Source organism: Anaeromicropila populeti (assembly GCF_900112775.1).
GTDB classification, from domain to species: domain Bacteria; phylum Bacillota; class Clostridia; order Lachnospirales; family Lachnospiraceae; genus Anaeromicropila_A; species Anaeromicropila_A populeti.
Genome location: NZ_FOYZ01000013.1, coordinates 57,672 through 99,765 on the forward strand (window position 1 = coordinate 57,672; position 42,094 = coordinate 99,765).

The 42,094-nt window shown below is 35.0% G+C and carries 26 protein-coding genes (1 of these 26 running past the window's edge); 19 read left to right on the forward strand and 7 right to left on the reverse strand.

The genetic code is table 11. The features are described from left to right. From BM305_RS15015 to BM305_RS15040, 6 genes are all read left to right on the forward strand, one after another. On the forward strand, positions 1 to 1,033 hold the final stretch of the coding sequence (locus BM305_RS15015; RefSeq protein ID WP_092562548.1) for a non-ribosomal peptide synthetase. 18,035 nt of this gene lie to the left of the window's left edge; the window shows 1,033 of its 19,068 coding nt (coding positions 18,036–19,068); its start codon lies beyond the left edge, outside the window; its stop codon occupies positions 1,031 to 1,033. Positions 1,034 to 1,071: 38 nt separating this feature from the next. After that, entirely contained in the window at positions 1,072 to 11,805 is a 10,734-nt protein-coding gene (locus tag BM305_RS15020) for a non-ribosomal peptide synthetase (RefSeq protein ID WP_092562551.1), read from the forward strand. Positions 11,806 to 11,969: 164 nt separating this feature from the next. Continuing rightward, positions 11,970 to 13,364, forward strand: coding sequence for an MATE family efflux transporter (locus tag BM305_RS15025; protein WP_177214752.1), 1,395 nt, complete (start codon positions 11,970 to 11,972; stop codon positions 13,362 to 13,364). Between the two features lie 192 nt (positions 13,365 to 13,556). Further along, on the forward strand, positions 13,557 to 17,390 hold the full coding sequence (uvrA, locus tag BM305_RS15030) for an excinuclease ABC subunit UvrA (protein ID WP_207649499.1): 3,834 nt from the start codon (positions 13,557 to 13,559) through the stop codon (positions 17,388 to 17,390). 32 nt (positions 17,391 to 17,422) lie between these two features. Beyond that, complete coding sequence (locus tag BM305_RS15035) at positions 17,423 to 17,797, forward strand: cupin domain-containing protein (RefSeq protein WP_092562557.1); 375 nt, start codon at positions 17,423 to 17,425, stop codon at positions 17,795 to 17,797. Positions 17,798 to 17,819: 22 nt separating this feature from the next. Then, a complete protein-coding gene (locus BM305_RS15040) occupies positions 17,820 to 18,839 on the forward strand; it encodes a C45 family autoproteolytic acyltransferase/hydolase (RefSeq protein WP_092562560.1) in 1,020 nt (339 codons plus the stop codon). Between the two features lie 70 nt (positions 18,840 to 18,909). Here BM305_RS15040 and BM305_RS15045 read toward each other — a convergent pair whose 3' ends face one another. From BM305_RS15045 to BM305_RS15055, 3 genes are read right to left on the reverse strand one after another with little or no spacing between them, the layout of a single operon-like run. Beyond that, positions 18,910 to 19,716, reverse strand: a complete 807-nt coding sequence (locus tag BM305_RS15045) for an SDR family NAD(P)-dependent oxidoreductase (RefSeq protein WP_242940557.1) — start codon at positions 19,714 to 19,716, stop codon at positions 18,910 to 18,912. 44 nt (positions 19,717 to 19,760) lie between these two features. After that, positions 19,761 to 20,123, reverse strand: a complete 363-nt coding sequence (locus BM305_RS15050; protein ID WP_092562566.1) for a response regulator — start codon at positions 20,121 to 20,123, stop codon at positions 19,761 to 19,763. Between the two features lie 50 nt (positions 20,124 to 20,173). Continuing rightward, on the reverse strand, positions 20,174 to 21,061 hold the full coding sequence (locus tag BM305_RS15055) for a chemotaxis protein CheX (protein ID WP_092562569.1): 888 nt from the start codon (positions 21,059 to 21,061) through the stop codon (positions 20,174 to 20,176). Positions 21,062 to 21,250: 189 nt separating this feature from the next. Between BM305_RS15055 and argS the strand changes: the two genes are divergently transcribed. Continuing rightward, positions 21,251 to 23,020, forward strand: a complete 1,770-nt coding sequence (argS, locus tag BM305_RS15060) for an arginine--tRNA ligase (RefSeq protein ID WP_092562572.1) — start codon at positions 21,251 to 21,253, stop codon at positions 23,018 to 23,020. A gap of 119 nt (positions 23,021 to 23,139) precedes the next feature. Here argS and BM305_RS15075 read toward each other — a convergent pair whose 3' ends face one another. Beyond that, positions 23,140 to 25,953, reverse strand: coding sequence for a glycoside hydrolase family 9 protein (locus BM305_RS15075; protein WP_177214753.1), 2,814 nt, complete (start codon positions 25,951 to 25,953; stop codon positions 23,140 to 23,142). A gap of 244 nt (positions 25,954 to 26,197) precedes the next feature. On the opposite strand from BM305_RS15075, the gene BM305_RS15080 reads away from it, so the two are divergent. From BM305_RS15080 to BM305_RS15100, 5 genes are read left to right on the forward strand one after another with little or no spacing between them, the layout of a single operon-like run. Then, positions 26,198 to 28,114 carry a [Fe-Fe] hydrogenase large subunit C-terminal domain-containing protein gene (locus BM305_RS15080; protein WP_092562575.1) on the forward strand — a complete coding sequence of 639 codons (1,917 nt, stop codon included), beginning with the start codon at positions 26,198 to 26,200 and terminating at the stop codon, positions 28,112 to 28,114. Positions 28,115 to 28,137: 23 nt separating this feature from the next. Beyond that, the gene (locus tag BM305_RS15085) at positions 28,138 to 29,463 is read left to right on the forward strand and encodes an ATP-binding protein (protein WP_092562578.1); all 1,326 of its coding nucleotides are present in this window, start codon (positions 28,138 to 28,140) and stop codon (positions 29,461 to 29,463) included. After that, complete coding sequence (locus BM305_RS15090; RefSeq protein ID WP_092562581.1) at positions 29,450 to 30,388, forward strand: AAA family ATPase; 939 nt, start codon at positions 29,450 to 29,452, stop codon at positions 30,386 to 30,388. The genes BM305_RS15085 and BM305_RS15090 overlap by 14 nt, the downstream gene beginning before the upstream one ends. A 9-nt stretch (positions 30,389 to 30,397) precedes the next feature. Further along, the gene (locus BM305_RS15095; protein ID WP_092562585.1) at positions 30,398 to 31,588 is read left to right on the forward strand and encodes a DUF58 domain-containing protein; all 1,191 of its coding nucleotides are present in this window, start codon (positions 30,398 to 30,400) and stop codon (positions 31,586 to 31,588) included. Beyond that, positions 31,589 to 34,000, forward strand: coding sequence for a transglutaminase-like domain-containing protein (locus BM305_RS15100; RefSeq protein WP_092562588.1), 2,412 nt, complete (start codon positions 31,589 to 31,591; stop codon positions 33,998 to 34,000). Between the two features lie 66 nt (positions 34,001 to 34,066). Here BM305_RS15100 and BM305_RS15105 read toward each other — a convergent pair whose 3' ends face one another. Together BM305_RS15105 and BM305_RS15110 are read right to left on the reverse strand one after the other, a co-directional pair. After that, positions 34,067 to 36,208 (reverse strand): RNA degradosome polyphosphate kinase, encoded by a 2,142-nt coding sequence (locus tag BM305_RS15105; RefSeq protein WP_092562591.1) that lies wholly within the window; start codon positions 36,206 to 36,208, stop codon positions 34,067 to 34,069. Beyond that, positions 36,205 to 37,746, reverse strand: a complete 1,542-nt coding sequence (locus BM305_RS15110) for a Ppx/GppA phosphatase family protein (protein WP_092562594.1) — start codon at positions 37,744 to 37,746, stop codon at positions 36,205 to 36,207. The genes BM305_RS15105 and BM305_RS15110 overlap by 4 nt, the downstream gene beginning before the upstream one ends. A 124-nt stretch (positions 37,747 to 37,870) precedes the next feature. Between BM305_RS15110 and queA the strand changes: the two genes are divergently transcribed. The 7 genes from queA to BM305_RS15140 all read left to right on the forward strand — a co-directional run bounded on the left by queA (position 37,871) and on the right by BM305_RS15140 (position 41,817). Then, positions 37,871 to 38,896 carry a tRNA preQ1(34) S-adenosylmethionine ribosyltransferase-isomerase QueA gene (queA, locus tag BM305_RS15115; RefSeq protein WP_092562597.1) on the forward strand — a complete coding sequence of 342 codons (1,026 nt, stop codon included), beginning with the start codon at positions 37,871 to 37,873 and terminating at the stop codon, positions 38,894 to 38,896. A gap of 325 nt (positions 38,897 to 39,221) precedes the next feature. After that, on the forward strand, positions 39,222 to 39,353 hold the full coding sequence (locus BM305_RS19355; RefSeq protein ID WP_207649500.1) for an AAA family ATPase: 132 nt from the start codon (positions 39,222 to 39,224) through the stop codon (positions 39,351 to 39,353). Positions 39,354 to 39,358: 5 nt separating this feature from the next. Next, complete coding sequence (locus BM305_RS19360; protein WP_143099193.1) at positions 39,359 to 39,634, forward strand: DUF3696 domain-containing protein; 276 nt, start codon at positions 39,359 to 39,361, stop codon at positions 39,632 to 39,634. Next, the gene (locus tag BM305_RS15125) at positions 39,615 to 40,019 is read left to right on the forward strand and encodes a hypothetical protein (protein ID WP_092562600.1); all 405 of its coding nucleotides are present in this window, start codon (positions 39,615 to 39,617) and stop codon (positions 40,017 to 40,019) included. The genes BM305_RS19360 and BM305_RS15125 overlap by 20 nt, the downstream gene beginning before the upstream one ends. Before the next feature lie 136 nt (positions 40,020 to 40,155). Then, positions 40,156 to 40,332 carry a hypothetical protein gene (locus BM305_RS19365; protein ID WP_207649501.1) on the forward strand — a complete coding sequence of 59 codons (177 nt, stop codon included), beginning with the start codon at positions 40,156 to 40,158 and terminating at the stop codon, positions 40,330 to 40,332. A 487-nt stretch (positions 40,333 to 40,819) separates the two neighbouring features. Continuing rightward, complete coding sequence (locus BM305_RS19370) at positions 40,820 to 40,987, forward strand: hypothetical protein (protein WP_207649482.1); 168 nt, start codon at positions 40,820 to 40,822, stop codon at positions 40,985 to 40,987. 146 nt (positions 40,988 to 41,133) lie between these two features. Then, positions 41,134 to 41,817, forward strand: a complete 684-nt coding sequence (locus BM305_RS15140) for a hypothetical protein (RefSeq protein ID WP_092562609.1) — start codon at positions 41,134 to 41,136, stop codon at positions 41,815 to 41,817. Here BM305_RS15140 and BM305_RS15145 read toward each other — a convergent pair. Beyond that, positions 41,797 to 42,094: IS3 family transposase (locus BM305_RS15145; RefSeq protein WP_143099195.1), on the reverse strand; the 298-nt coding region annotated here is incomplete at its 5' end. The genes BM305_RS15140 and BM305_RS15145 overlap by 21 nt on opposite strands.

The window sequence follows — 42,094 nt, forward strand, 5'->3', positions numbered from 1 at the left end:
TTTTGGAGCAGGTGGAACAAATGCACATATCATACTTCAGGATTACACACAGGTAAAACCTAAGAGGAATGCTGGCTCAAAAGAAGAAGTAATTGTTTTTTCAGCAAAAACAAAAATGAGTCTGTTAGAAATCATGAAACAGACAGCTGACTATGTAGAAAAAAATCCTATGCTGGATATACGAGATATTGCATACACTTTACAAAATGGAAGAGATGCTATGGTGGAAAGAGTCGCAATTATCGCTGCTACAACAGACAAATTAATCGAAAGTATTCGGTTGATAGTAGAAAAACAGTCGATGGACAATCTTCCTTCCAACATCTATTATAATAAGCTTCAAGCAGAGACGAGTGCGATGTTTGAATTATTTGATGATGAGGACATCAGGAATGAAGTTGTACAAAAAGCAATACAGAAAAAGGATTATTTTAAAATAGGTAAATTGTGGGCAAATGGAATGGAAATCTCTTGGGATGCTTTGTATGATGAAACGAGATGTCGTATCGAATTACCTACGTATTGTTTTGAAAGAAAAAGCTATTGGCTGGAAATAAAACCACAAACGATTAGTGAAGATAAGAAAGCAGATTCCCCCAAACTGGAGTATGTAGACATTTTTGAAAGCAAGGAAGCGGCAAATGCTATGGATAAAAAGAATTGGATTCAGAAATATCTGCTAAATGTAATTGGAGAATTTCTTTATATGAAGCCAGAGGAGATTCTTGTAACAGAAGAATTGTATTCATTAGGTTTTGATTCTCTTATGTTTGCAAAATTTAAATATAAAATTGAGTCAGAGCTGAATATAGTGGTATCGTTAGCAGAAATAGCGGAATGTAAAACAATTGAAGATTTCACCGGTTATCTTGAAGGACAAGAAATCAGCCGATTCAACGTAGATTCAAATGAAATACAGATGGAGAGCATTGACCAGCTTAATCAAATTGTGGCAGACGTAGGTATTACTTCGTTGAGTGAAGATAAAATAGATGAGTTACTACTGAAAATAAAGGATAGTTGTTTTTTGTAAAACTAATTTAGAATCAAAAAATAGGAACGAGGTACGGCATGGATAAAAATATATTTCAAAATCTTACAAAAGAGGATAAAGTTAAAAAATTATTATTAATACAAGAACTTGCAAAGAATAAGAATATTAGCGAGTTAAGAAACGTATTAGAAGAGCTGGGTGTTCAACAAGAAAATGCTTCCAATCCATATGAGCCATTTCCCATGTCAGACATGCAGGAATCATTTCTTGTTGGAAAGTTTTATGGTAGAAAACAAGATAATGTAGGCTGTCATATTTATTTCGAATTTCAAGAAAATAATTTGAATGTAGGTATATTGAATGATGCCTGGAATCGGATTGTTCAGCATCATGATATGCTTCATGCAGTTATGCTTGCAAATAAAACTCAGCGTGTACTGCAAGAATATGAACCAATACAATTTAAGGTTTATAATCTAAATGGAAAAAGCGAGGAAGAAATACAACAGCATATAGCACTTATGAGACAGAAAATGTCTCATAAGTGCTATGAAGTAAACGAATGGCCATTGTTTCAGATTTGTATCACAAATCTGGAACAGAATCTATCGCTCATTCATTTAAGTATAGATGAATGGATTATGGATGGGTTTAGCTTATCTTTGCTTTTAAATCAATGGTACAAGCTTTACAAAAATCCAGAAATGAAATTACCAGATTTACATTTTACTTTCAAAAAGTATATAGAAATCCAAAAGGCAAATGAGAATAGTGCAAAGTATAAGCGGGATTTAGAATATCTTATGAATAAGTATAAAAAGCTGCCAAGCGGTCCAGAGCTTCCATGGGTGGAAAATCCATCGTTAAAACCGGGAGAAACGTATTATACGAGAAAAAGATTTCAAATGAAAATCCATAAGGAATATGTAGATTCCATCAAGAAAAAAGCAATTGAATTTAATGTATCTGTAACTGCAATTATATTAACCTGCTTTGGAGAACTTTTGCAAAGATGGAGCAAGAAGAAAAATTTTTCTATCTTAACAACTTATTTTAACAGACCACCTATCCATGAGGAAATTGAAAAAGTAGTTGGACCATTTGTGTCTACCAATATATTTAATGTAAATTTTACAGAAGAACAATCTATCAGTGAAAAAGTGAAATTCTGTCAAAAAGAGCTGTGGGATGATTTGGATCATAATAGTGTTAGTGGAATTAGAGCATTGAGAGAAATGAGGGTGAGAGACAAGGAGGCACCAAATCTGTCTATACCAATTGTATTTACCAGCATGTTGAATCAGGCAGGAAAAGAAGCACAAGACAGCTGGCTTGAAAAATCAGTGTATTCTATTTCACAAACGCCACAAGTATGTTTAGATCATCAGCTATATGAATACAATGGAGAAATAAACATAACATGGGATACAATAGAGGAATTTTTTCAAGCAGAGATATTAGATAAAATGTTTTTGGAATATGAAAGTATTATTAAAAATTTTGCCATTGGTAATGATGCAGGTGAAAAAACAGTAATGCTTACAGAGATACAGCAATCTTACGTTTATGGAAAGAAAAACAACGAATTAGGTTGCAGGATTTATCAGGAATTTGAAATTGAAAATATTAATTTACAAAGGTTAAATCAAGTGTGGAATACACTTGTTAATGCCCATGAAATGCTGCGGGTTGTATTGGATGATAAGGGCAATCAGGTCATCAAAGAAAAAACAGAACCTTATTCTTTCCAAATATTTGATTTGTCGCAGATTAGAGATACTAATAATTTGAACGATGAGCTTGAAAAAATAAGAAAAGAGCAAGTATATGTTATTTTGCCAACAAAGACAGGTACTTTATATGAATTTGCAGTTTCACTTTTGCCAGATCAGAGAGGAAGAATTCATATTACCTTAGATGCTATGATTGCTGATGGAAAAAGTATTGATTTATTATACCAGCAGTTGTTTAAAGCATATCAGAATGAGTGTATGATTAAATCTCCAAGAGGCAGTTTTGCAGAGTATGTTAATTATCTAGAACGTGAAAAGAATGGTGAGGACAAGCGGCATATAACGGAATATTGGAAAAGTAAGTTTGCAAATCTGCCACAAGGACCAAAACTGCCATATAACAGTGTACAAAGCAATTCTGTTGGAATTGGACGAGTGAAGGGGGAAATCAGGAATTGGAAAACATATAAAAACATAATGAAGAAGAATGGGCTTGATCCCAATGCCTTTTTTGTGACTGTATATCAAAAAGTGTTGGAAAAGTGGACAGATGGAACGCCTTTTACTATTGTATATGTTAATTGGGACAGACCACAAATATTTGAAGGAATCGATGAATTGATTGGTGAATTTACCTCACTATGCTGGCTGAATACGTTATCTTCTGAAAGCTTTCTGGAACAAGTTCAAAGAAATCAGGAAATGATTCATCAGGAACTTCAATATGCAAAGGTAAGTGGATTACCTTATCTTAGAAGGCGGCTGATGCAAAAAGATTTTTTACTCCCAGTGGTATATACAAATTATTTGGAACAAAAAGATGATGTTATATCAGATAAAGTAAATATGGGCTATGGCTTTTCTATAACACCAGGCGTATATCTAGATTATATGGGATACGAATCAGGTAATGAATTTTCTTACACATGGGATTATGATACATCTGTTTTCAGCGATGAATTAGTGAAGAATATTTTTGAAGATTTTAAGGAGTATTTACATAATGCTTTAGTTGATTTAGAAAAAGCGGAGTGGGATAATGGGGAGAGAATGTGCATTCATGAACGATTTGAACAATATGTAAGTAAGTTTCCAGATAAAACAGCAGTTACATATAAGGAAGAAAGCCTTACGTATTCTGAAGTAAATGCAAGGGCTAATCAACTAGCAGCATATCTTCAGAGGCAGGGAAGTGGACCAGAGGTACTTATTGCAGTATGCATGGAGCGTTCCCTTGAAATGATAATAGCAATACTTGGCATATTAAAAAGCGGAGCGGCGTACGTTCCAATTGACTCTCATTATCCGGAAGAAAGAATAAGACTTATTGTAGAAGATGCAAATGCATTGATTGTAATTACGGAAGAAAAGCTGAAGGAACGGCTAGGAAGTATATCCAATACGATTATTATATCCAAAGAACTAGATAAATGCAAAATTGAACAAGAATCCAAAGAGAATCTGGTGAACAGGGCAGATGCAGATAATATTGCATATGTAATATATACGTCTGGTTCTACGGGCAAACCAAAAGGTGTGTTAATACCTCATCATAACGTTATTCGACTTTTTGAACAAACGGATCACTGGTTTCATTTTAATGAAAATGATGTCTGGACAATGTTTCATTCCTATGCATTTGATTTTTCAGTATGGGAAATATGGGGCGCTTTATTGTATGGTGGAAAACTTGTTGTTGTGCCATATGAGGTAAGCAGAATGGCTGATAAGTTTTATCATCTTGTTTTACAAGAACAAGTTACCGTATTAAATCAAACTCCAACGGCATTTTACCAATTTATTAATGCAGATGAGAAGTATAGAAAAGAATTAAGTCTCCGATATGTGGTTTTTGGCGGAGAAGCATTAAATCCTCAAAAGCTTTCCCGATGGTATGAGTATCATTTGGATAGTATGCCGAAGTTAATCAATATGTATGGTATTACAGAAACAACTGTACATGTTACATATAGAGCTTTAAATAAAAGTGATGCTTCAAAGGCAGACAGCGTAATAGGTATTCCAATTCCAGATTTGGAGGTCTTTATATTAGATCAAAACCTGAATAAAGTATTAGATGGTCAGTGCGGAGAATTATATATCAGTGGTTCTGGGCTTGCAAGAGGATATTTAAATAGAGAGGAACTGACAAAGGAACGATTTATAAGAAGTCCGTTTGATAAAGCCAAGAGATTATATAAGACTGGTGACTTAGCCAGAATGCTGCCAACTGGAGATTTGGAATATTTGGGGCGTTGTGATTTGCAAGTTAAGATACGAGGTTTCCGAATTGAATTGGGTGATATTGAGTCGGCTTTATTGCAGTATAATGTCATAAAGGAAGCAGTTGTTGTGGTAAAGGACAAAGATACCTCAAATCCTAAAATTGTAGCTTATATAATAACAGCAAATAATAAAGAAGCAGTAGAGGAGAAAGAAATCAGACATTTTGTTCGGAACATCCTGCCAGATTATATGGTTCCAAATACCATTGTTCAGGTAGAAAATTATCCAATGACACAAAATGGAAAATTAGACAGAGCAGCATTACCTTGGCCAGTGGAGGATAAAGTATATGCTTTTGCAGAAAAAATTAGTACTACAAATGCAGATGTAACCCCTGTAATTATTTCTATTATGAAAGATGCTTTAGAAACTACGAAGGATATTCATGAGGAAGATGATATTTTTGATCTAGGTGCCACATCCCTTACTATAATGACTTTGACACAGATGGTTATAGATAAATATAAGATTGAAATACCAATTGAAGTATTATTAACCACTCCTGTTATAAAAGAAATCGCTGGATATGTAAATGCACAATTAGGATGCCAGCAGTTGGATACGCCAGCTGTAAGAACAGAAGATTCAGAAGATTCAGAAGAATTGGAAAACACATTAATTTCAATATTGAAAACTTCATTGGAGATCAATAGTTCGATAAATGCGGAGGATGATATTTTTGATTTAGGTGCTACGTCATTAACTATTATGGATGTTATTACAAAAGTAGAGGAGTTATATCATTATGTAATACCAATTGAGGTGATACTTACTGGAGCTACAATCCGGTCACTTGCGAAACATATTCAATATCAATTGGGCTTTTGTGCAGAACCTATACAAAATCAGCAGGTATCAGAAAATACTGGTTTAGAGAACACTGGTATAGAGAACACTGGTATAGAGAACACCCAAAAAGAGAGAAGTATATATCGCTTAGGAATACAGAAATTTGTAGAAAAGGCATTTGTGAATGCAGCATGTAAAAATGAATTTGAAAGTAAGGAAATCAGTTTTAAAAACTTTTCAAGCTTTCTGCAATTATTAAAAATGAAAAAAGTAAGTGGTGAAACAAAATATTTATATCCTTCCTCAGGTGGAAGAAATGGCGTTCAAACCTATATTTATGTAAAGAAAGATAAAATTGAGAAGATTGAACAAGGGATTTATTATTATAATCCATTGAAACATGAAATGCAGCTAGTAACTCAAAATGTTCTTGATTTGGAAGCGTGCAATATTGATTTTAACCAGAAAGTGTGCCAAGATTCCGCTTTTGTAATATTTTTTATTGCTCAATTAAATGCTCTTAAACCTGTATATTTAGATTATAGTCAGATATTATGCAAAGTTGATGCAGGATACATGGCACAGTTATTACTAAGTAGACAGGCAGAGTATAAGTTAGGATTATATCAGTTAATTGGGCTTGATTTCAGCAGAATACAAGAGTGCTTCGATCTAGATGAGGGTCATTTATTTGTGCATGCTATCGCAGGTGGTTATCACGTAACAACAGAAACTGAAAATGTATTTTCTGAAAAAACATTTGCTGATTATATTATGAATCAGCACATTGATATCCAGCAGAACTATAAAACATTACCAGTTTATGAGGATGAAGAGCTAGTACTAAAAATTCAAAGAGAGAAAAAGTTTAATGTTTTATCAAAGAGAGAACTTGTGGAGCTGACTAAAAAGCAGCCCCATATTAGAAAAGAATTTCAACAGAATTGCAGTGTGGATTTGGAAGATGTTCCTTATGCGGATAATTATTTTACTTTAAGATCCTCTCAAAGAAAGTTTAAAGAATCCCAGGTTCCATATCATAGTTTTGAAAGGTTTATTTCTCTATTACAAAGTAAATATATTAATGGAAGTAATAGAAAATTGTATGTACCCCCATGTGGAGTTACTGGAATTTCAATTTACATTTATGTTACAGAAAATGGAGTGCAGTCAGTTGAAGAAGGAATATACCGCTATGTCAGTGAAAGCAATGAATTAGAAAAAATGAATCAGAAAACATCTATTCCAATTCATATGTGCCATACGCCATTCAATTTAGCGATTTCCAAACAGGCTAAGTTCTTTGTTTTCTTTGTTGGAAATGTAGCAAGTATAAATGAAATTGCTGGAACAGCAAGTCTTCATTATGCAGAACTAGAGGCAGGTATGTGCGGTCAGGTATTAATGGATCATCAAGCTGAATTTGGAATAGGATTAGTTCCGATTGGTGGTATGGATTTTGAAAAAATTCACAAAGATTTTGGTATTAAAACAGAAAATGTTTATATTCACAGTTTAATGTGCGGTGCAGTAGACTATAACAGCAGCAAGGAAATAGAACACCTGATTGACCAGAACGAAATACAAAATAAAAGAATATATGAAACAGTAGTGGTAAAGAATTTGAAGACAGAGGATGAAAGTTTTCCATTATCGTATGGACAACAATCCCTGTATTTTGAATATAAGACAAATCCACAAAGTAGTTCATATAATACAGCGTACAATGTCCGGATTCATAAAAAAATAAATATGGAGATATTTGAAAAAGCTGTACAGCTGTTGATTCAAAAACATGTATTATTAAGAGCAACCTTTGGCGTTAAAAATGGTACCTGCTTTCAAATTATTCATCATGACTATAAAGCTAAAATTAATGTTGTGAATGCGTCTGGCTTTAGTGATGAAAAGCTTATTGAAATTAATAAAGAAGAATATCACAAGCCATTTGATTTGGAAACAAGTCCTGCATTTCGAATTACTTTGTTTAAAGTGGCATCAGATGATTTAATACTAATGTTCAATATACATCATATCATTACTGACTATACATCAACTGGGCTGCTGGTTAGTGATTTGTGGAGCTTCTACGAAAATATGTTAAATGGACAATCTGCTAAACTGGATATTGAAACAGACTATAGATATATCGATTTTATTAATTGGCAAAAGGAATATGTAGAAAGTCCAGAAGGTGAACAAGCCTTACAGTATTGGAAAGAACTTTTGGAAACTAGTAATTCTAAATTAGAACTTCCAACAGACAGAAGAGTGTCTGATGGTCAGAATGTTGGAGGAACCGTTTATTTTACAATAGGAGAAGAATTAACCGTACAATATAAAGAATTAGCAAAAAGAGAGAAAAAGACATTGAATTCTATTATAATGGCGGCGTTTCAAGTATTGCTTTATATTTATAGCGACCAATCAGATATTTCAGTTGCGACAACGGCAAATGCCAGAGGATTACGAAAATTTGAAGGCGTTGCAGGCTATTTTATTAATCCGCTTGTAATCCGCAGTCAGTTAAGTGATGATATGACATTTAGCCAGTTAGCAGAAGAAGTAAATAGAAATATTTTTTCTGCAATCAGGAACCAAAACTATCCATTTCCATTAATTGTTGAAAAGGTGGATAAGAAAAAGCAGGATGGCTATAGCCCGTTTTTTCAAGTTACATTTCAGCTAATTAGCAATATGGGAAAAGGACCAGAGATCGATAAAAGCGTTGAACCATTCAATATACCTCAGCAGGAGGGGCAATTTGACTTAGAAATGGAAATTATAGAACAGGGATATATGAGTGGAAGAATTGCATATAATAAGCTTCTTTTCAATGAGGAAAGTATTCTCCGTTTTAATAAACATTTCATTAATTTATTAAAGGAAATACTAAAAAAACCAGATGAATTGATTTCAGATTATAATATTATTGATGCTGAAGAGAGAGATTTGTTAGTAAATAAATTTAGTCATACCAAAATGGTTCGTTATACAAGGAAATGCATCCATCAATTAGTAGAAGAGCAGTCACAAATGCACCCTGAGTCAATTGCTGTTGTTGGACAGGATTTACAGGGAAGGCGTATGGATATTACCTATGATACATTAAACAGAAAAGCCAATCAGCTGGCTGATTATCTTTTAAAACAATCAAAAGGTGGAAGTGGTATAGTAGGAATTTGTTTACGGAAATCAATTGAACTGGTAACAGCTGTTTTGGCAGTTTATAAGGCTGGTATGACATATATTCCAATTGATCCTGCGTATCCACAGGAAAGATATCATTTTATCGAAAAAGACGCTGAAGTTGAACTGCTCATTGTGTCATCGGAACAGGGGACAAATTTATTTGAAAGCAACAAAGGTGTTGTTGTAATTGATATAGCAAAGGAGCGGCAAAATATAGATGTCTTAAGTAGCAGCAACAAAGCTCTGCCTGTCAGTGATGAGGGAATAGCATATATCATTTATACGTCTGGTTCGACAGGCTTGCCAAAAGGTGTAAAGGTTCCACACAAAGGTGCGGTGAATACATTTTATGGATATTTTGAAGCTTACCTGCTGGAGCATGAATGTAGAAAGCATTTGCAAATGGCTAATTTTACTTTTGATGTGTTTGTCGGCGATTTTATTCGTTCACTCTGCTCAGGGGGCACATTAGTATTATGCCCAAGAGAATACTTAATTGATGTAAAACAGCTATACAAATTAATAGTAGATGAGAAAGTAGAATTTGCAGAATTTGTTCCTGCTGTCATGAGATATTTAACCCAGTATCTGCAAAAAGAAAATTTAATGATTGATTGTATGAAAGGTTTGGTCATCAGTTCTGACAGCTGGAATATGAGTGAATTAAAAGAATTTCAAAAGTATTTTAGCAGCAAAACACGATTTATAAGTGCATATGGTGTAACAGAGGCGTCAATTGACAGCACCTATATGGATTGTAGCGATATTGAAGAAGGAACCAGTGGTTTCGTGCCGATAGGAAGACCATTAGTAAATACCAAAACCTATATCATAACAAAAAAACATAAACTTGCACCATTGGGAGTTCCAGGAGAATTATGCATAGGTGGAATAGGAGTAGCAGAAGGATATTTAAACAGACCGGAACTAAATCAAGAAAAATTTATTGCTGATCCATTTTCAAATGATACTGGAAAAATGTATTGTACAGGCGATTTGGTAAGATATCTGTCCAATGGCGTTATTGAATTTATGGGCCGAATTGATAATCAGATAAAGATACGTGGACTAAGAATTGAATTAGGTGAGGTGGAAAACGTTCTTGTTCAATATGAAGATGTTAAAGAGGGCTGTATCGTTACGAAAAAAGATAAATACGGTGAAAGCTTTTTAGTAGGCTATTATACAAGTAAAGAAGGGAAAAAAGTAATATTAGAAAATCTACAAGATTACTTTAAACAAAAATTACCTGAGTATATGGTTCCTTCTGTATTTGCAGAAATAGAAGAGTTTCCTCTAAACTCTAACGGAAAAATTGACAGAAAACAGCTGCCTGACGTGGAAGTAGTTATACCAGAAATTAGTGGTGAGTATCAGCTGCCAGAGACAAAAATTCAAAAAGAGTTATCACAGGTTTGGATGAAAGTACTTAACATTAATAAAATTGGAGTGAATCATAATTTTTTTGATATAGGTGGACATTCCTTCTTAGCCATTCGATTAATTGATGAAATTAGTTCAAGTCTTGGGTATCATGTGCCATTAGTTGAATTTTTAAAGAATCCGACTATCAGTGCCATGGAACAAATAATTGAACCATCAGGGAACGAAGAGGAAAAAATACAGGATATTGTTTTAGAAAAAATACAGGATAATGTTTTAGAAGAAGAAACCACGTTAAATTCCTCCTGGTACAATCCAGAGAAAATTCTGTTGACAGGAAGTACAGGATTTCTAGGAAGCCATTTGCTGGCTGACATTATGAAAACATATAATAATGCAAAAGTTTATTGTCTAATTAGAGGCAGTGAAAAAGAAGATTCTAAAAACAAACTACTGAGAGTTCTGGAAAGAAATAAAATAGACTATAGTCAGTTTGTACATAGAATTGAACTGGTTAACGGAGATCTTGGTGCTCATAATCTGGGTCTGACTAAGCAGCAGTTTAACCAGCTGGCAGAAGAGATGGACATTATTTTTCACTGCGGTGCATATGTGAATTTTGCCTATCCGTATGAGGTTTTAAAGAACGTAAATGTGGATGGAACAGTTCAAATACTAAAATTAGCAACTACTAAGAAGATGAAGCTGGTTCATTATATTTCCACAACCTCTGTATATGATAATTTGGAAACAACTACTGGGTTTTTCAAGAAAAGAGTCATTATTGGTGAAAACACACCGCTGTTTGAAAATGACAAACTGAAAAATACGCTAGGATATACACAATCTAAATGGCACGCTGAAAAAGTGATTAATGAGGCTAGACAGCAGGGAATACCGGTATGTATGTATCGACCAAATGTTATATCTGGAAATAGCAAAACCGGGGTGTGGAATACAACAGATTTTGCAAGCAATACTCTTATTAGTATTGCAAAATCTGGAGTGATACCAAAACAAAATGCAGCATTTAACTGGGCTCCTGTAGATTATGTTAGTGAAGCAATTGTTTATCTGTCCAGACAAGGTGCTTCAATTAATCAAAACTTTAATGTTACATCTCCATATGATTTGACTTTAACGGATTTAAAAGAGTATTTAACAGAAGCTGGTTATCCGATAGTATCAATACCATTCTCAAAATGGATAAAGAAAATGGAGGAAATTGTATATCGCGACAGTGCTGAAGAAAAAATGCCAAAAGAATTACTGGAGTCAATAAAGCATCAAAATCCAAGAGTAATTGTAATTTATGATTCAAACAATGTTGAAAAAGGATTGAAGAACAGTTCAATAAAATGCCCTGCAATTGACAGTACAATTATAGAAAAGTATTGTAAAAACATCTTGCACAACGATTTGTTGTAAGGTATAATGAAACAAGTATTGTTTTGATTTGTAATGTGAAAAATGATTGATTGCATTCAATTATTTTTCACTACAAAACAATGTGGTATTAAATGCAAAAGTACTTAATTTTTAGAGGAAGCAGATTGTAAAAGTATGCTTTAGAAGGATAAGGAAGGTTGATGATGAAAACAGAAGATTTAAGAGAACCAAAGCTAAGTATGGAAGAAGAAATTGAACGTGGTCCTATTGTTCCAACTTCTATAAAACTGGCTATGCCAATCATTATAGGACAATTACTATTATTACTGTATTCAATAGGAGATACCTGGTATGTCTCATTATTGGATAAAAACTCAACAACATTGATTACTGGTGTTGGATTAGTTGCTCCTATTTACATGCTGTTTATTGCATTAGGAACTGGAGTGTGTACTGGTGTCAGTTCACTTGTTGCAAGAAGTGTTGGTGAAAAGAATGAGAAAATATATACTAAGATAGCAAACTCAGGTTTATTTTTTACAGTAATTTTAGGAATTATATCAATTGTATTATTGTACATATTTGCCAATCCAATTCTTCATTTTTTGGCAGGAACTAGTATTAGCGAAGAAACAATTAATAATGGATTAAAGTATATGCGTTTCCTGATTCCAGGATTAGGAGCTACCTTGATTTATGAATGCCTTCTAGGAATATTGCAAGGTCAGGGGTTAAATAAATATTATGGTATAACTATGATATTATCAACATTAATAAATGCTATATTTGATCCGATTTTCATTTTTGTATTCAAATTGGGAGTTGGCGGTGCAGCATTAGGAACCGCTCTATCCGTTATTTTATCTGCATGCCTTGTGTTTTTTGTATTTATTCCTCAAAATTCAACAATTAAGATTAGCAGAAACGTATCACCTGATAGCAAAATTACCTGGGAAATATTACGAATAGGTATTCCTCATGCATTAAGTATGATTGGACTAAGTGTAATGTTAATGTTTCTTAATAATTTGGTGGGATCGATTAGTGAAGTAGCCATGAATTCATGGTCATTAGTTGGAAGAATGGATGAAATGATTCTTTTAGTTGGTTACGGATTCGGTGGTGCTACCATGACGTTAGTTGGACAAAATTTTGGTTCCAAAAACAAAGAACGAATTAATGAGAGTTATCGTACAAATGTTGTTTTGGGAATTATATATGGAATTATATTTGCAGTCGTTTATAATTTAGTTGCAAAGTATCTTTTCTCAATTTTTACAGGAAATAAAGATGTATTAGATGGATGTCTGTATCAGGTAAGAATTGTTTCCTTTACATATTTAGGCGTGATTGTAGCGATTGTATCAACATCAGCTTTTCAAGCTACAGGTAGAGCATTGCCAGGTTTAATCCTTGATATCATTAGAATGGGTGTCATTACGATACCAGTATCCTATCTGATGATTTATGTATTTCATCAAGAAGTATCTAGCATATTTGTGGTAATTGCAGCGTCTAATCTTTTAACAGGTTTAATTTCGTTTTTGTGGTGTATTAGAAGTATGAAAAATGTTAAATTTAAGAAAGCAATTTCATAAGAAGGATAACATTTTTGCGAAAGAAGAAACCTGAATATTATTTTGACTGTTATATGTAATACGTGTATTCACGGCATGAGTACCTACGGTTTGTAATTGTTTTTGGACAACTCAATTATATAAAAACCAGTGGTCTCATGCCTATTTTTTCAATTAAAACTAAAATATGATAATGACTTGAGGTGATAATAAGTGAAAATAGATGGAAATAATGATGAATGTAGAGATCTTTATAGGACACAAAGCATTATTACAAATCCAGGGAGATATGAACTGTATTATAAGGAACTGCCAACAAACATTAATAGGCTATGTGAGATTATTCAAGGTCTGTTTATTAATTTTAAGTATTGTGATCAATATGATATAAAAATAAGCAAAGAACGTATTGGTGAATCGAATCTTAGATATGTATCGAAAATTCTGGAAGCTGTAGTGGAAAAGAATGCAGATTCAATATTGAACCCAAGAGAGAATAAGGATAAACTGTTAGTGACGAATCGTAGTTTTGCAGTACTTCTGGTCTCTATGATACGCCATTTCAAAATACCAGCAAGAGCAGTGTGTGGCTTTTTTCATGATACAAGTGAACAATGGGAATCTCATTGGATTTGTGAATATTGGAGTAAAAAGGCTGGCCAATGGATTAAAATAGATGCTTCCTTAGATGCAGTGGCAAAGGATTGCTTACATATAAAAAACGAAGGATATAGAGTGCCAGATAATAGGTTTCTCACTTCTGAACAAGTCTGGAAGGACTGTAGAGCGGGGAGACAGAAGGATTCTATTTTTGGGTATGACGATAAGACTGGTTTAGGATTTATCAGAGGTAACTTATTAAGAAATTTTGTGACAGCCAATAGATATGAGGCATTACATACAGATAATTGGTGGAAGTTCAAAAATGCTAAGGATATGAAAAAGGAGGATTTTGAACAGCTCGATAATATTGCAGATGCCTTGCTGTCTAGAGATGATTCTATTCAACGAATGCAGGAATTATTTGAAACAGAAACAGATATCTATACATCGGTAACAGGAAGAATAAAAGATAATTATGAAGTTGGGCCAGCCGAAGAGAAGGAAAGGCTAAAAGGGACTGTTCTTATGAATGAGAATCAAAAGATTCGTAGAGACATCTCATTAAAGCAAGTGAATTTTGATACATATGATGAAAATTATGTAGTTGTGGAAGGTGCTAAACATCATAATTTGAAAAATATTAATTTGAGAATTCCTAAAAATAAGCTTGTTGTATTTACAGGCGTTAGTGGAAGTGGAAAATCTACTTTAATTTTTGATACTATCTTTGCAGAAGCGCAGCGGCGCTTTTTAGTGGGCTTTTCTCCGTTTGTGAGGAGACATATGGAGAAATTTGAAAAGCCTAAGGTTGATTCAATCTATGGATTAAGTCCTGCAATTGCAATTGAACAAAAGCAGATTAGCAACAACCCAAGATCAACAGTTGGTACCATTACAGAAATATCAGATTATCTAAGATTACTGTATTCACGAGTTGGCACACCGTACTGTCTTTCTTGTGGGCAACCTATTGTTAAAATGACACCTAGAGAAATTGCATTAAGTTTATTTGATAAGATAGAGAAAGGTGTTCGATTTACAATATATGCACCATTAATAATTGCCTCTTCATTAGATTGTTCTACAATGGTCAATAGAGCCTTTCAAGCCGGTTACTGTGATATAAAGATAAACGGTTCCATTGAGCATCTAGAAAGTCAAATGAATGTGGGAATAGAAACTGAAAGCACAGTAGAAATTAAAGGTGATTCTTTTATAATACCAGAAGATATAAATCAAGACGTAAAAAATCATTTAATTGATCAGATAACAGAGTCAATCCGTAGAATTTTAGAGTATGGAAGGTCTACTCTAAGAATAGAGGATGAAGGTGAAAATGACTATTTGTTTACAACACAGTTAGTATGTCCTTGCTGCCATACAGGATTTCCTGAATTGAGCTCACAGCATTTCAGCTCCAATACACCACTAGGAATGTGCCCTGCATGTGGGGGATTAGGAATTCAGCAGTCGATTGATGAAAAGCTTTTAATCGAAAATCCAAATGTTTCAATACTAGATGGGGCAATTAAGTGGTATGGAAATCTGAGACAAGATAACAAAACTACTTGGCCGACGGGACCTTTGGACGTTTTGTATAATCATTACCAGGTAAATATTGAAACGCCATGGAAAGAGTTACCCGAGAATTTTCGTAATGTAATTTTATATGGATCTGGAGAAGAAAAGTTATGTTATAAATCTACATTGGGTAATCGGGCTAGTTATAAACCTGTAAAAGGATTAGTGCCAGAATTAACAAGACTTTATTATGAGACAGATTCTGAAGTGACAAAAAAGAAATATGGACAGTATATGGATACCAAACTTTGTGATGCATGTCATGGTACTAAATTATGTGAAGAGGCAAGACATGTGAAGGTAGATAACAAGGCTATTACAGAAATTAATGATATGCCTGTTAGTGAAGTAAAGGAATGGATAAAGGGATTGTATGAAAAGCTAGAGGAACGACTATTTGAGCTGGGAGAAGAAATTATTCTAGAAGTATATAATAGACTCTGTTTTCTAAACAATATAGGATTGCATTATTTAACGCTGAGCAGGACAGCACCAACCTTATCAGGAGGAGAAGGACAGAGGGTAAGATTGGCAAGTCAATTAAGCAGTGGGATGATGGGCGTACTGTATATTTTAGATGAGCCTTCGGTGGGGTTACATCCTAAAGACATTGACAGTTTGATCAAAACATTATATAAGCTTAGGGATCAAGGAAATTCAGTGCTGGTTGTAGAACATGATCAGGAGATTATTGAAAAAGCAGACTGGCTTGTGGACGTTGGGCCTAGAGCAGGTATATTAGGCGGCCAAATAATTTCACAGGGGACTCCAGAGGATGTTGCGCTAGATCCCAATTCCATTACAGGGCAATATTTGAGTAATAAGAAGAACGTATTCATTGAGAAAAAGTGCAGAAAAATGTATGGGGATAAATGGTTGGTATTGAAAGGAGCTAAACATAATAATTTAAAGAATGTTACCGTTCATTTCCCAATAGGAAAAATTTCTTGTGTAACGGGTGTCAGTGGAAGTGGAAAGAGTAGCTTGGTAGGTGGGATACTAGAGCCGCTACTAGATAAGCTGTTAAATGGTGGAAGTGAGAAGATTGGTTCCTTTGAGGCAATAGAAGGTTGGGAGCACTTTGACAAAATCGTTAATGTATCCCAGGCACCAATTGGAAGAAGTCCAAAGTCAAATCCAGCCACATACACAGGATTATTCGATAAGATTAGAAAAGTTTTTGCCAAAACGGAATATGCCATTGCCAATAAGCTGACTTATGAATATTTTAGCTTTAATTCTGAAAAAGGACAGTGCAAAGAATGTAAAGGAGTAGGGCAGACTAAAGTTGAAATGCATTTTCTTGCAGAAATATGGGTTCCTTGTACTGAATGTGGTGGGACAAGGTATCAAAGCAAAATTTTAAATGCCAGATATAAGGGGAAAAATATTGCAGAAGTATTGGATATGGATGTTGAGGAAGCATTAGAATTGTTTTCCGAACAAAAGGATATAGTTAAAATATTACAGACCTTCAAGGATGTTGGACTGGAGTATATAAAATTAGGACAGAGTGCTACAACATTAAGTGGTGGAGAAGCACAAAGAGTTAAGCTTGCAAAAGAATTAAGTGAAAAAACAAAAGGGAATATGATTTATATATTAGATGAACCGACAACAGGTCTTCATTTTAATGACATTCAGTATTTATTAAATATATTTGATCGACTAGCTGATTTAGGTCATACTTTAATTATTATTGAACATAATCTTGATATAATAAAGTCTGCTGACTGGATTGTAGATATTGGACCAGAGGGCGGTGTAAATGGAGGACGTGTTTGCGCAGAAGGTGTGCCAGAAGAAATTGCAGAAGTAAAAGAAAGTTATACAGGGCAGGCACTCAAAAGGATAACTAAGTAAGAAAAAAGTTCAAAAGAGAAAGGGATATAGGAATGAATTTCAAAAAGTACATTTATGAAAATGAGGAATCACCTCTTTCAACAGTATTGTATCACAAAGACATACCTTGTATTACTAGGTTTTTTTCTAATGATTTTCCAGTTTACCATGCAATACATAAAGTAAATGATGCAAGTAATCTGGAAACTTACACAGAAAAACATGTACATGATGTTGACGAAATTAATATTATCATCAGTGAAGATGAGAATTTTAAATTTAGAATCGAAATTGATGATGAGGAACATATTGTAGGACCACATACATCTGTTTTTATTCCAGCAGGTAAAATGCATTCAGCAAATGTAATTTGTGGAAGTGGATACTACATTGCAATAAGAATGAATGATGCAATAAAAGATAAATAGTGATTAAGCAGGAGGAAAATATATGTATCACCCAAGGTTAAAAGGAAATCATTATGAAATGGGAAAAAACTATGGTCAACTGTTATATAAGAAAGGTGTCACATTTGATGATATATTAGATATTTCAACTGAAAAGATGGAGTTTGGTATGGAGTCACTTGACATATGTAAAGAAATTTACCCAGAAGCGCTTGATGAAGTCAAAGGATTAAGCGAAGGTTTCAATTGTTCTTATGAAAAGTTTGCAGCATGGTTGCTTTCTTTGTATTGTTTTGAAGATGAACATGGATGTACCTGCTTCTGCTTTAAAGATAGGGAACAGATAATTTTTGCCCGTAATAGCGATATGTTTCCTGATTTAAAGAAGACAAGTGAAAGTGTATTATACCGGCCCAATCAAGGTAATTATTATATTGGTCACAGTACAGCAATGGTGGTAATGGAAGATGGAATAAATGAGAAGGGGCTGGCAGCAGGTATGACATTTCTGCTTTCCAAGGAAGCAAAACCAGGAATGAACGTTGGTTTGCTGATTAAATATATTTTGGAAAAATGTAATACAGTAGAGGAAGCAGTAGAAGCACTGAAATCCATTCCTATTTCTTCTACTCAGAATATTATTTTGGCAGATAAATCAGGTGATATGAGGGTGGTGGAATGCAGTTGTAATAAAATGAATATTCGTAAGCCTGCTGAAGAGGAGTATTTTGTAGTTGCTACAAATGAGTTTAAGTCCAATGACATGCAAGGGGAGAATGGTAATCCAGAAGAAAACTGGTATTATTCTAATAACAGATATGAGACCGTATCTCAAGCACTTAAAAATAAGCCAGTTGTTGCTCCAGTTGATTATGCATGTGATATTCTGTCTGGGAAAACAGGGTTTGTGTGTCAATATGAGAAAAAGCTTAAGTTTGATACAATATGGTCCGTTGTATATGAATTAAATACGAATAAAATATTATGTGCAGAGGGAAATCCAAAAAGAAAAAAATTTGCTAGTGATGATCGTTTGGAGTGGGGAATTTCTAAACGAAGATAATATAAAATGAGCCGGTTATGGATTGTACATTTTTATATTCCATAACCGGTTTTTTGTGTGTAGTTTATTATTATTGCTTTTTACTGGACTGAATTAGATATTCCAGAGGCAGTGCCCATGAAACAGGACTTATTTTAATTAAAATATGCAAAAGTCTCATTGAAAATCCCGGAATTACTACAGATTTATTATGGAACATGCCGTCTACAGCTGCTTTTGCACAGCTTTTTACATCTTGCAGGTGCATGGACATAGAAGCATTTGCAACAGCATGGAATTCAGTATCAACTGGACCTGGGCAAAGTGTAGTTATGTGAATGGCTTTATGCTGTTTTTTTAATTCATAGTTGATGGCTCTGCTCAGGCTGTATACATAGGATTTGGTGGCACCGTAGGTTGCTAAGACTGGACTTGGTGTATACGCTGCCATACTGGCAACATTTAAAATGTTACCTCGATTTACATTTTTAATAAATAATTTGGTCAAGATATGAAGTGCAACAATATTGGTTTGAATCATATCTAATTCATTTTGCAATGAACAGTCAGAAAAGTGTCCTACCTTACCGAATCCAGCATTATTTACTAAAATAGAAAGAGGAAAGGCTTTATACTTTTCAAATAACAGAAAACAATTTTTTGCATTATTTAAATCCATTACCTCAATATAAACAGAAATTGAATATTTTTTCTCTAGTTTACTTTTTAGTAACTCCAGACGGTCTTTTCGTCTTGCAACAAGAATTAAATTGTATTTTCTTGCTGCTAATAAAGTCGATATTTCTTTGCCTATCCCACTGGATGCGCCTGTAATAATTGCATACATAGTTTGCTCACACCTTTCTTTACTAAAATCAGAAGCGTTACACTTCGTCAAACAACAAAAAACACGCAAAGCGTGTTTCTTGGATATAAAACAATTTATTTTTCTAAAACTCTGCGAATAATATCTGTGATTTGTTCTGGCTCAAATGGTTTTGCTAAAAATTCAGTTGCACCATATTTAATAGCATCTACCATCTTACTTTTCTGACCAGCAGCTGTAACCATTACAACCTTTGCGGCAGCATTAAATTCAATTATTCTTTTTAAGGCAGCAATGCCGTCCAAAACAGGCATTGTAATATCCATTGTCACAATATCTGGTTTTAACTGCATGTATTTTTCAACTCCGTCTTCACCATCGACTGCTTCTGCTACAACAGCATGCCCATCTGCCTCTAGAAGATTTTTTAATACTTTTCTTGATGTTCTCGAATCATCGACAATAAGAATCGTTGCCATATTATTACCTCCCGAATTACTTAAATTGATTTGCAAACAAGTTGAACGGACTATTGGATATCAATAGCACTGTTAATAGAGATAAGCAAATCATTTCTTTTTCCGTTAATGAAAACAGGAACTACATAAATGTGTCCATTTGTCTTGAGCGTACAGTCTGTGTAAAAAACAGGTGGAAGCATATCTACATCCACATTTTCTTCACTAAGTCTAGTTGCAAATAATCCATTAACACAATTAATAAATTCACAGATAGAATCAAAAGAATCTTCATCTAATGCAGTAAATTCTTCTTTTGCATAAGGATTTGCAATTTCTAATAGGGAATTATCTGAACTTGCGAATCCAACAAAAATGTTATGATCCCCTGTTAAACACTGGCTTGCCAGATTAACAAAAGCATAATCCTTCACTGAATATGTATGTTCCAGATAAATGTCGGTACTAATAAAGCGCATGATATTACGCAAAATAAGTCCAATATGATCCATACATAGTGGTTCAGAAAGATCAGTAAAAATAGGTGCAATTTTATCTATATCTCCACTTTTTAATGCAGTTATATTTTCATTTGAAAGATGATTGCGAGTCTGGTATTCTTTTAGCAATGCATTAATTTCTGAAATCGTAAAATATTCCAGGTCAGTAGCTGCCTGTACAAATGCCATGTAAGGGTCGCCTTGCAATTTAAGAAGATGCACCACCTGCTCCTCAGATAAATAGCCTTTCTCAATTGCAATATCTCCAAATCTTTTGTCAACGGAAACTTGTAGATGATTTATTTCATTAGCTTGCTGAGCATTCAATAAATTTTCTGCAACTGCAATTAAACCAAGCTTTACTCTTGAAGATTTTTGAAGTGCAAGAATTTCATTAAATTGTTGGTTCGAAAGTTTATGTGTGTGAATTAAGTAATTTCCAAAGAAATGAATAAACATATAAATCTCCTTTCCCTATTCCATCTATATACTAATATACAACAAAAACACAGAAAAATATAGTGTTTTTTAAAAAAAATAATTTTTAAAATACGGTCTATGACTTTTCAATGAAAATGTGGTATAGTATTAAAATAAGCCGTATTGCATTATTTTATAGGTTAATTTTTTTGGAAAGGCTATGATGAAATGAAAAAAATTATTGAATTGTTAAATTTGGAAGTTATGGAGGCTTTTGAAAAAGCAGGCTATGAAAAAGAATATGGAGCTGTGACATTGTCAAACAGGTCTGATTTATGCCAATATCAATGTAATGGTGCATTGGCTGCTGCAAAAAAATACAAAAAAGCTCCAATTATGATTGCCAATGAGGTTCTTTCTATTTTAGAAAAGAGCAGTACATTTAAAGAAATCAAGGCTATTATGCCTGGATTCATTAATATTATATTGCAGGATAGTTTTCTGGCTGATTACTTAAATGGCATGAAGAATGCAGAGCAGTTTGGAGTTGAAAAAACAAAGCAGCCATTAAAAATAGTGATAGATTATGGTGGACCTAATGTAGCAAAGCCATTGCATGTGGGACACTTGCGCTCCGCTATTATTGGAGAAAGTATAAAGAGAATTGCAAAATTTGCAGGACATGAAGTGATTGGAGATGTGCATTTAGGAGACTGGGGGCTGCAAATGGGGTTGATTATTACAGAATTGAAAAAGAGAACCCCGGATTTAGTGTATTTTGATGATACCTTTACAGGAGAATATCCAGAAGAGCCGCCGTTTACTATATCTGAGCTGGAGGAAATCTATCCGTTTGCCAATGCATATTCTAAAGAGCATCCTGAGTATAGAGAAGAGGCCATGAATGCAACCTTTTTATTACAAAGTGGGAAACCTGGATATATGGCATTATGGAATCACATTTTAAATGTCTCTATTTCAGATTTAAAGAAAAATTATGAGAAGCTGAACGTAGAATTTGATTTATGGAAAAAGGAAAGTGACGCACAGCCTTATATTCCGGATATGGTTCAATATTTAAAGGATCATAATTATGCAAGAATCAGTGAGGGTGCGTTAGTAGTAGATGTTAAGGAAGAAACAGATACAAAGGAGATTCCGCCATGTATGATTTTGAAATCAGATGGAGCCACCCTTTATAACACGACAGATTTGGCTACTATTGTAGAACGAAAAAAACTTTTTGCACCTGATGCTATTCTGTATGTGGTAGATAAAAGGCAGGAACTATATTTTGAACAGATATTCCGTTGTGCAAAGAAAACAAAGTTAATTGATGAAACGGTTAATCTGACATTTTTGGGATTTGGAACAATGAATGGCAAGGATGGAAAGCCATTTAAAACCAGAGATGGCGGCGTAATGCGTCTTGAAAAATTAATTCAGGAAATTACAGATGCTGTATATGAGAAAGTAATGAGCAATCGTGAAATGGATCAGCAGGAAGCAAGGGAGATTGCTGGAAAAGTTGGCTTGGCGGCTATAAAATATGGAGATTTGTCCAATCAGGCTTCTAAAGATTATATATTTGATTTAGAACGATTTACTTCTTTTGAAGGAAATACAGGACCATACATTCTGTATACAATCGTCCGCATTAAATCTATTTTAAACAAATATCAGACAGAGGTAGGGAAAATAAATCAAGATACCCAGATTCTTGGAGCAGATAGTGACAGTGAACGGGAACTTATGCTTGCGTTAGTAAAATTTAATGAAATGATAGAAAATGCATATAGTGAAAATGCACCTCACAAGGTGTGCCAATATATTTATGATTTATCAAATGCATTCAGCAGGTTTTACCACGACACAAAGATTATTACAGAGAATAATAAAGTAAAACAGAATTCATGGATTTCCTTAATTTGCTTAACAGAAGATATTTTAAATACTTGTATTGATTTACTGGGCTTAGAAGCGCCAGAGCGTATGTAGGGCAGTAATTAAGTTGAAGTTTAGGTGATAGGAAATTGCTTCGCATTTCCTATCACCTATCACATAAAAAAGGGGCTGTCGCACAAAGTAATTAGTGCGCAGCTCCTTTTTTTAAAATATTATGAAACAATCTGTCCGTTGTATAAAACAACTAACTCGCCTGGAGTAAAACCGCTGATGCCTGACCAATCTGTATTTGCAAAGCGTGTCTGTAATTGTACAGAACCTGTATTTGGTGACAACAGGTATTGCTGATTACATGTAATTTCAACGTAATATTTTCCGTTTGATTTTAAAATTGTTCCAGTTACTTTTCCATTTAAACTAGTATACCATGGTGAAACAGTAAGCTGGGCTGCTGCATTGTCACACCAAAATGTCATGTCTTTTAAATCCGACTTTGTAAAATAATATCGAATCGTTAATTTAGAAAGATCAATTGCAGAAGTACCGTTTGCTGTAATTTGATAAGACTGGTTAATTGAATTTGTTCCATTTGTAACAACAGAAACCTTAACCCCTGTGGCAGATGAGGTTGGAGTAGGAGTTACAACTGGAGTAGGAGTTACAACTGGAGTAGGAGTCACAACTGGAGTAGGAGTTACAACTGGAGTAGGAGTTACAACTGGAGTAGGAGTCACAACTGGAGTAGGAGTCACAACTGGAGTAGGAGTCACAACTGGAGTAGGAGTCACAACTGGAGTAGGAGTTACAACTGGAGTAGGAGTTACAACTGGAGTAGAAGCAGCTACCCTGTCCATTTGTGAAAGGGCATAAACCAGTGGAGAATTCCAGTAAATATCAACTTCGTTTGTTGAATAAGACTCTGCATGATCCAAATAGCATTTTGCTGGTGCAGCCTCGGACAAGTATGCTTTTGCATAGCTGTCTTCGAGCATTTTGTTTGGACCACCTACTAACATACCAGGAATCGCTTGTTTTGCAACCATGGAAGGTCTGTGATGTGGTTTTTGTGGGGAAACCGTTCCGTACCCAGTTATGTAAGAAATTGCCATTGGATTTTTACCAAAGCAATAATTAATATGTTCAATAGCAGCTTTTTTGAACTGCTCATTAGATGAAATTCGATAAGCATCCATTAATAAATTAGCATTATTTAATGTTGTCATGTTACTTCCCCAATAATAGTTGGTACCATTGGATACTCCATATGGATCATTTTGGGATAAACTCAGAAATGTCTGGGCCTGAGTTAAAATGGATGATTTAATTTTGCTTAAAGTATTGGAATCAGTGGAAGAAGCTTTTAAATAAAGTGCATTTCCGTAAGAACCAACATTGCCCCAGTCATATCCCATTTCAACACTCTGATTTACATAGCTTTTAAATTGATCATGGTACTGGCTTTCACCAGTTGCTTTATAAAGTGCAGCGGAAGCCCAATATCTTTCGTCACGATCACTAGTATCACCATATTCGCCAGTTACAATTCCAGATGGATTTGTAAATACACTGCTTGGAGCAGCAGATAAGTAAGTCCATGCTTTCTTTGCAGCAGATAAACAGGTATTAGCGAAAGAAGAGTCAATGGATTTAAATGTATCATATCCCATTGCCATAATAGCAGCAAAATCACCAGTTGCCTGTGTAGAAATAGGAGATACAATCAATTCAGCAGTTTCCTGATCTGCTGTAACATAACCAGGGAAGTTTGCACAGGTTACTTTATGATATACGCCCCCATTGTTTCCGTTCTGCATTTTTAACATCCACGTTAACTGACCTTTTACTTCGTCCAGCAAATCAGCTTGTCCATTTCCACTTTCCGGAATGTTAGTATTGTCTCCGAAAATGGCAGAATTTGCATCATAGGCAAGTAGTAAATCAGCGACAGCTTTGGAAGTTGCTACGATATAGCGGCCATAATCCCCAGCATCATGCCATCCACCAGATACATCAATATAATCATTAGTGCCATAGATTTTAGCTTTTGCAGTATGACATATTCCATGTGACCAAACAGAACCTAAAGAACTAGGAATTTCTTCGCCGCATCTTTGTAGATAGAAGAATCTCATTGCATCAGTGAACACATCTGAATAGATATCATTTGCGATTTCAAACGAATAAGAGTTTTCTAAACCATCCATGATAATCTGGTAGGTACCTTCGGCTGTGACACTGGAAAAATCTCCAGTATAATCTGTTTCACCTGCGGCACTATTATACTTTCCGCTGGAAACAGTTCCTTGGTAGACTACTTGATTTGTAGCAACATTTACAACCTTAAATGTGGTTCCAACATTACTTCCACGGAATACGGCAATTTTCTGGTCAGTTGTCTTGTAACCAAGTTGGTTAACAATAATATTGCAGCTTTCTTCTGTTTTTTCATTGTATACAATATTGCTTCCGTCTAAAAGAAGTAATTCAACATTATCGATGGTTACAGTGTGGGTTGGTAAAGATGCTTCAGCATTTCCAAGGTTAAAGCATAATCTTGGAGCTAAATCATTAGCTTCTTTCATTGTAAATTGAACAGATATAGTCTGGGTAGCAGGACTTGTAGAAATTCTATCCTCTGTATAAGCACGATAGTCATCAGCATTCAGCTGAATTCTGTAGTCAATTTCTCTGTTGATAGAGGATGAAACGTCAAACTTCAACAAATATACCCCGTTCTTGTACATTTGAAAGTCTTCATGATATGCCTGGATACTCCAATTCTCCGTACCGCTGTCTGTGATTTCTGCGGTAAGCATACCATTGGTTGATGAAATATCAGCTTCGCCTCCTTCAGCTGTAAAACTTCCCCAGTCTGTCATGCCAGAACTAAAGTTTCCATTGCTGATTAAATTTGTTTGTGTTGGTTGTGCAGCTGCCGCCTCAACAGTAGGTGGGGAAAATGACTTTGCAGTCAGACCAACTGTAAGGACAACAGCTAAACATAAAGCAAGATTCTTTTTTCTCATTATGTAGCCTCCTTAAATAAATTTTCTTCGCAATTTAAGTATATTCTTTAGAAAGGAAGATAACAATTGTCAATAAAGCTCTTTTTGTGTAGAGTATATTATTCAAAACTATTCCGTAAATCAGATGTTGGTTATATTCGACAGAAAGTCCCCCTTTCAAGTTATTTGTACTTGGCAGTTAGTTCTTGTATTTGTATTTCATTTGTTATAAAATGAATATAACATAGTATGAGGGGGCTTTATATTGCTAAACAAAGGGCTGGTTTTTACGAATGATAACTGTACTGGCTGTAATCGCTGTATTATTGTGTGTCCTATACTAGGAGCCAATTATGCAAGAGAGGAAAATAGCCTAAGCAGAATTTATGTGGACGGAGAAAAATGCATACACTGTGGAAGTTGTTTACGATCTTGCAATCATAAGGCTAGAGAATATAAGGACGATACCGAGGAGTTTTTTTCTGATTTAGAACGAGGGGAACAAATTTCACTAATTGTTGCTCCCGCATTTACTGCTAATTATTCGAAACAATATGGAGCAGTACTGGGATACTTAAAACAAAAGGGTGTAAAACATTTTTATAGTGTGAGTACTGGGGCTGATATCACAACATGGGCTTACCTGCAATATATATTGAAACATCAACTGTCTGGAGGAATATCTCAGCCTTGTCCAGCCATAGTTGATTTTATTGAAAAATACGAGCCATCGCTGCTTTCTAAGTTAATACCAGTACATAGTCCTATGATGTGCACAGCAGTTTACCTGAAAAAATATTTGAAAAATACAGATAAGCTGGCATTTCTCAGCCCTTGTATTGCAAAAAAAGTAGAGATAGATGATGCAAATACAAAAGGATATGTGAAATACAATGTTACTTTTTCAAAACTGATGGGAAAAATAGGTGATGTCAGTATGGATAAGCAGGCAGCAGAGGAATTGGAATATGGATTAGGTTCACTGTATCCTATGCCAGGAGGCCTTAAGGAAAATGTTGAATTTTTTCTTGGTAAAGATCAGTTTATCAGGCAGATAGAAGGAGAAGAGCAGGTTTATGACTATTTAAAAAAGTATGCAAAACGAATTAAAGGGAAAAAAGAAGCTCCTTTTCTTATTGATGCATTAAATTGTTCAAAGGGTTGTTTGTATGGAACTGGCACTGAGGCAGATAAGAATGATGAAGAAGAAATTTTAATGGAACTGCAAAAGGAAAGAGGAAAGTCCCAGAGAAAGGATAAGAAGAATCCATTTGACCCATCTGTTCCAGAGAGTACACGGTTAATCCGCTTAAATGAACATTTTAAAGCTTTGGATATCAATGATTTTATAAGAGAATATAACCACAATGCTAAAGTGGCAGAACGGGAAATGACAGAATCTGATTATCAAAAGATATTGAAAGAAATGAAGAAGGATACTTTAGAAAAACAAAAGTTTAATTGCAGTGCCTGCGGATATTCGACCTGTAAACAGATGGCAAAAGCAATTTATAATGGATATAATAAAAAGGAAAATTGTGTACATTATATTAAAGATGAACTAGAGCTTGAAAAAGCATGTATTCATAAAATGACTAATGAACTGAAGGCAGCAAAGGTTGCAAAAGAGGCAGAATATAAAAATATTTTTATGATTTTTGATAAACTACATACCTCCATTGAGGAACTGGGAGAGCAAAATGAGCATACAGCAGTGGATACCCTTGATATGTCAGAGGCATTAGAGCAGTTAAGAAGGTATGCGGAATTATTAAAAGATTCTCTGGAGGAAATTGAGAAATTCATTTTGGATTATGAGAATACTAACCGCATTGTGGTAAATATTTCATCAAAAACCAATATGTTAGCATTGAATGCTTCAATTGAAGCAGCCAGGGCAGGAGACGCAGGGAGAGGTTTTAGTGTAATTGCCAATCAGGTCAGGCTGCTTGCAGAGAAGACAAAGGAGGCAGTAGATGAAAGCAGGAAAAATAGTGATGCACTATTACCAGCAATACACGAGCTTAAGGAAAAAAGTAAGATTTTTGTGGATACTATTTTTGAGGTTAATGAGAAAACGAAAACAATCGCAGCTACAGCTCAAGAGGTAGCTGTCCAGTCAGAAGTAATTGGCTCAGTGTCAGGTGAGATTGCAGAGAAAATGGAAAAAATATTGGAGTAATTACAAATAGAGGATGAGAAAAAATGCATAAAGAAATTTCAAAACTAGTTATTTATCGAAATATGGAAAATGGCAGTATATTATATGAAATGGCAGAAGTTTACAGAAAAGTAGAAGCTGGTGGATTTCAAAAGGAGGAAGTCATTTCAAATATCTATCAGCAGATAAATGAGTTGCTTACGATTGCCACAAAATATGGATTTGATAAGAATCTCTGGAGAAATTATCTGTCATTTTTATTGGCAACCCATGAGAATCCCTTTAGTATTGTTTCAGAAAAAGCGGGTGCAAGGGAGGGTTCTGTAAAGAAGTTTGCTCTACAGGATTTTCAAATATTTCATACCTTATTTCATTATGATTTTAGTGGATTAGAAAAAAAGCTGAATTTGAATTGTTTTGAAATAATTAATGAGTATCATGCAATTGAAAAGAAGGAAAGATGCTATAATAAAAATGTAAGTGACAGAGTTCAGGAATTAACCCATGGATTAGAAAATGCAGGTGGAGCAGAAGACTTTTACCAGGTAGTAACGGATTTTTATAAAAAATACGGAGTGGGTAAATTTGGTTTGAATAAAGCATTCCGTATCGAACAGACAGAAGGAAAAGTTCTGCTTTCACCTATTACGAATACCGATCAAGTCGTACTTAAGGATTTAATTGGATATGAGATTCAGAAAAAGAAATTAATTGAAAATACGGAAGCATTTGTTGCAGGTGAAAAGGCAAATAATGTGTTGCTGTTTGGTGATAGCGGAACAGGAAAGTCAACTTGCATTAAGGCTGTTTTAAATGAATACTATGGCAAGGGACTTCGGATGATTGAAGTGTACAAGCACCAGTTTCAGGAACTGACGGCTGTTATCCAGCAAATAAAGGATAGAAACTATAGATTTGTCATCTATATGGATGATTTGTCTTTTGAAGAATTTGAAATAGAATATAAATACTTGAAGGCAGTAATCGAAGGCGGTCTTGAGACAAAACCAGATAATGTTCTAATTTATGCAACATCCAATAGAAGACATTTAATACGGGAAACATGGGGAGATAGAAATGATGGAACAAATGGAGAGCTACATCGATCAGAAACTATGCAGGAAAAATTGTCGTTGGTAAACAGATTCGGTGTCAGCATTAATTTTTCAAAACCAACTCAAAAGGAATTCTTTGAAATTGTCATTGCTTTAGCCAGAAGAAATAATAACATTCACCTTTCAGAGGAAGAACTGTGTAAAGAAGCAAATAAGTGGGAATTGAGTCATGGTGGTATATCAGGTAGAACGGCACAGCAGTTTATTAATTATCTTGCAGGAAAAAAAGCGGGGGATGTATATGGAAAGGAATAAGGAGAAGATTACTAGTATATTAAATGCTTTGAACCAGGTAATTGTTGGAAAAGAAGAGGTTTTGGAACTTTCCCTTGCAGCATTTTTAGCTGGGGGGCATATTTTGCTGGAAGACATACCGGGTGTAGGAAAAACCACACTTGCCAAGTCGATTTCTTCAGCAATTGGATGCAGTTTTGGAAGAATACAATTTACACCAGATACACTTCCAGGGGATGTGATGGGGTACTCTGTTTTTAATCCTCAAAAAGGGTGTTTTGAGTTTAATCATGGTGTGATAATGAATCAGGTCATTTTGGCAGATGAAATTAATCGTACTTCGCCAAAAACCCAGTCCAGTTTATTGGAGGCAATGGAAGAAGGGCAGGTTACAGTTGATGGAAAAACGTATCAGCTGCCAGAACCTTTTTTGGTTATTGCTACTCAGAATCCATCAGATTTTTTAGGTACTTACCATCTTCCAGAAGCACAGCTGGATCGGTTTATAATGAAATTATCTTTGGGATATCCAAAGAGGGAGCAGGAGCAATCCATGATAGATAAATTTTTGCATGAAAAGAGCTGGAAGACAATAGAGAAGTGTGCTTCTGCGGAAGATATGAAAGCTATCAGAAATGCTGTACATGAAGTAACCATTCATAAGGATTTAATTCAATATTTATTAGATATTGTAGAGGCAACAAGAAATCATAATTATATTACTCTGGGAATCAGTCCAAGAGGAACGTTAGCAGCCATTCGTGCAAGTCAGGCAATGGCTTTTGTTCGTGGCAGAAATTTTGTTATACCAGATGATATTGTACATATTTTAGTACCTGTATTTGCCCACCGGCTTATGCTCTCAACGGAAGCAAAGATTAAAAAGCAGACAGGTGAAAAAGTAATTTTGGCAATCAAAAATCAAATGAAAGTACCAATTATTTAGGGGAATGCTATGTGGCAGACAAGATTATTTGTATTAGTATGTATTATAGGAACAGGAATATTTGCCAGCTTTTATGGTGGTATAATTCCCTATAGCCTTTTCTATCTGGCATTAATGCTGCCAGTAGTCTCTGTGATTTATACCGCTTACGTATTTTTACGATTTAAGCTGTATCAAGATATAGGGAAGAAAACACTGGTAAAGGAAGAAACTACAGAGTATACCTTTCAGATTGAGAATGAGGATTTTGTAACCTATGAGAGTGTGAGAGTAAATTTTTTTGATGACTATTCAACCATATTGGAAGAAAACAGAAAGAAGGAATACTGCTTGCTTCCTGGCCAAAGCTACTCCATGGCAACTTCAATTTGCTGTCATTATAGAGGGGAGTATTTTGTTGGAATAAAATCGGTAGTAATCACAGACTATTTGTATTTATTTTCTATTACGTATCCTGTTTTTTCAAAATATTCTGTTACGGTACTTCCGAAAATTCTAAAGTTGGAGAAGATGGCTTTCTTAAAACTGGATGAGGATGCAAAGAAAAATGCAGCGGTATTAGAAAAGGAACAAGAAGAACCAGATGTAGATGTGAGAAAATATTTACCTGGCGATGATAAACGACTGATTCACTGGAAAGCAAGTGCAAAAAGTAATCAGCTACTGGTTAGAAAAATTCAAGGGATTCCAAAGCCGGCGATAGGTATTTTGCTTGATTTATCTAAAACAGCCGATGGAGAGAATCAGATAATGGCAGAGGATATTTTACTGGAGGCTGCTTTATCTATAATGATTTATTGTGTGGAGAGAAGTAACCCATGTACAGTGGTTTATGAACAGGGTGGGATTCAAAATAATTCCATTTCCAATATAGCTGAATTTGATTCTTTCTATAAACAAACAAAGGAACTTCGATTTCACTCGGCATTAAAGATGGATGCCTTACTGGAAACAGTAATTTTGCAAGGTATTAAAGCTAGTCAGCTGGTAATTTTGACCCATTGCATTTCCAGAGGGCTGTTTGAAAAAGCAGAAGCTGCTCTTGGACAGGGAATGCAGGTTAGTGTGATTTTTGTATGGGATGGAAAGGAAGACAGCCGGGAGTACCTGCAATATATGAGAGAGCAGGGAATTTTTGTTACAGTAGCAAAATATCAGGACGACTTAAAGAAAGTATTGGAGGAAGGATTAGAAAACTAAATGGATCGGATAGAGTTTTTAAAAAAAAATATTTGGTGTGAACTTTTCTATAAATTGAATCTAATTTTCTTTTCTTGTGCCGTTGGTTTTCAATGTATGAAATGGCTGCAATTTAAACAAATGCTGCCTGCTATTATTAGTTGTAGTATCGTTCTGGCAGGACTAATTTGGATTATAGAAAAGAATAAATTAAATGGAATTTCTATTGGAGTAATGATTTCACTGCTGGTTATTGGAAGTATTGCATTTTGGATTTCAAAGGTAAGTATACCAGAACTGGTTCATCGTGTGACAATATGGCTTGATGGGTATCAGATGGAAAAAGAAGATTATAAAGCGTTATATGCAGTAATTCTTTTGCTTCCTATACAGATAGGTGTAACGGCATTCTTGTATGTAGTAACAAAATATAAGGCAGGAAAGGCAGTATATTGTATTGGTGCAATGGTATTTTTGGTTATTTTAGGTATAAAAGAGATTTCAGTAGAATATTTTTTTGTAATCCTGTTGCTTTATTATACCATATGTCTTTTGGTGGAATTAGTTCATGGTTTTAGTCAACGGACAAATCAGCAGGAACAAAAGCAGGTTACTCCTTATTTATTTCCTTTCTTTTTCTGCATGACTGTTCTTATTTTTATGATGCCGGTAAAGGACAGACCGATTAGCTGGAAGTGGATTATTACAGGGTATGAGAATATGAAGGAGAATGTGACCAGTGTATATGAAAATATATCAATGGCGTTTTCAAAGGGAACCGATTCATTCTCATTATCGGGTATTGGATATGGGGAAGAAAAAGAAACGGTATTAGGTGGAAGTATCAACGAAAATGATCGGATTATGCTGACAGCGAAAATCGTAGGAAATTCTAAAGGCATGACTTATCTGAGAGGAAGTGTATACGATACTTATACAGGAAACGGCTGGAAAAAGGATACTGTGTGGAATGTGGATGGAGAAAAGGAATACCAACTTGCATTCAAAGAACTACTTTTTTCGTTTTGCCAGGGGAGTATGGTTCCTGGTGAAGATGAAATATTGGTGAATCACCTAAAAGGTCATATCCGATATAACCGTATTAAGACAAAAACACTTTTCTATCCCCAGTACACATATAGGTTTTTTCTAAGAAACTCAGATAACAAAGTTGATGACAGCAACAGTAATATTTTGTTTTCTAAACAGAAGAAAAAGGGGCTAGAATATTCTTTCGATTATTTTGAGGTAAATGAAAAAAGTGAGGTAGTCAAAAACTATTTAAGAGGTTTGGATTCTTTTACTTATTATTCAATTGCAGATGTGAATTTGAATAGGTCAGAAAAGGTGGAAGAATTGAAGAAGGAACTGCTTAAAAGTAACGCTGGAACCATAGAAGAGGTTTTATCAGAAGAATTTAGAAATAAATTAGCATCTCGTGAAAACCAGATAAAAAAAGTCTATACGCAGCTGCCAGAGGAGCTGCCAGAAAGAGTGAGAGAAAAGGCAGATGAGCTGACGATTGGGTGTGAGAACAATTTTGACAGACTTGAGGCGATCCAAAAGTACTTAAAGGCATTTCCTTATACAAAACAGGTGAAAGAAGGTTCTGAGGACAGTGACTTTGTTGATTCCTTCTTATTTGAGCAACAGGAAGGTTATTGTACTTATTTTGCCAGTGCAATGACCGTTTTAGGACGATGCATAGGTATTCCTACACGGTATGTTGAGGGGATTGTGGCTGATTATGAAGAAAATATGGAGGGAGAATGGTATCAGATTAGCAGTAAAAGTGCTCATGCGTGGTGTGAAGCATATTTTTGTGGTTACGGCTGGGTTAGATTTGATGCAACTCCAGGAACTTATTCTATGAATAATACAACTTCTTGGATTACTAAAAAATACTATGTGGAACAAGAACCTGAGATTCCCGAATTCATGAAGCCAGAGGCGACAGAAGTGCTGGACATTAATTTAGTAAAGCAGGAGAATCAGGTTGAGAAGAAGTGGAATAAAGCATATGCTCAATTTATAATAGTTTCAGTTTTTATGATTATTCTATTATTTTCTATTATGTTTCTTTGTGTAATTTGGTATAGAAAGAGGCGGTTTAAAAATGCTGACCCTTCCAGACAGATTGAATTGCTTTTTGGAGAAATGTTATTCTATTTACGAAAATTTGGGTATGACTTGGAACTGGGAGAAACGATTTTACAGTTTAGAAGTCGTATTGGGCAGAACAAAGAACTTTCAAAATTAGAGACACAAGCAGTCTGGGATATTTTTATAAAAGTTCGATATTCGAATCATTGTGCTAGTAATGAGGAGGCTTTACGGGTAAATCAGGATATTATTAAAATTAGTGAGTTATACAAAAAAAAGAAAGGCGCAATACGGTATTTGTTATGTAAAATACGAGGTTTATCCACATAGCGGGTGCTATAGAGCAAAATGCAAATGGGTATGCAAGCATACCCATTTGCCGTTTCACGAATCTATCTATTCATTCCATTTCATAAGAGGTTCAAATGTCCTGGAATTGTCTTGCTTTTGTTTCTTCTCATTTTTTGCTTCCTTTATTGCTTTTTTACAAAAGTACTCCTGGGAGTTAATTACTTTTTTCCCACGCTTATCTACTTTTTCATAAGAACCATCAGATTTCAAAATATGAGCCTTGACAGTATCAGAAAGCTGGGTTTCTAATATTTGAATCACTTCTTGCTTCAGACGATCGTCCTCAACTGGAAACATGATTTCGACACGTTTGTCTAAATTTCTTGGCATCCAGTCAGCACTGCCCATGTATATTTCCACAAACCCATCGTTATAAAAATAAAAAATTCTAGAATGCTCAAGGAAGTTGCCAACGATAGAACGGACTTTAATATTATCACTGACACCAGGAATGCCCGACTTTAAGCTGCAAATTCCACGAACAATTAAATCAATTTTGACACCAGCACAAGAAGCTTCGTACAAAGCAGCGATTATGCTGGCATCACAAAGAGAATTCATTTTGGCTATTATGTGAGCTGGTTTTCCCGATTGAGCATGTTCCGTTTCTCGTCTGATTAAATATAAAAATTTGTCTCTCAGCCATAATGGAGCCACAGCAAGCTTATTCCATACAAGAGGTTCAGAGTAGCCTGACAGCATATTAAATACGGCTGTCGCATCCTCGCCAATTGGTTTGGAACAAGTCAGTAATCCCATATCGGTATAGAGCTTTGCAGTAGAATCATTGTAGTTTCCCGTTCCAAGGTGCACATACCGGCGGATACCATCATCCTCCTTACGAACAACCAGTGTAATCTTACTGTGGGTTTTTAATCCTACTAATCCATAAATCACATGGCATCCTGCCTTCTCCAGCTTTCTGGCCCAGAGAATATTATTTTCTTCATCAAATCGGGCTTTCAATTCTACAAGAACGGTAACTTGCTTTCCATTTTCAGCAGCCTGAGCCAGAGAAGAAATAATAGGAGAGTTGCTGCTGACGCGGTAAAGGGTCTGCTTAATTGCAAGAACGTATGGATCTTTGGCAGCCTGGCGGACAAAATCCACTACGGGATCAAAGGTTTGATAGGGGTGATGAAGCAGAATATCTCCACAACGAATCTGGGAAAACAAGCTGGTATCGCTGCTTAGTCCCTTTACAGGCTGTGGAACATATCTAGGATATTTTAAATGATCAAATCCATTTAATCCGTAAATTTTCATTAAAAAAGTCAAATCCAACGGACCATTTATTTTATAAATGTCAGAATCCTTTACACTGAGTTCTTGCTTTAAAATCTTGAGTAAACGTTTATCTATATTTTCTTCAACTTCAAGGCGGATGACTTCTCCCCATTGACGTTTTTTCAGCTGCTTTTCAATTTCCATTAGCAAATCAGCTGCTTCATCTTCATCAATGGTCAAGTCGGCATTTCTCATAATACGATAAGGAAAAGCACAGATTACTTCGTAATTAAAAAATAATTTTCCAATATTTTTTTCGATTACCTGTTCTAATAATATAAAATCTTTTTCGTCATCCTTTCCAGATGGTATTTCTATCACTCTAGGTAAAACGTCTGGAACCTGAACCGTTGCAAAATCATAGTCAACATCCGTTTTTTTGTCATGTATCAAAGCACCAATGTTAAGTGTTTTATTTCGAATCAATGGGAATGGTCTTGATGAATCTACTGCCATAGGGGTTAAAACTGGATAAATGTCAGTTTTAAAATAATTGTCAATATATTTGCTTTGGGCACTTGATAATTTTTCATATTCTGTAATTATTTTTATTTTATTTTGTTTAAGCTGAGGTAAAAAGGTACGATTGTATGTAGCATACTGTGTCTGTACCATTTCATGGGTTTTTAGGCTGATCGCTTCTAATTGATCGTTGGGTGACATTCCCGAAAGATCCTGCTTGGTATAATCGGCATGAACCAAATCACGTAAAGAAGCAACTCGGATCATAAAAAACTCATCTAAATTGGAAGCTGTTATGCTCAAAAATTTCACCCGCTCCAGAAGAGGTAAAGATTTATCCTTAGCCTCTAACAATACTCTTTGATTAAATTCCAGCCAGCTTAATTCCCGATTAGTGAAATAATCAGGTTTCATATATTGATTGGTTGTTGAACTCATAACGACTTACTCCTTTTCTGTTTGATTAATGGTTTGATACCATATACTTCCTCAAAAAAAGTTGCTTTCTTCTCAAATAGCCCAGATTCCAGTGTAATGTCTTCTAATGTATCCGTAGTGATAGTTAGTACCGTCTGCTTTAAAGATAAGGTAATAGCTGAAAACTTTTGTTTATGGCTTTTATCCATTGCATTGGCAATTTGCAGGATAGCCAGCAGCTTGCTGATTTTTATATAAGTATCTTTATCCAGCCCTGCAATTAGATGGGTGTATCGCGGAAAAGTTTGTGTGTTGTACCGGACGAGATTGGCAACGATTTCACGTTCATGGTGAGATAACCCAATGATTTCGGTAGACATTACAATATTATATGAATTTTCCTGAACAGAATTCATATTGATATATTCTCCGCAGCTATGCAAAATAACAGCAATTTGCAGTAAAAGTCTCTCACGCTTTCCCAGACCATGGAGCTTACGTATGCCATCATAAATGCTTAGTGATAAATATTCTACATTTTCTGTATGTTTGCTATTACAATGGTATCGAGAAGCAATATTCTTTGCAGCAGAAACAATATCGTTGACAAAGTCATGTCCGGAAATGATTTTTTCCTTCTTTTCCGCATAATCAGCAGCAATGCCGTCACATAAGGTAATATCTGAAAAATAAATATTCTGGGCATTGGTTTCTGTAAAAATAGTATTATAAATCATAGCAGTTGGTAAAACAAGGGATGCCTGTTCTTTTGAAATTGATAAATCGGTACTAATGCTTTCTAACGATTTCTTTGAAATTTTTTCAAAAATCCGCTTAAATTCTTTGGCTGGAACAGCCTGCATTTTCAAACGTTCTTCTGCGTAAAACATAAATTCATTCAGCTGCTCGCCTACTGCAATAATATGTTCAATTTTATAATATTTAAATAGCAAATCACTAAAAGTTTTTAAATCATTATTGATGTATTCTGAAATAAGATTATGATAATCATCTGTTTTATTTTCTAAGTCACTTAACATTTCCCGGATTCTCAATGAACCTAATTTGATATTTTGTGTACAGATTAAGGAACCCTTATCAAATAACGTAATCTGCATACTTCCTGAGCTGACATCTACAATGGCTGTACCCTTTTCAATAATTTTTTGAAAGCTGGATTCTTTTAATGCAATTGCCTTGCAGCATAAAAAACGTTGTTCGGAATTACTAATAATTTTTACTTTTATCTGAGACCGCAGTTTTATCTGATCCAAAATTAGTACACTGTTGGAAGCTTCACGAATTGCGCTGGTAGCATAGGCTATATAATCCTGCACATTATATTCCTTCATTTTCTCAGTAAAGCCTTTCAAAACATCACATAATTCATTTACCAGCGAACTGCTGATTTTGCCATATTTGTATGTCTCAGAACCCAATTCTATCGTATGCCTGACATGATCAACTTCATTAATTCCATATTTTTTGGAAATATCAAAAATTTTTAAAGAGATTTCATTGGACCCCACATCTATTGCAGCAAATGTTGTAATAGGCATTCGATCCCCTCCTTTCATCTTATTTCTATTTTACTATTTTTTATAAAAAAAGACTAGGGTTTTTGTAAAAAGTATGTATAATAAATATATACTATTTATGAACATGACCAAGAAAGAGGATTATATGAAAACAAAGGATTTTTATTTCGATTTACCAGAAGAACTTATTGCTCAGGATCCCCTTGCCGATCGTTCTGGCTCAAGACTGCTTATTTTGAATAAGGATACTGGGAAGGTAGAGCATAAAATATTTAAAAATGTGAAAGAGTATCTGAGAGCGGGTGATTGTCTTGTATTGAATAATACGAAGGTAATACCTGCTCGTCTAATTGGAGAGAGAGAAGGAACAGGAGCTAAGGTTGAACTTCTGCTTTTAAAGAGAATGGAAAATGATGTGTGGGAAACACTGGTAAAGCCAGGGAAAAAAGCACGCACAGGTTCCCGCATTGTATTTGGCAATGGTCTGCTGGTTGGAGAGATTATGGATATTGTTGAGGAAGGAAATCGGTATGTGAAGTTTTATTATGATGGAATTTTTGAAGAAATTTTGGATCAGCTGGGTCAGATGCCACTTCCACCTTATATTACCCATCAATTACAGGATAAGAACCGTTATCAGACGGTTTATGCAAAATATGAAGGCTCAGCAGCAGCACCAACGGCGGGTCTTCATTTTACAAAGGAATTGCTAGAAGAAATTGAAAAAATGGGTGTTGTCATTGCTCATGTAACATTACATGTAGGACTGGGGACATTCCGCCCTGTAAAAGTGGAAGATGTTACAAATCATCATATGCATTCTGAATACTTTCAGGTATTTCCAGACGAAGCAGAAAAGATTAATGCTGCCAAGAGGGCAGGAAACCGTGTGATTTGTGTTGGTACAACCAGTTGCAGAACTGTGGAATCGGCAGCGGATGAAAATGGTTTTGTGAAACCAGGAAGCGGAGATACGGATATCTTTATTTACCCTGGATATCAGTTTAAGGTATTGGACTGCCTAATTACCAACTTTCATCTTCCAGAATCAACGCTTCTTATGCTTGTTTCTGCATTGGCAGGGAAGGAACAAGTTATGGCAGCATATGAAGAGGCTGTGAAGGAGAGATATCGTTTTTTTAGTTTTGGAGATGCCATGTTGATACTTTAGTTAAACTGTCAGGGGGACGACTTGTCTCCCTGACAGCGATTATAATAATCCAATGCATCCTGAAATGCCGATTCAGGTGTTGCTGACCATCCACTTCCTTCGTTGCACCAGTTGTCGTGATAGCCAAGAATGCACCAAAAATAAGGTTCGTGGGGATTATCATGGTGAGCGGGGGTCAGATTTATTTTAATGACATATTCCTTGTCCATTTACAAAAACTATCCTTATTAAAAATATGTTTTGAAAATTATGAGAGTGCTAACTTAATGGGGATTCATATCAGGCAAACAGGGGGGACGTAATTTACGAGTATACAGCAAATAATGTGGGGTTTGGTATATCATATGTACTTCCAGTTATTGTATCATTATTAAAAGCAAAAAGGGATGATTTAATTATTTTAGAAAATCCAGAGGCACATCTGCATCCAAAAGGACAAAGCAAAATGGGGAATTGACTGCAATGGCGGCAAGTGGAGGTGTGCAAGTAATTGTAGAGTCTCATAGTGATCATCTGTTAAATGGAATACGTTTAAGTGCAAAGAGAGAAATGATAAAACCTGAGATGATTAATTTGTATTATTTCAGCAAAAATTCGAGAATGGAACCTCTAGTCGAGTCACTTAAAATTCAGATTGATGGACGATTGAATTTTTGGCCTGATGGTTTTTTTATGAGTGGGACAGGGCAATTGATGAAATGTTTTAAGGAGGAAGAATATGCAGATGATTTTGAATGAACTTTCTTCCAGTTTTCCTGTATATACGGTAAATGAGGGAAAGATAGTAATGAAAAATTTTTTATCAACATATAGAGAAATGAAGAAAAAAATTGGTAATGAACAAGCTGTTTTGGATAAAGATTACAATGTGTTTGAATTAGCTTTTGGATATAACATAGCTAGATGGAGAGAAGATAGTACGGTTGATATGGATGAAAAAAGGCAGTTTCGTTCTTTATTGAATAAGTCATGTGTTTATAGTAAAGATGATTTTACAGAAACTCAATTTGATATTACAGGATCTGAATTTTATTATAATGACAAAAATGCGATTGGATGTCTTCTTGCCTATGAAACAGGAGACATAGTAATTAGTTTTCTTACCAATGCAGATTGGTGTTAAGACACTATGCTTGGTATCCCAAAAAGGTGCTACAAGTGGCTTAAAATGGGGATTCTTTGATTACATATTGCTAAAAAGTACATTCAAAATCTGTGTTTTAAAGGGCTGTTTCTTGCCCTTTGTCCTTCACGGTTCTGTGGGGGGTAAATTCCAATATAACTATTTTGCAAAAGGTTATACCTTTTTGCGTAACTATGGTACGCCCCTGCAAAGACTAAGGGCAGAGCAGATGCTTAGCATTGTCATGGAAGGAAAGCTGGAGAACTATGTGTCAGAACTTGCACAGCTGATTGTTACAGAGGTCACGGTCTAGGGGCAAAGAAGTACAGATTCGAATTCATGGATGGTAGCAATGTGACGGTAACTTTATAAGCAATAACCCGGGCGGTCATTTCGGTGACCGTCTTTTTCTCGTTATGGAGGAAAATATATTATGGGTAAATTGTACTATTCTGTATTTTTATAGTAAAATTATTTATTGTCATTTTTTTGCTCTTATGATATAATTCTATGTCAAGGATGTAAATGTTAATAAAATGGGAAGGGGTGTGCAATTTTGTACTCTTTCTTCTTATTTAAAGTTTTAACCTACATAAGATAAAAACAGATATTAAATTGCCTGTCGGGACAGAAGATGCAAAATGGTATATTGGGGGTTCGTTGAGAGCCAGCAATATCAGAATGTGTGTAAGAAAACAAGAAAGGGAATATGGTATCTATTTAAATGTAATATCATATAGGAAACGTAATGAGTATGAAAGTAACCCGTACATCTAGTACAACAACTTCTTCTGCAAAAAGTGGAAGCAAGACAAGCAATAGTACTTCAAGCAGTTCAAATAAGAGCAGCAGTAAAACAAGCAGTAGCAAAAGTTCGAGTTCAAGTAAGTGCAGTAGTAAAACAAGTAGTAGTAAAAGTTCGACTGCCACTAAGAGCAGTAGTAAAACGAGCAGTAGTAAAAGTTTGACTTCAACTAAGAGTAGCAGTAAAACAAGTAGTAGCAAAAGTCCAACTTCAACTAAAAGCAACAGCAATACTACAACTTCATCAAAGAGCACGATAAAAAAAAGCAGTAGCAAGCCTATCAGTGCAACAAAAACAAGTAGCAACAAAATGCTAGGCTTATCTGCTGTGAGCAGTGCATCCAAAATGGAAGGTAAGATAGCCAGTAATTCTAATAGTACGAATTCAACTGTACATAGTAATATAAATAGGGTAATCAGTGGAGTCAAATACATAACGGATGCCCCCATAATCTATACGAAACAAGCATTAAAGTCAACGGTCGTCAGCAGTGCAACTGCATTAGCAAAGAATCCATCTAAAGATTATGTTCCAGGGATGCCACCTAGTGTCTATGAAAAATATAAGAAATCCTTAGAGCCAAAGTTCAATGGAAAGACTCCTGCTATTAATAAGATGCTGGATAATCTAGATAAAGATACGTCTTTGAAATTGTCAGATGATAAAAAGGCGGCAATATTAGTTGCAGGCGAGAAACTTTTAAACGAGGGATATGAGGCTGAATTTGTGGCAGGCGTGCTTGGCAATATCATGAATGAGGGCGAGGCGGGAAAATTTGAAAGTTCAAATTACTCGTCCGAGCCAAAGAGTAAACCAGATTACTTAATATACATGGATAACCATTTTAATTATGGAGAGAACTTTTCAGGTCAAAACATAAGTGAAGTTGGGATAAAAGAAACAATTAAATTGCAGAAGAAGGTAGAAGCAACAACGTATTATATGGATTGTCAACACTTTTTTATACAATTTTTATTCGGTCATTTTAGATAAACGATATTCTACTGGAGTCATATAATTTAAGGCTCCATGAATACGTTTATTGTTATACCACTTTACATAATCACTTAATTCTCTTTTCAGTTCCTCTAAACTGCTAAAAACTCTTTTAAATGCAAATTCTGTCTTTATAATCTTATACCCTGCTTCTGCAACTGCATTATCATATGGACACCCTTTTTGGCTTAAGGAACGTTTGATTTTAAAGGCATTTAGAACCTCATCAATTATTTTATTTTTAAACTCGTTTCCTCTGTCTGTATGAAAAACT

Excerpts from the sequence above, each read along its gene's own strand:
- BM305_RS15105 (WP_092562591.1), bottom strand. The coding sequence starts at position 36,208 with ATGAGTTCAACAACCAATCAATATATGAAACCTGATTATTTCACTAAT.
- BM305_RS15125 (WP_092562600.1), top strand. The coding sequence starts at position 39,615 with ATGCAGATGATTTTGAATGAACTTTCTTCCAGTTTTCCTGTATATACG.
- BM305_RS15090 (WP_092562581.1), top strand. The coding sequence starts at position 29,450 with ATGGAAAGGAATAAGGAGAAGATTACTAGTATATTAAATGCTTTGAAC.
- BM305_RS19360 (WP_143099193.1), top strand. The coding sequence starts at position 39,359 with ATGGCGGCAAGTGGAGGTGTGCAAGTAATTGTAGAGTCTCATAGTGAT.
- queA (WP_092562597.1), top strand. The coding sequence starts at position 37,871 with ATGAAAACAAAGGATTTTTATTTCGATTTACCAGAAGAACTTATTGCT.
- BM305_RS15050 (WP_092562566.1), bottom strand. The coding sequence starts at position 20,123 with ATGGCAACGATTCTTATTGTCGATGATTCGAGAACATCAAGAAAAGTA.
- BM305_RS15140 (WP_092562609.1), top strand. The coding sequence starts at position 41,134 with ATGCTAGGCTTATCTGCTGTGAGCAGTGCATCCAAAATGGAAGGTAAG.
- BM305_RS15025 (WP_177214752.1), top strand. The coding sequence starts at position 11,970 with ATGAAAACAGAAGATTTAAGAGAACCAAAGCTAAGTATGGAAGAAGAA.
- BM305_RS15100 (WP_092562588.1), top strand. The coding sequence starts at position 31,589 with ATGGATCGGATAGAGTTTTTAAAAAAAAATATTTGGTGTGAACTTTTC.
- BM305_RS15110 (WP_092562594.1), bottom strand. The coding sequence starts at position 37,746 with ATGCCTATTACAACATTTGCTGCAATAGATGTGGGGTCCAATGAAATC.
- BM305_RS15075 (WP_177214753.1), bottom strand. The coding sequence starts at position 25,953 with ATGAGAAAAAAGAATCTTGCTTTATGTTTAGCTGTTGTCCTTACAGTT.
- BM305_RS15035 (WP_092562557.1), top strand. The coding sequence starts at position 17,423 with ATGAATTTCAAAAAGTACATTTATGAAAATGAGGAATCACCTCTTTCA.
- BM305_RS15085 (WP_092562578.1), top strand. The coding sequence starts at position 28,138 with ATGCATAAAGAAATTTCAAAACTAGTTATTTATCGAAATATGGAAAAT.
- BM305_RS15055 (WP_092562569.1), bottom strand. The coding sequence starts at position 21,061 with ATGTTTATTCATTTCTTTGGAAATTACTTAATTCACACACATAAACTT.
- argS (WP_092562572.1), top strand. The coding sequence starts at position 21,251 with ATGAAAAAAATTATTGAATTGTTAAATTTGGAAGTTATGGAGGCTTTT.
- BM305_RS15095 (WP_092562585.1), top strand. The coding sequence starts at position 30,398 with ATGTGGCAGACAAGATTATTTGTATTAGTATGTATTATAGGAACAGGA.
- BM305_RS15040 (WP_092562560.1), top strand. The coding sequence starts at position 17,820 with ATGTATCACCCAAGGTTAAAAGGAAATCATTATGAAATGGGAAAAAAC.
- BM305_RS15020 (WP_092562551.1), top strand. The coding sequence starts at position 1,072 with ATGGATAAAAATATATTTCAAAATCTTACAAAAGAGGATAAAGTTAAA.